The sequence below is a fragment of the Arthrobacter sp. zg-Y750 genome (assembly GCF_020907365.1).
Taxonomy (GTDB): domain Bacteria; phylum Actinomycetota; class Actinomycetes; order Actinomycetales; family Micrococcaceae; genus Arthrobacter_B.
The window spans coordinates 112,941-166,467 of record NZ_JAJJOC010000021.1 but is presented as its reverse complement, the minus strand read 5'-3'; the positions used below and the strand labels follow the sequence as shown (position 1 = coordinate 166,467).

The window sequence follows — 53,527 nt, the reverse complement described above, 5'->3', positions numbered from 1 at the left end:
CAACGGTGTGCCGGGACATCGTTATCCTCTCGAGCAAAAGGGTCGGCCAGAACTGTTGTTTCCGAGCCGCAAGACTATTGTGGCCGCATGGTTCCTGTGTTTGATCCAAGCAGACCTGCAGTCTATCCGCCGAACCTCGCGGAGGATGAAATGTCGGTTCCTTACGGATGAAATGGCCTCACTCCGCCGGAATGATCGCGGGCGGCATCGAGTAGGGTTGCCCTCAATTAGCCAGACATGGGAAGGGAATGGCACAAATGCCGCACTACGTCGTTTTACAGGTGATCCTGAAAGAGAAACTGTTGGGGACCGGCTCAGGGAACCTGACCGCCGTGGAGAAATCCATCAATGATCAAGCCGCAAAAGGCTACCGGCTTCACACGATCACTACAGCCAGCAGTGGCAGCAAAGGTTTTGGCGGTGGTGACCGTATCCAGGCGACCATGGTGTTCGAAAGCCTTCGTTGAACGGCGGGCCCAAACGGAATTGATTGAAGCTGCGGGCGGTGTTGCTGCTGCCGGCGCTCGTCATGCAGGTGAGTGACGCTGCCCCGGCTCCCCGTGGCCTCCGGCTTCCGGCTCCAGGCGCCCGTAGACTGCTGGGAACTTACTTCCTCAGGGGGACACCGCATGGCATGCGCCGGCTGCAGCACAGGGTCACAGCTCGACTTCGAGTTCAGCATGGCATTCCAGCCGATTTACGACGCCGGCGCCGGCCGCGTCTGGGGCTACGAGGCACTGGTCCGCGGTGTGGCCGGGGAGAGCGCATTCGAGGTGCTGTCAAAGGTCTCGCCCGAACAGAAATACCGCTTCGACCAGGACTGCCGGGTCAAGGCCGTGGAGCTGGCATCGCGGCTGTTCCCGGCCGGCGAGGAGCTGATGCTTTCCATCAACTTCATGCCGAAGGCGGTGTACGAACCGGCCGCCTGCCTGCGTGCCACCCTGCTGGCCGCTAAACGGTACAACTTTCCGACGTCGTCCATCATGTTCGAATTCACCGAAAACGAGGAGGTGTCCGATACCGAGCATTTGACCAACATCATTACCGAATACCGCAAGCACGGCTTCACCACCGCCGTGGATGATTTCGGTGCCGGGCACGCGGGGCTGGGCCTGCTGGTCGATTTCCAGCCGGACCTGATCAAGATCGACATGCAGCTCATCCGTGGAATCGACACCAGCCCGGCCCGCCGGGCCGTCCTGGCCGGAATCATCGGCATCGCCAAGGACCTTGGCATCACCCTGCTGGCCGAAGGCATCGAAACCGAGGCGGAGTTCCGGGTCCTCAAAGCCGCCGGCATCCGCCTGTTCCAGGGGTATTGGTTCGCCAAACCGGCCTTCGAGGCGCTTCCACCGGTGCAGCTCGACGCCGTTTCCGCCGTGGCCGGGCGCGTCTCGTAGCTGCGGTGTAGGTCAAGTGCCGCTGACTTAGAACAGCGGCCAGGGAACCGCCGGCATGTCACCGGCCGGCGCGGGGAACTGCCCGGCCGATCGCAGCAAGGCGCAGCGTGCAGCGAACGCCGCAATCTCCTCGGCGGTGAGCAGCTTCGCCAGCTGCGAGCCCAGCTCACCGTGCAGTCCGTCGAGAACCCGGTCGATGCCTTCGAGTTCCTCGGCACTCAACGCATCGCCGATCCAGCCCCACAACACCGTCCGCAGCTTGTGCTCCTGGTGGAACGTCAAACCGTGGTCCACCCCGTACCGGTGCCCGCCGGCCATGGCCAGGACGTGGTCGCCCTTGCGGTCGGCGTTGTTGGTGAGGACGTCGAACACTGCCATCCGCCGCAGTACCGGAGTGTCCTCGTGGATGAGGGAGACGATCCGCCCGACGTCGTCCTGGCCCTGCAGGACCTCTTTCCACCCGGTCTCCGGAACGTTTTCTTCCGGCACCAGGTCCACCGGAGCCTGCTCCGGGTCGGTCTCCTGCCAGAGCTGGACCATGCCTTCACCGAGCGGGCCGTCCCGCAGCCAGGTGCGCGGCACGATGTTCCACCCCAGCACCTCGGAGACCACATAGGCGGCCACCTCGCGGTGCGCCAGGCAGCCGTCGGGGAAATCCCAGAGCGGCTTCTCGCCCGCAATCGGTTTGTAGACCACCGCGGCGTCGCCGATGCTGCCCAGGAAGGTGGCGTTGGACGCCGTCGTCAGGCGTCCGGTGAGCGTGAGCTCGTCGGTGACCAGGTCGGGCGCGGGCATCAGGACTCGGGGAAGGTGCAGGTGTGCCCGTCGGGGTCGATCGGCTGCCCGCAGATTACGCAGATCGGCCGCCCGGCGCCCACCACTTCGCGGGTGCGCTTGGCGAAGGCCCGGGCGGTGCCCACGGGCATCCGCACGCGCAGCACCTCTTCGGCGTCGGAGGCGTCAGTCTCGTCGTCGTCTTCGTCGAGGAAGCCGCCGTCGTCGTCCTCATCCACCTCATCCAGGGGGTAGGCCTCGATGACGAGCTGCGCCGTCGTCGGATCCCAGCCCAGGCTCATGACGCCTGCGCGGAACTGTTCCTCCACAGCGTCGAGATCGTCATTGTCGACAAGCTCGATGGGGGTACTGGCGGGCACGTGGAAGGGGTTGCCGTCGACGGTCATAAGCTGGTCGAGGATCTCGTCGATCTTCTCGGCAAGCTGGGCGGACTGGAGCTTCTCCAGGGCGATACTGACAATCTGCTTCCCGGCGCGCACCTGCAGGTAGAACGTGCGCTGGCCCGGGACGCCGACGGTGCCGATGACGACGCGGTCGGGCCAGTCGAAATCGTGAACGGTTGTAGGCATGGAACTACTCTAGGCTCATCCGGCCGGCGGCGCCTCGTGACCGGCACCACCGCCCACCGGGGCGTCGTCCGGCGTCGGGCTGGCCGCCAGCCAGGACAGGTCCCCGGCGTCGGTGTTGGTGGCCAGGACGGTGGGGCGCCCGGTGCCGTAGTGCACAATCGACACGGAGGCCGGGCCCACGTGGAGGCGCTGGAACATGTCCAGGTGCATGCCGAGCGCGTCGGCGAGGACGGACTTGATGATGTCGCCGTGGCTCACCGCCACCCACACTGCCCCCGGTCCGTGTTCAGCCTCGAACGCGGCGTCGTGGCGCCGGACCGCGGCCACCGAGCGGGCCTGCATCGCGGCCATGGACTCGCCGCCGGGGAAGACGACGGCGGAGGGCTGGGACTGCACCGTCTTCCACAGGTCCTCCTTCGCGAGCTCCTCGAGCGTGCGGCCCTGCCAGGAGCCGTAGTCGCACTCGGTCAGCCCGTCCTCGACCGGCGTGTGCGGGGTGCCGGTCTGGCGGTCGAGGATGAACTGCGCGGTCTGGCGGCAGCGCTCCAGGGGGCTGGACACCACGCCGACGACGGGGACTTTCGCCAACCGGTCGGCGGTGGCGGCGGCCTGGTCGCGGCCCACCTGGTCGAGTTCGACGCCGGGGGTCCGGCCGGCCAGCAGCCCGGAGGCATTCGCGGTGGTGCGGCCGTGCCGCACGAGGATGAGTGTTGCCATGTCCTTAGCGTAGTCATAGGGGGCGGGCTGGACGCTGACTGTGGGCACCGTGCGTCAACTGCCTGACGGGTGTGTGCGCTGGATGATGCGGTACACCGTGCTGCGGGCGACCTTGAAGAGTTCGGCGATCTCGGCGGTGGTGTGTTCTCCCGCGCTATAGAGGGACACCACGTGCGCTTCTTGCAATCTGGAGAGTTTGGGTTGCTTGCCGCGAAGCCTGCCCTTGGCTTTGGCAACTTGCATGCCTTCTCGTGTGCGGGCGCGTATGAGATCGGATTCAAACTCGGCGACCATGGCGAGGACGTTGAACAGCAGCCGGCCGACAGGGTCCGAAGGATCATGGACGGATCCGCCGATACTCAGCTTCACGTTTTTCTTCGTAAGTTCTTCGATGATGTCGCGGGCGTCGGGAAGGGAGCGGGCGAGTCGGTCGAGTTTGGTGATGACCAACGTGTCCCCGTCACGAACCGCTGCCAAGGCCTGACGTAGCCCAGGCCGGTCACGGTTGGTGCCGCTTAGTCCGTGGTCGGTATAAACCAGATCCTTGGGGACGCCGAGGGCTGCAAGTTGGTTCTGCTGGACTGTGAGGTCCTGCTCGCTGGTGGATACACGGGCGTAACCGACGACGTGGGCGCTCATGGTTGCGAATGTAGCGGTTGGGCTACCTTCACCGGGCACGTGCCCGGGCGGGGTATACGCGAACCGCGAGGTCAAACAGGTATCTGTGCATGTCAGTGCGAGTAGGTGCGGGTGCCTGTGCCGCGGCTAGGGACCGGCTTACGGACAGCTGTACACCGACAACACCGCGCGATGCTGACTATAGGATGACCAGAAAAGCTGCTCGAGACCTTCAAGTAGTTACCACTAGTCGGTGCCGTTCTCATCAGGGATGGCGGACTCACATAGGGAAGCCAGCAATTAGATGAGCGATTCTTCGAAAAACCGGAATCAGGGCGATGTACGGGAAGCCCGATCATGGGTTTGGATACAGATCGTCGTCATGCTTCTAGGCGGGGTCATGCTTACCGGTAGATATTTTGAGGCGATCCCTCATCACTCAAGCCACTTTGCCCTAGTGATGGGTGCGGCGTTAGTTTGTGCTCTCGTAGCAATTGGTCTCTGCATTGAGCTCTTCTTGCGAATGATCTTCCAAGGCCTAACGATCTCCCGTCGTCGCGGCTTCGCCGTTGCGATCGCCGGCGCGATCGCAATCGTTCTGTGGGTCGTTGGTCTTCTGCTCAGGTAGGACCGTAAAGCGAAAACATCCCCGTCATCTTTCCGCAAAACACACGGAGACTAAGAGCAGGCGGCAAGGACCGGTTCAGCAGAGACGGCTTCAGCGCCCGATGGAGGATCGTTTATAGCGACGGCCTGAGAGGGCAGCTGCTAGTCAACTGCCGCTGCCAGAGCCTCAATCTCGACGAGTTCGTGAGCGTAGCCGAGAACAGTCACCCCCATCAACGTTGCCCCAAGCGCAATTAGTTTCTGGCCCAGTGGCAGATGCCGGGAGCTTCATGAGGTGCCCCGTAGTACCCCCTGCCGCCGGGCGCGTTTTCGCATAACTCCTCAGCCATTGCCTTACTGAAGCTATAAATGGGCGGAAACGCCGCGACGAGGAGCAGCGTGACCGTACAAAGGGACATCGCCCATGCCCTCCGGGTCGTCTCAGCTCGTCTCATTAGGACACCGGTCACGACCGCGGCGAGAACCGCTGCGAGGAACGGCAGATATATCGTTACTTGGGCCCACACGGCACCCGTTCCCCGGGCAAAGGAGACAATGGTGGCGGCTGAAAGCATGACCAAGAGAAGTATGGGAAGAAGGGTGGCAATCAGCACTATTCTTACCAAAAGGTCGGGCCTAATCGACCGGGCCGGTCCATGGAGGCTCGTAGCCCTGCGTTCGGTACTCAACGCACCTCGTCGATAACAGCGTTCTGTTGAGCCGCGCGGCACAACTGTTCACCGCGTTCTTCCTGGCTTAGCTCATTCCAGGCCTGAGCTTGTGCCTCAACCTCAGCTCCGGGCCGACCCATGGAACTCATCTCAGCGGGAGAAACCATCACGCTATTCTCCGGACCGATCATGCTGCTCCGGTCCAGGGCAGCGCCTGGACCATTTACATACTCAGCAGAACAACCGATGAACGGTTCGTACACAGCTGTCTTTGGATCATCCTTGAGCCCACGAAATCCTGTAGCCGAAGCAGGTGAGGGCACAAGCTCATTAGCAGCCGATGAGCTTGTCGTGGACTCCGTCTCGGATTCATCGAGCCCATGGGCGGGTAGCGTGCCGATCCCGAGGGCGAAACCACCCAACATCGACAGAGTAACGACCATTCCTACTGACGGTCTCCGAAGCAAAACGTTCCCCCCCGGACATCTCCCTCGCGCCCCACCGGCGCGACGCCCCCACCCTACCGGACAAGGAAGTCTTACCTGTGTTACTCAACGGTCTCTGCAGCGAACGGCAGTTAGGCCGGCGCAAACGTACAGCGGCCCTTGGCGAGGATCTCGCCGTCGGCCGAGACTAACGACCAGCAGGGTTCCCTAGCCAGCCTCTGCCGCACCACATCAAACCATCCGGAGTCATCGAGGAAGGATCGACTAACCGGCGAACTTTCCTCTGAAACACTCTGAGGATGACTGAACTACTTTAAATGTCGTGGCTGCTTACGGACGCATCACCATAGGGGCGGTGGCAAGATCGCTTCGCTAAACAGAGAAACGGACTCCAGGACCTGTCGCAACAGCCTCAGGCCCGCCTCTTGATCTACTTCAAGAAATAGGCTCGATCCTGCCTCACCAGGTATGTCCCTGCGTCCCCGGATCCTCCCTGCGCCACGATAGACAGAACAGTGACCTGCACACTGTAGGTCCCGTCCCCATTATCGGTAACGTCATACCTAAGGTCGGGACTGTACTGGAGGTGTTCCGCAATGATGTCTACGGCTTCCTCCGCCGAAACAAACTCCACAGTAGCCGGCTGGGGGTTAATCGCCGGGTTTGGAGGTGGAACAGGAGCGGGAGCCTCAGCGGCCGGCGCTTCTGCCGCCGGTGTTTCAGACACCGGCTCAGAGGCCGTCGGCGTGGCAGAGGGCCTCTGCGTTGGGCTCGGACTTGCTGTCGAACTTTGACTCGCCGTCGGACTGGGCGTCGCTGTCGGCGCTTCCGAGTTACTACTGCCACAACCGCTTAATAGGAAAACTGACAATGTCAGAGCTGATACGAAGCTCCCTGCACTGATGTGCTTCAGAGTCTTGGTCGACCGCATCGAATCCCCTCCATTCGTTAGTGATCATAACCTCGCCTCGCGAACTTACCCTACGGCGATTTATGACCGACTGTACAACAGGATCTAATACGCCATTGGGCTCCAGCGCGCTTCAGTGCTGCTTCATCCATGACATGTCCAGGTTATTCAATCCGATGACTCCCGGTGTGACGAGCGTTCGCGTGCCCTTATTTTGGTGGGCCATAATGCCAGCGCGCAGGAGGATCACCAAACGCCTTATGGGTAACATTCTCGCGGGCGAAATGGGGTATTGCGTGCAATTCAGGACAAGGATCCGCTGCGAGCTGCTACTAATTAGCGGCGTCCAACGCCTGGGGACTAAGGAGACTGCATTTCATCGTCACCCTTGTTTGTTTCAGACGATACAGTCCCGATGTTGTGCAGTATCGCGATGACATCATCCAGTGATACTCCAGCGGTGTCACTGGCTTCGACGAGTGTACGTATGGTTTCTCTGACCGTTTGCCCGGAACGGATCGCGCCCCTGAAGAGTTCAGCTATGTCATCGGCCGAGCTCGGTGTGGGAGCATTCACCGAGATGCACTCGAAGTCCCGGTGCTGCCCTCAGCCGTCCATTCAGGAACTTATCCACGCATGTCACGAGTCTCTTCGCGTGGCACGTTCAGCTTTCATTTATTTGATAGATCCAATTGGAGAAGCGGAAGCTGAACACCAATCGCAGACATAGAGCACTGACGACGGATACCGGCCAATCGAAGAAGGGTCCTACACACTGGACTGGAATGCAACTGGCGCAGAACTCACCGTTTCAGAAACTGACAGTATGGGGCGCGTCGAGCAACAACCAATCAGCTACCGCCGATGCCAGAGTTTCTTCTGATCATCAACGGGAACCCGGAGGCGTCCGATCAGACGGATTGGCGTCCGAGCTCCTGTATGTTCTGGTACGTGTCCAATGAAAAAGAGACGGAAGCCCACATAGAACGAGGAGTGTCAGGATCCAGCTGGCGTCTTTATTTTCGTGGTGCATGGCTCAATGCTGTCTCTGTTGGCGGGCTTGTCTGGGTGTTGGTGGTGATGAGTCCACCCGGTGCCACGGATGATTTCGGTCCTGCTGGCATGGGTTTTATCTTCGCTGCATGGGTTGCAGTTCCCTGGTTTATTTTTTCACTCCTCGTGGGGGGACCGGTGGTTCTTCTGATGCATGCGGCATCTAGTCGGCCGCCGTGGATTGCTCTGTGCACCTGTTTTCTCGCGGCTACGCTAGCGGCGTTAGCCGTCCCTGTTCTGTGGCAGGCGGTTGTGGGTTCCATGACACTCGGGCAGGCTTTTGTCTTTTGGGTGCTCTTACCGTTGCTGAGCGGCGGGTGTTGGGCTTTCGTCATAGCTCGCCGTGTGCTGCCAAGGGGTGGCCTGAGGTCGGCTTTGGGGCAGGCAACCAAACTGTGAATGCAGTGATGACTGGTGTTCAAAGAACTGCTGGTTCCATTAGTGGTCAGGTGAAATCCGACATCCTGAGTGAGAGCCGTGCGGGTATTGGGTCCGTGAACCCTAAAGCGATGTTCAGGCAATACATAGTGTGAGCACAGACACTGACGGCGAAATCATTCGCCTTGCCCGGGACAACCCGGCCGTCTTCGGGGAACTGTATGACAGGCACGCTGCCGGCCTTTACCGGTATGCAGCGCGCCGGGCAGGGGAGTTCGCTGCCGACGATGTTATTGCCGAAACCTTCCTGGTCGCATGGGAACGGCTCGAGAGCTACGACTACGACCACGACGACGCGCGGCCCTGGCTGTTCGGCATCGCTACCAACCTGCTGCGTCGACACCACCGGACAGAAGCCAGGATGCTGAAAGCCGCAGCGAAGGCAGGTCTGCGGGACTCCGTGGCGGATGAATCCGACAGGGTCGCTGCCCAGACGGATGCCCTGGTGGCCACAGGCCTGATCGCCGTGGCGTTGAAGTCGATGCCCGTCATCGACAGGGACACGCTGCTTCTCTATGCCTGGGGAGACCTGACCTACGAGGGTATTGCCGCCGCTATGGACGTTCCGATCGGTACCGTCCGGTCCCGTCTGAACCGGGCACGGCGGACCCTGCGCAGCGCGCTTGACGCCGTGCAGCTTGCAGACAAAGGAGAACAAGCATGGACGAAATGACACTGCTCCGCGGAATGCGCAGCGGCATTGCCTCCCCGCCGCCGGCAACACTGGCCCGCCACCGCCGCAAAGTTCTGGCAGGCATAGGGGTTGTTTCCTCCGTGGACACCGCAGTCGTGGCACCGCCTCGGGCAGCCGGCCGCGGCAAGGCGCGCCGCCGCATCACTCTGTTGGCGGCAGCGGCGGCCTTCCTCGTCGGCGTCCTGGTGACGGCCGACGTCGTTCTGCCCGATCGCGGCCGGGCAACAGCGGAGGCAACCCAACTGCTTGATGACGTGGAAGCGGCCGCGATGAGTACCGCGGATCCGGTGCTCCTTCCGGGGCAGTATCTGAAAATCGAAAGGGAGGAGTTGCTCTCCAACACTTTCGCGGCGGACGGCGTAGTGCTTTCCTGGGATGCGCTTTCCCGCGATCAGCTCTATGTTCCCTCCGATCTGGAGGGTGAGTGGGTGTGGAACCGGGAAGCTCAGGTTCCGGCAGACTCGGCACCCGAGGTGGTCAAGGAACTCGCCCGCAACCGGGCGGTTAATGATCCGCGAACAGAAGCCGCCATGGTGGGGGTTTTCCGGGCGCCGGGCGGTGACTTCGACGGTGCCGGCTACACGATACTTGGCGTGCCGCCGGCCGATACCAGCGGGCTGCCCCGGGATCCGGCCAAGCTCCTCGACCGGATATACGAGTACACGAAGGACCGTGGGACCCCGGACGACAAGGCATTTGAGATGGTCAAGGAAATCCTTCGCACGGGCGTGATCCCGTCGGATCTCCGTGTAGCCCTGTACCGGGCCGCCGCGCTGATTCCCGGCGTCGACGCTGTGGGCAGCGTGGTCATGGCCGACGGCAGGGAGGGCGTCGCCCTCGGCATGGTCAGCCTCGATGGCATATGGCGCAGTGATCTCGTCATCGATCCTGCCACGGGACTGGTGATCGGTGAGCAGGTTGTTTCGCTGCAGGATTACGACGGCGCCCCCGCCGGTACCGTTTCGTCCTGGCGATCGGTGCGGACTTCCGTGGTGGACTCCGCTCCATGAGGGGATCCGTGAGCGGGACAGCTTTTCTGTTGCTGTCCTCCCTGGAATGGCACGGGACTGTTGCGGTGGGGATCGGGTCTCCGCCGAATAGCGCTGAATGCTCTCGGCTAGGGTGAATGTATGGATGCAGCGACCACGGTGATGCAAGCTCTGATAGCCAATGAGAACGCTGGGTTGGTCATGGATTTTGACGGCGTTCTTTCTCGAATAACCGAGGATCCCGATGCCAGCGAGTTGTTGCCAGGCACGAAGGAGATCCTCTCAAGCTTGGCGACCAGACTCTCGGTTGTAGCGCTCCTCTCCGGGCGACCTGCCGGCTTTCTGGCGGCGCGGGCATCCATTCCAGGAGTAGAACTTTATGGTTCATACGGTCTTGAACACCTCACTGAAAATGGCATCGAGGTTGTCCCCGAAGCTCAACAGTGGATGACAGCGGTGAGAGCAGCCACTCAGGTGTTGCACCGGGAACTAGACAACCTTGAGGGTATCTACGTCGAAGAAAAGTCCCTCGCAGTCGCTGTCCACTGGCGGCGCGCACCAGATCGTGACAGCGCCACGAAACGAATCACCCCGCTCGTCCAAGAAGTGATCGACACTCATGGGCTGCGCCATGAACCCGGCAAGTTCGTCGAGGAACTCCGAATGCCCCTCAAACAGGACAAAGGCACTGCCCTTCAAAGGATCATCAATGCTGGGAATATCCAGACTGTCGCGTACGCAGGTGATGATAGAGGAGACATGCCAGCGTTCGAAGCGGCAACCGCAGCAGGGGGGCACGCGCTAGTTATTGCCGGCGCTGACATGGCTCCGGAAGTAAGCAATATAGCCGGTGCCCACTTCGACAGCCCCGAACAGTTCCAGTCCTGGCTGCAGCAACTCAGTGCCGCAGTGCGATAGTAAGGGGTGTCCGCTCCTGGATCGCCTTAGCGGGACGGAGGTTCGAGCCCTTTGAGGTGTTGGTCGATGAGGCGCTGAGCCCGCTCGGACGTCATTCGGTCGGTCTCGGTTACCCTGGCGATGGCTAGGCCATCGAGCAGCGCCATGAGCATGGCGGCGTCATCCTCCGCGAGGTCCGGGTTCCATTGCCGGAGCAGAGTTGTCAGGCCTTCTTCCATAAGCCGCCAGGATGCCTGATGGGCGCTGGCAACTGCGCTGCTGGTTGTCGCCTTCGAGGCGTAGGACAACCAAATGACCGAAGCGGTGCGGGATTCGTCGTCCACCCCTCCGAGAATCCTGCACACCGCGCCCAGATTCTGCCGCGCTGATGCCTCCGGGTGCACGGCGGAGGCCACCCGCTCGATGAAGTTCCTGGAGACCTCGTTCATGGCCGCCATGATCAAATCGTCTTTCGTCTTATGGTGATGCTGGACGGCACCTATGGAGAGGCCGGCGGCTGCGGCGACGTTGCGGATCGTCACATCCTCAAGGCCCCGCTCAACAAGAATGTCCTGCACAGCCGTAAGAATGCGCTGCGCGCCCGCCGAGGTCATGATTCGAGATTACTCCGAACCAAACCATACGTTCGTATTGTATGCTCGGGGCATGACACGACTTCGTTTGGGCGCCGCGCTATGGACTCTGTGCCTGCTGACCTTTCCGGCTCAGGTAATTGCGGCCGCGCAGTGGCCAAACCCGTACTCCTGGTCCGCAAATTTCATCAGCGATCTGGGCGTGACTGCGTGCAGGACGTTCGACGCCGGCACGCGCGTTGAGCGATACATTTGTTCCCCCGGCCATCTGCTGGCCAACGGTTCCACGATCGCCAACGGAGCCCTCATGGCCGTCGGAGCCATCCTGCTGTGGTCGGCCTGGCCCCGGCAGCGGACAGGGAAAACCGCGATGTCATTCCTCGCCGCGGGCGGTGTACTTGTGATGCTGGTCGGCTTCCTGGCCTGGGATGTTCACCCGGAGGCTCATGACGCCGTGGCCCTTGCCCAGGCCCTGATGCAGTGGATCGGGATGGCCTTCCTTGCCTTCGCACTCAGAGGCAGCGCGGCCGCACGATGGGCGTCAGCCCTGACCCTGGCGAGTCTCGCACTCTCGATTGCCGGTTTTGTTCTTTTCATTGATGCGATCAGCGGTGGGCCATCGATTTCACTGGGCCTCGGCATTACCGAGCGCCTCGCCTTCGATACCCTCACCATGTGGGGCGCCGTGCTGGGCGTGATCCTCCTGATGACGACACTCGGCCACCGGAGCACCACCTCAAACCAGGAAGCGATTCTCGGTTCCGCGCCGACGGGAAGTCTTGCTCTCTGATTCCTCCCGACTCGTAGAACGCCGTGACGAACCCTAGTCCTCAAAAAGGACAAAGTGGACCACCACCACTTCGGCCCCGTAGGGGGTCACCTCGTCGCTCCTCCGCCCGTAGCTTGGCAGCCGAGTAAGCGCGGCGCGCCGTGTCTATGTGTAAACGGAGTTGCCGTCTTCCGTATATACTAAGCACCCTTAGTTTAGGCCGGCCATCAGCCGGAAATGCACACAGCAGCGGATCTGCGCCCCAGCCAAAGGAGCGGATTCGGTGCTGTTCCTTAATATGACACGGACTTTGTCCGCCGATATGAGAGTGAATTATGGAAGACACCCTTATGACGGGTACCAGTGTGGATTCGAGTGGAGAAGGCAAACACCGACCATCTGGCCCGGCCCGCCAGCGGCACATCAGTGACTTTACGGCTTTGACCCGGCAGGTCCAGGAAGCCGGCTACATGCGCCGGAACTACGGCTACTACTGGAGCAAGTTGATCGGGTTGACGCTGATTGGCCTGGTGCTGGCCTTGGCCTTCGTCCTGCTGGGGAACACCTGGTGGCAGATGGTGACCGCGGTGGTGCTGGCGCTGTTGATGACACAGATCGCGTTTCTGGGGCACGACGCCGCGCACCGGCAGATCTTCGTGTCGCCGAAGTGGAATGAATGGGTCTCACTGATCGTGGTTAACCTTTTTGCCGGTATGGGCCTGGGCTGGTGGAATTCAAAACACAGCAAGCATCATGCTGCACCGAACAAGATCGGCACGGATCCGGATATCGCGCCCGGCGTCCTGGCCTTCACCCCCGAGGCGGCCGACGCGCGCAAAAACCGTTTCACACGCTGGCTTGCCATGAAACAGGGTTACTTTTTCTTCCCGCTGCTCCTGCTTGAGGGCGTCAACCTGCATGTCCAGGGCCTCAAGCGAGTACTGGGACCCGGCCGGGTCAAGCGGCGGTGGGTGGAACTCGGTTTCATCAGTGTCCGCCTGGCCAGTTATGCGGTGCTGGTTTTCGTAGTGCTGTCACCGGGCAAGGGGGCAGCGTTCATCGGCGTCCAGCTCGCCGTTTTCGGCCTGTATATGGGTATTTCCTTCGCGCCGAACCACATTGGCATGCCGATTGCGCCCCGGGACGCGGGCATCGATTTCCTGCGCCGCCAGGTGTTGATGAGCCGAAACATCACCGGCGGCCGGTGGGTGGATACCTTTATGGGAGGCCTGAACTTCCAGGTGGAGCACCACCTGTTTCCCTCCATGTCCCGCCCGAATTTGCGAAAAGTTGCCCCGCTGGTCCGCCAGCACTGTGAGCAGCTGGGCGTGCGGTATACCGAAACCGCGTTGGGCCAATCCCTGCGGGATGTTACCGCCTACATCAACAAGGTGGGCCGCGGAGGCGTGGATACGTGGGCCTGCCCGCTGGCCAGCACGCACCGCGTGTAAGCCGGGACGATCTGCCGCACTATTTGAGGGGCTGGTCCTGCGCCGGGGTGGCCGCGTCGGGGCAGAGGTTCTCGCTGATCTCCCACAAGCTGGCGGGTGTGGCCGGCGCTCTTCCGAGCCCGTCCGTGGCGCGTGTGAGGACAATTGTGGTTCTGGCAGGCCCGAGCCGTCGTCGTCGCCCGCCCCTTCCGGAAGGCTCACCGTTTCTCCCGCAGAGGAGCGACGTCGTCCCGGGGGTTGCTGCGATCCTGACGGAGTCGTACCCCGGATCGGCAGTGCAAAGAAACGTTTGCAAATAAACCTTTGCACTGCCATGATGAGGGCATGACCCCGCAGCCTGATCCCCAGCCCGCCCGTGACGGCGACCGCACCCTCGACGGCCCCGTCCTCAAGGCCCTCGCGCACCCGCTCCGGGTGCAGTTGCTCGACATCCTGTCCCAGTACGGGCCGCAGACAGCGAGCAGCATGGGTAAACGGGTCGGGGAATCGAGCGGAGCCACGAGCTACCACTTGCGGCAACTGGCCCGGCACGGCCTGGTCCGCGAAGTCGCGGATCGAGGGTCCGCGCGTGAGCGGTGGTGGGAACGCCCGCGCGGCTCCCTGATCCTCAGTACCTCCACGTCGGAACAAGACCCCGCCCTCCGGGAGGCGTCCCGGCAGGTCAACCGGCACTTCGTCCAGGGACGTGCAGAGGCATTGGCGGCATTCACGGCAAGCGACCCGTCTGCACTGCCGGAAGAGTGGGCCGACGCCGCCATGCTCAGCACGCTCAACGCCTACTTCGCCCCGGACCAACTCAAGGCACTCAACCGCGACATGGAAGCGTTCCTGCGCGAGAGGCTCGAGACCTACCGCAGTGAACCCGGAGCAGCCGGGGCCCGCCCAGTGCAGCTGCACTTCAACGCCTTTCCCCTTACCGATTTCCAGGAGCAGCCATGAGTTCTGCCAGCCTCGGGTACTGCCCTCCCGCCACCCTCAACGTGCATGCGGGGTTCACCTCCCGCGCCCTGATCCGCCTCGGGGCGGCATTAATTGCAGCCGGTTCCAGGCTGGCCCGCCCCGAGGGGCCGGAGGCGGCGCTCTTCAGGGAGCACGTTGAACGCCGAACGGACGCCAGCGCCGTCGCACACAGCGGGCTTCACCTGCTGTTGTGGCGAGAGCAATGAAGTTTCGATCTGCAGGGGGACCCGTTGCGCGTCCTTTACCGACGCGATGGATCCATGGGTCGGAGTCTTCGAAACACAATGCGGACCCCGATGTGCAGGTCTACTGGTACGACGACGACACGGTTGTCCTGCGGCAGAATAAGGCGGTTCATTACGAGGCTCCCTTCATGTTCCTCCTTTTTGGAGAGGAGCGCGTGGTGCTGCTCGACACTGGAGCAACGGCCGACCAACAGTACTTCCCGTTGCGCGCCGTCGTCGACGAACTCATCGAGTTCTGGCTTCACCGTCAATCCGGCGCAGACCCTTCCTACGAACTCCTGATCCTGCATACACATGCACACGGAGACCACGTCGCCGGTGACGCCCAGTTCTCCGGCCGCCCCCGCACAACGCTCGTGCCGGCACACCAGATGGCCGCCTGGCAATACTTTGGGTTCGCTAACGCCCCGGATCAGTCCGGCGAAATTGACCTGGGTGGACGGATACTCACAGTTCTTCCCACGCCGGGTCACGATAGTAGTGCCGTCACGTTCTACGATCCGCGGACCGGGATCCTCTTTACCGGTGACTCGGTGTACCGGGGCCGGCTGTACATCGATGACTGGCCGGTCTTCTCGCAGAGCATTGATCGCCTCATCCGGTTCTGCCATTCGCACCCCGTGACCTACATCGTTGGGTGTCACATTGAAATGACAAGCACGCCGGGTGTCGACTATCCGGTACGCACGACCTACCAGCCTGACGAGCCGCCCCTCGAAATGACAACCAAACATCTGCACATGCTGCGATCTGCCCTGGACGCTGCAGGTCCGGACCCGGTACGGCTAATCTGCGACGATTTCATTCTCTGGCCGACGGGTGCACCTTGCGCGCCGCGATGATGCACCGCCTTACCGGCCCCACACGCCGCAAGCGCACGGACGCTGTGACATAACCCCTGCGGTCTTGATTTAGGGTTCGGACGATCCGGATGCCGCTGCCCGGAGCGGCAATGGCCCGCTCGTACCCGCGTGTGCCAGGTTGGCAGAAGGGTTCCCGGGGCACCGGCCGGGGAAACACGTCGTCGTTCTCGCCTGATTCCCTCATCACCAGCGTGCCAAGCACGCAGGCCAAGGCGCGGCAGCTGCTGGAGAGCCCGTTCCCAGCCTCGCCGTCCGATCCCGTCAGCCGGGTATTGGCTGCCGCTCGTATCGCCCTTAGCTGTTGCTTGGCCAATGAGCAGGAATGTCGAGTTCCGAGGGTAGGCGCGTGCACCCGTCACCGTGGGCAGCATTCAGCTGCGCCTGTGTCAGGTAAAGGCTTTTGGAGAGGTCGGCCCCTTCAAGCCGGGCGTCTCTGAGGTCAGCCCCAAGGAGGTCAGCCCCTGAAAGGTTGCAGCCCCGCATGTCCGCGGCAATGAGATACGCGCCCCGGAGGTCCGCTCCGCACAACGAACGGGACTTCATCGTCTTGCCCATGAGGTCCGCTCCCGGGACAAGCCAGGAATCCAGGTGATCATCACCAGTGGCAAGATATGCGGACCGCACTTCTTCGCTGACGCTCATCAGTATGGACCGAACCCGCTCGTGCGTGCTGCCAAGATCGAGGGATAACGTCTGCTGCACACCGCCCATCGCCTTCTCGATCGCCCTTCTGAGGTCGTTAACCTGGTGAGAGGTGTCCGGGTCAAAGGTCCTGCCGGCGGCTTCTGCCAGGTACCAGAGCATCTCGTGAAGCTGCCGGACAATTTTGAACGTTTGGAACATATCTTTTGATGTAGCCGGCTCCGCTTTCCAACTGGCTCCTTGAAAAAGGTTTTGGGAGACATTCTGGCCGGCGCCGAAGCAATCAAAAACGGTGCATCCGCGGAAGCCCCGCGGGCGCAGACTGTCGTGGATGGTGCAGGAAAAACCGGTATCGAGGTTTTTGCAGGGAGTCCCTGCCGGTTTGTCGATGGCGAAGTCCGAGGTGCGGGAAAACCCCAGGGCCGTGCAGCAGAGCGCGAAGCAGTTACTGCAATCGGGGCGCAAGGACTGCCGGTCGAGGACAGGTGCGGAGGACGCGGTGGAATCGTTCGATGTGAAGGGCATGTGATCTTTTCTCAGTGAGTTCAATGAAGGACCGGGTGCCAGGGGAACTCGTGAAGGAGTTCCCCTCCAGGGCACACAAAATCACCACTCCCAAGGGAAGCGGGCGGAAATTGCTGCATCGACTCTGGATCACAGAGAAAATAGGTATGTCACTACGGCCAAAAGTAGCATCGCGTCCCACCGGTCGGTTAGCCGACAGGCCTGCGGGCGGGCGAAAGGGTTTCTTCCGAAGCCCCACGGCAGGAAAACGGACAACGAATTGTGACCGTAACACCGCCGTCGGAAGCTGTGAAACGCGTGCGGTCGAGATATCCGCACGGAGCGGAGGACTCAGTCGTTAAGGCGTCAGACGCATAAGAGCAACAGCGGCAACGAGGGAGGCCCTGGTGGAACAACCGGCAGACGGTGGGCCGGACAAGACGCTGCTGGGCCGGACCTTTCGGATCAGCCTGACCCTCAAGGGACTGGACGGACTGCTGGAGTTTGTTGGTGGAATATTCCTGCTGCTCGTTACCCCCCGCGAGATCGGGTCCATCGTTCAATTTCTGACCCAGCATGAACTCTCCGAAGACCCGGGAAACCTGATCGCCAACGCGCTGAAGCACTGGGCCGACTCGTTGACCGTCTCCGCGTCACTCTTTGGAGCGGCGTACCTCTTGCTGCATGGCCTGGTGAAAATAGTCCTGGTCTGGGCGGTGCTCAAGGACTACCTCTGGGCCTATCCCTGGATGATCGGGTTCCTGCTGGTTTTCATTGCCTTTCAGGCCTACGAAATCTTTGCCTCGTTCTCATGGGCCCTGGTGCTGCTGACCCTGTTCGATATTTTTGTCGTGGGGCTGACCTGGCACGAATACGGGGCGCGCCGGGCCCAAGCCCGGACATAATTCAGGGGCGAAGCCCTGAGAGGATCACCTGGTGAGCAACAGAAGAAAACAGCGCCGGCCGGATGTGACGACCGTGGAGCTGATCGGCGGCCCCGAGAAACTCGAGATTGCGCTGCACGACTACGACGCCGAGTGGCCGGCGGTGTATTTGACCCACCGTCACCGGATCGAGGCCGCCCTCGCACCAGCCCGCGTCGGCATCGAACACATCGGCTCGACGTCGGTGCCCGGACTGGCGGCGAAACAGATCATCGACATTGTGGTTGCGGTGAAGGACATCACCGCCGAAGAGGACTACCTCGATCAGCTGCTGGCCGCTGGATACCAGCTGCGGGTACGTGAACCGGGGCATCGCCTGGTCCGGACGCCGGCCCGGGACGTGCACGTGCACCTGTATGAGCAGGGTGATCCCGCGGTGGAGGACTACCTCCTGCTGCGCGACCATCTGCGGGCGGATGCGGAGGACCGTGCCCTTTACGAGGCGACCAAAAGAACACTGCTCAACAGGCGGTGGGATGACATGAACGACTACGCCGACGCCAAAACCGACGTCATTTCGGCGATCAAGGCCCGGGCGCGGGCGGCCCGGGCGCTCTAACTGCGGCGCCTGTCTAGCGGAGCCGCTCCAGCAGAAGACGGATCGGTCCCAGATCGATTGCCGCGCTGCCCGCAGCTCGTTCCCCGGCCGCCGGCAGGAGGGCGCTGCGCGCACGGCGGACCGCATCCCGGTGACCCGTTTCCACGGCGGCGAGCCCGGTCAGGAACCAGAACACTTCCAGGAGCAGGTCCCGCGGAGGCCCGGGCAGGACGTCAAGGGCAGCACGGGCTTGGGCCAGCCGGCCGGAGCGGGCCAGCAGCAGCGGACGGACCCATGGTTCATGCGGGCCGAAGTCCCCGTCCGGCAGCTCGGTTCCCGCACGGACGGCAGCAGTAAGTTCCGCCAGGGCAGGCAGGCCGGTCCGGAAGCCCGGCATCTCCTCTCCGTCCGGCGGCCGTGGCCCCTGCAGGAAAGTCCAGCGGAACCAGCCGGTAAACACCGTTGCAAGGCCCCGGTCGAAACGGGCGGCCAGCGCGTCGATCAGGTCAGCCTCCTGCTCAGCCGCCGCAAGGTCATCGAGGGCGCAGAGCGCCTGCATCCGGATCAGCCGTCCCTGGATCTCGAACGTCGGCAACTCGGCCTCCACCGCCAGCGCAACAATCTCGGCGCCGATCGCAGCCCGCTCGGCGGCCAGCCCGGCGGTGGAAAACGTCTGGTGGTACCGGGCGCTCAGCGCGAAACACAGCAGCGCGGGATCGTTCAGCTGCCGGGCAATCTGTTCCGCTTCAACGGCCTCCGCCAGCCGGTCCGCCGTGCCGCGGGATTCCATCGCAATGGTGGCCAGCAGCCGCGCCCGCACCCGGGCAGAGGCCCCGGAGGGCAGGATCCGCAGCGTCCGCAACGCGGCGTCGACGACGGCGGCCGACTGTGCGGGATCGTCAGAACGGGTCCAGCTCCCGGGCACCTCAAAGCCGCCGATCACGCGCGCCGCCAGCTCCGGATCGCCGAACTGCTCGGCGGCGGCAATGGCCGCCAGCCGCTGCTCCGCCGCCAACCGGACAGATCCGGACACCGCCAGCACCGGCAATAGGCCGGCCACACTCTCCAGCTGTGCACGTGTGCCGGTTCCCGAAGCGGCGGCGGCGGTCCGCGCCAGGAGCGAGCCGCCGTCGTCGGGCGCCGCGTCCGCACCGGGCACCGGCCCGGACGCCAGATCCAGCGCCGGATCCTGGCGCAGGATGCGCTGTTCCAACTCGGCCAGCCGGTGCCCGGGGTCCAGGCCCAAATCCTGCCGCAGCGTCGCGCGGGCCCGGGCCAGCAGGGCGAGGGCGTCGGCCTGCCGTGCCGTGCGGTAGAGCGCCAGCGCGAGCAGCCGCCAGCCCTCTTCGCGCCACGGATGCTCGCCGATATGCGCATCCAGCAGGGCAAGCACCTCCTGCGGCCGGTCCAGCTCCAGCCGGGCGTCCGCCAGCTGCTCCACCGTAGTTGCCCGCAATTCCGCGATCCGCGCCCGTTCGGCCATTGCCCACGGACGGGTGCCGAACTCTTCGAAGGCGGTGCCGCGCCACTGCCCCAGCGCCGCGGCCAACACCCGTTCGCGTGCTGCCGGCTCCAGTCCTGCCGCGGCCTCCGCATCCTGTTCAACCCGCCAGAGGTCGACGTCGTCCGCCCCCAGCCGCAGCGAATACCCGCTGCCGACGGTGAGCAGGACCGCCGGGGGAGTGCGGGGCAGGCGGTCCGGCTCCAGGATCCGGCGCAGCTCGCCGATGAAGGTGCGGACGGCTCCCACGGCGCCGGACGGAGCGTCCTCCCACAACTCATCGACCAGCCGCTGGGTGGAAACGGTGCGGCCGCGGGCGGCCGCCAGGATGCCGAGCAGTTCACGGTGCCGGGCTTTGGACAGGCGCAGCGGGGTGCCGGCGAGCTCGGCGCCGATGGGGCCAAGAACGCGGATCCACAGCTTACTCACCAGCTGATTCTAGTAGGCGCGGCCGCGCGCTGATTGGGCGCTGATCGGGGCGGGGGAGTGTGGTTGCAACGCCCGCGCTACGCCACGCACCGACACGACGCACCACACGAAGGAGCACCACCCATGGACCTGCAGCTCACCGGAAAGACCGCGTTCATCAGCGGTTCCACCGAAGGGATCGGCTACGCCGCCGCCAGGACGCTGGCCCGCGAGGGTGTGGGCGTGACGCTCAACGGCCGGGACGCCGCACGGCTGGCCGCCGCGGTTCAAACCCTGCAGCGCGAGGTCCCGGGAGCGGCGGTGGACGGTGTGGCGGCCGACTTCGCCGTGCCCTACGACGTCGAGCGGCTCTGCGCGGAACTGTCCGACGTCGACATCCTCATCAACAATGTCGGCCTCTTCGAACTGAAATCGTTTACGGAGATCACCGCCGACGAGTGGCATCGGTATTTCGAGGTCAACACCCTGAGCGGGGCGCAGCTCGCCCGCCGGCTGATGCCGGCCATGCTGGCCCGCGGCTGGGGCCGGGTGGTCTTCATCAGCAGCGAATCCGGCGTCAACGTGCCGGCCGACATGATCCACTACGGTGCGTCCAAAGCCGCCATGCTCGCCCTGGGCAACGGGCTGGCGAAACTCACCAAAGGCACCGGCGTGACTGTGAACTCGGTCTTGGGCGGGCCCACGTATTCCGACGGCGTGGCCCGCACCGTTCAGGCCCTGGCCGCCTCGACCGGGCAGTCCGAGGAGGCCATGAAGCAGGCGATCATCGGGACGAACTCGACCTCGCTGCTGGAGCGCTTTATCGAGCCCGAAGAGATTGCCGCGATGGTGGCGTTCCTGGCCAGCCCGGTCGCTTCCGCAACAAACGGCGCCGCGGTGCGCGTGGACGGGGGAGTGCTGACCACGGTGGTCTAGTGCGTGCGGCGCGAGTTTCTCCGCCACTCACGAATTAGTGGCAGCCGGATGCCTACTCAAGATTGGGGAGGATCTTGGCAACGAGTGACACAAGCTGGTTCTTCTCGTCTGCCGACAATCCCTCCACCGTCCGGCGCTCCAACTCGGCCCAGATCTCCAGGACGGGTTCCTTAAGAGCCCGTCCGGCGTCAGTGAGGAAAACCAATGTCACCCTGCCGTCCGCGTGGGATTTCTCCCGCCGCACCAGCCCGGCATTCTCCAGGCGCCGGACCGACTTGGCGATCGTGGAATGGTCGAACCGCTGGGTCTGGCCAAGGGCCTTCTGCGATTGACCGTCCTCATCCCACAACTGCATGAGAATTAGCTCCTGGCTGGGGAAGAGCCCGACTGCAGCCAACTTGGAAGCGGCCAGCGCGCGGTGGGACCGCGCGACGCTGAAGATGGCCCAGCTCGCGGGGAAATCGATCGCCGTCGAGAGCTCCGTCTCCGCAGTTCGTTGTGAAGCTTTCATGTCTCACTCTCTGGTGGGTGGTCTCGAGAGAAACAGCTTCACGCCGCATCTCGTGCGCGGCCCGAGCGCATCCACTGTACCAGTGGCACGCTTGGAGGTCCCGGACCGGGCCGACCCGGTCCGGGACCTCCATAGTCGTTACCGGACAGTGGCAGTGTCCAAGGTTGGGTAGTCCGTGTATCCCGCTGCGCCTCCGCCGTAGAAGGTCGTCCGGTCTCCTTCGTTGAAGTCCGCTCCGGTTCGGAGACGTTCCACAACGTCCGGGTTCGCCAGCGCCCATGATCCAATCGGGGCAATGTCGGCCAAACCAGCTTCAACGTCCTTGGCCAGGTCGGCACGTGCTCGTCCGGGCCGCAGCACTAGGAGTGCGTTGGGCCAGATCCTCCGGATGTCCCGGAGCAGCTCTTCGTCTCCGGAGTGCATCAGGTGAACATAGGCGAGGTTGAGCGGAGCAAGCTCCCTGACGAGGTGCCGGTAAAGATCCGCGCTTCCCGGCCCTTCATTCAGCCCTCCGATCTTTGCAGCGGGAGAGATGCGGATGCCGGTTCGTTCCGCCCCGATTTCCTCCACCACTGCTGTGGCCACTTCAAGGGCGAACCGGGCCCGGTTCTCGACAGAGCCCCCGTACTCATCGGTCCGCTCGTTGGCGTTGGGCGCGAAGAACTGGTGGAGCAGGTAACCATTTGCGGCATGGATTTCGACGCCGTCGGCTCCCGCGCGGATTGCCGCTGCAGCGGCGGTTCGGAAGTCCTGCACCGTTGACTGGATCTCGGCAACGGTGAGTGCCCGAGGGGTGGGGGCGTCCTGCATTCCCTTGGCAGTGAACATCGCAAGGCCGGGTGCGATCGCTGAGGGAGCCACGGGGGTGCGGTGGTGCGGAGTGTTGTCCGGGTGGGACATGCGGCCCACATGCATCAGCTGCATGAAGACCGCCCCTCCTGCGCTGTGAACTGCGTCGGTCACGGGCTGCCAGCCCGCTACATGCGCGTCGGTGTAGATGCCGGGAGTATTGATGTACCCCTGCCCGTCATCCGAGGGCTGCACACCTTCGGTGATAATCAGGCCGAGCGAGGCACGCTGGGCGTAGTACTCGGCCGTCAGCTCCCCGGGGGTTCCATCGGCCTGAGCACGGCTCCGGGTCATTGGAGCCATGGCGAGACGGTGGTTGAGGTGGACGTTACCTACGGTGATGGGGTCCCAAAGAGTGGTCATGATTTTTCCTGTTCTTGTTTTGGGTGTTGCATTTTTCTGCTGGTTGCCGCGGTGGCCACGGGGGCTGCCCAGGGGGCCGCCGGGATGGCGAGGGGGACTGGAGGTCAGTACATGTATGCACCGCCGTCCACGTTGAGGATCTGCCCGGTAATGAAGGCCGAGTCCTCCGAGGCGAGGAAGAAAGTTGGCCCGACGAGATCCTCGGGGGTCTCGTCGCGCTTGAGCGCACGGGCATCGCGCTGTGCGTGGAGGATCGATTCGGGGAAGCTGTCGCGGACGGCCTTCGTGACGGTCAGCCCCGGGGTAATGACGTTGACGGTGATGCCGTAACCGCCGATTTCCCGAGCCAGGGACCGGGAAAACCCGACAACTCCCGCCTTGGCAGCCACATAGTGGGCTTGTCCCGCTGTGCCGTCAAACACCGATCCGGAGCCGTAATTGATAATCCGCCCCGAACCCTGCTCTTTCATCAGGGGAAGGAGCGCCTGAGTGACCAGGAAGGTTCCGGTGAGGTTGACGTCGATGATTCTTCGCCATTGAGCGGCGCTCATGTCCTCCACCCGAGCGAAAGGGAAGAATCCAGCGGCATTGATCAGTACATCGACGCGTCCCGTGCTCGTGCGGGTGAACTCGGCCAGACGGGCAACGTCCTCGTCGGTGGAAATATCCCCCGCAATAGTGAACAGTCTTGCGTCGGCATCCCACCGCTCACGCCAAGCCGCCAGGACGTCCTCACTGGCGTCAGCGGCGATGACGGCATCGCCGTTGGCGAGGAACCGTTCAACGAGGACGGATCCGACTCCACCGGCAGCGCCGGTGATAACTACTACTCGATTAGAGTTCATGATTTCTCCTATAAGTTGCCGACCACATTTTGAGTGGTCGATTTGGGTTGGTTACTCCGAATGCATGCCTTGCCGCCGGGGTGCCGGCTCAGCGCCGGCGTCGGCCGCCTCCGATTACTCAGCGCAGCCGTTCGTTCAGAGGGGAATAGTCAGGCCGACGCGAAGGCCAGCTCTTTCCGGAGGACAGGAACGACGTATTCCCCCAGCATGTCGATCTGCTCCAGGGTCGTCTTCAAGGGAACCCCTCCGACTTCGAGGGCGAACAGGATGCGCTGCACATCACCTGTGTAGCTCCGGAAAGACAGGGTCTTCTCAATGACTTGCTGCGGGCTTCCGACGATAGTGGGGGTCTGCGACATGTAGTCGGACAGTGCCGAGCCGCCCGGGAACATCGGCGCATTGTCAAAGTACGGCTGGAACTCACGGACTGCGTCCTGTGAATTCTTGCGGATAAATGCGTGCGCACCGATGCCGACTATCGCCTGGTCTGCCGTGCCGTGTCCGTAGTGTTCAAACCGGCCGCGGTACAGGTCAATCATGCGCGCCGTGTGCTGGGGAGGGCCGAAAATATGGTTCGCGAAGTACCCATCACCGTAGTAGGCGGCCTGCTCGGCGATTTCCGGGCTGCGCACCGAGCCGTGCCAAACAAAGGGGGCTTTGCCGTCCAGGGGCCGAGGTGTGGATTGGAAGTTCTGCAGCGGTGTGCGGAACTTTCCCGCCCATGTGACACGCTCCTCGTCCCACAGGCGGCGCAGCAGTGCATAGTTCTCAACCGCTAGATCGATGCCGTGGCGGGGTTCCTTCCCGAACCAGCCGTAGACGGGGGCGCTGTTGCCGCGCCCGAGCATCAGGTCAAGACGGCCGTCGGACAGGTGCTGGAGCATCGCATAGTCTTCGGCAATTCTTACCGGGTCGTTCGTTGTGATCAGGGTCGTCGACGTCGACAGACGCAGGGTGCTTGTCCTGGCCGCGATGAAACCGAGGAGGGTCGTGGGTGAGGATGCGATGTATGGAGGGATGTGGTGCTCGCCGGTGGCAAACACGTCAAGCCCTGCCTGTTCGGCCCGAAGCGCCAGTTCAACGGTTCCTTTGATCCGTTCCTGTTCAGTAGGTGCCCGGCCCGTTGCCGGGTCAGCACTGCGGTCGCCGACGCTGAAAATGCCTATCTGCATGATCTCTCCCCTCGAAGTAGCTTCATCCCTTTCGCGGCCATGGTCACGGTGGGTGGAGCAGTATGAATTTATGTTGCCAACCACGTAACTGGGTGGAAATGAAATGTATTCCCACCACCTGGATGCTTCGGGCTGGGAATGAACGGACCGGAGGTACCGTTCAACTATGTGCCCGGCAACATAAAATGGCAAGTAGAAGGATTAGCAATGACACAACTAATGGTCGTAACCGCTGGCCTGGGAGATCCCTCCTCGAGCAGGATGCTGGCAGATCAACTGTCGGAGACCGTGGTCCGGATAAGCCCACCGGGCACTTCACTCGAAGTGGACACCGTGGAACTGCGTGATCACGCCCTGGACGTCGCGGGCAATTTCATCACCGGATACCCCGCACCAAAGCTCGCAGCGATCATCGATCGGATCAGCCGGGCTGACGCCCTCATCGTCGTCAGTCCTGTGTTCTCCGGATCCTACAGTGGGCTCTTCAAGTCCTTTTTTGACCTTCTGGATACCGCAGCCCTTGCCCGCAAGCCCGTCCTCCTCGCAGCAACAGGAGGCAGCCCGCGCCACGCACTCATGTTGGAGCATGCCATGCGGCCCCTGTTCATCTACCTGCGCGCCGCCGTCATGCCCACGGCGGTCTACGCGTCGCCTGAAGACTGGGGTGCCGGCTCGGCTACGGAACAATCCCTTGAAACCCGTGTTCAACGAGCCTCCGCCGAACTAATCGCAGCACTTCAAAACATCCCGGAGGGGCCTGCCGCACCAGCCAACACCGCCCCGGACTTCGAAACGCTCCTCCACCCGCCAACCCACCACTAGACCTATATCTTCCAGGGGCGGAGCCTATCTTCCAGGGGCGGAGCCTATCTTCCAGGGGCGGAGCCGCGTTGATCCCGGCCCATAGGTGGCGGGCTGCTGCAGCCCGCGCGCGACAGCATCAAAATGCGGCATTGTGATTGCGGGCTTCAAGACTCATCACCTCGAAGCGGACGTGGTCGCTCTCCTCGGCCGACTTTTGCCGGGCCCGCTCGATCATGGCCGGCGTGCTGTCAACTCCGATGATCTCGAGGTCTGATCGGGAGCGCGCCAACACCGCCGCCGGGTGTCCAGTTCCGCAGGCCAGATCAATCACCTGCCAGCCTGCCAACTTCCCGAACGATGCGCGCTGCACGCACGGCGTCGTTCGGCGCGGTGACAATCTGCAGCAGGATCGGATAGCGGGCGGCCCGGCTGAGGCCGGCGAACGCAGCGGCGGCCGCCGGATCGGCGTCGAGCGCTGCGGCCAAATCGACCGGGACCTCGACGGTTCCGGCCCCGGCGTAGGCCCGGTCCCACCGCCCGTCCGCCTGCGCGCGGCTGATTTCGGCGAAGCCGCGCTCGCGCATCCGCCCGGCGTCGATGAGCCGGCCGACGTGACCGATGTTGCGCTGCGACCACAGCGACCGTGCCCGCCGGGGCGTGAAGTGCTGGCGGTACGTGGTGGCGTCCACGCTTTGCTTGCGGCCGTCAATCCAGCCGCTGCACAGCGCTTCATCCAGGGCCTGGGCGTACGTCAGCGAGGTCGGCACCAGCACGCCCTTCTTGGCGAGGATCAGCCACACCCCGTTGCTGGTGGATTCGTGCTCATCCAGCCAGGCCCGCCAGGCGGCGGCGTCGGCAACCAGGAGCTCGGGTGGTCCGGGTGTGTCAGGCATCGGCGGTGCTCCTCGGGTCGGCGTGGGCGGCGGTGATCCGGGCGGCGAAGCCGGCGAGCGAGTCGCGAAACGCGTCTGGGCCAAGGACGGTGAACGGAGTGTCGAAGCGCAATGCCCAAGAAATCAGCCCCGCCCATGACCACGAACCTACCCGCACGCGGCAGGCAGTGTCGGAGACCTGCTCTAATTCGCCGTCACCCAGCCACGGCGCAATCCCGGTGGCAGGGAGTTCGATGAGCAGCTCCCCGTAGCAAGGCCAGGCGTCGCCGTCGTCGGAGCCCTTCATCCGGGCGGCGAGGAACGTGGCCGCACTGCCGGTGGGGATGGGCCGCGGCGCAAACACCGCCCCTCCCGGGAACTTGGGCGTCATGCGATCCAGCCGGAAGATCCGCCAGTCGGCCTTTTCCAGGTCCCAGCCGATCAGGTACCAGCGGCCCTGCCGGGCGACGACGGCGTGCGGCTCTACGCGCCGCGGCGGCCCGGACTCGTCCCCGCCGTAGTCGAAGCGGAGGATCCGCCGGTCCCGGGCGGCGGTGCTGACCGCTTCGAGGACCTTCGGGTCCACCCGCGCGGAAGAGACGGTGTCGGTGAACCGGATTCCCTCAATGCGGTGCCGCAGCCGCGAGGGCATCACCTGCTTCACCGTGGTCAGCGCCCTGGCCGCGGCGTCGTCGAGCTCCACTCCGCTTGAGGGTGCGCTCTGCAGTGCAACGGCAATGGCCACCGCCTGCTCGTCATCAAAGAGCAGCGGCGGCAGTTCCGAGCCGGCCGCCAGCCGGTAGCCGCCGTCGGGCCCCTTGATGGCGGCGATGGAATAGCCGAGCTCGCGCAGCCGGTCAACGTCGCGGCGGACGGTCCGGGCGGTTACGTCCAGGCGCTCGGCCAGGACCTGCCCCGGCCAGTCCCGGCGGGACTGCAGCAGCGAGAGCAGGGCGAGCATTCGAGACGAGGTTCCGGGCATGGTCCGAGTATGCCCGGAGTAGAGGACACAACCTGTCCGCTACCGGGCTCAGTGTGTTCTCAGAGCCACAAACAGCGGCTCTCGCCGTCACTGAAAAGGACAGATCCCATGAGCATCACCACCACAACCCACCTGAACTTCCGCGGCACCGCTGCTCCTGCGCTTGAGTTCTACCAGTCGGTCTTCGGCGGCAACGTCACTGCCGCCACGTACGGCGACTTCGGAATGCCGAAGGACATGCCGGGGGCGGACAAGATTGTGTTCGGCCAGCTTGAAACCGCGGACGGCTTCCGCCTGATGGCCTACGACATCCCCGGCCAGGACGGTACGGACACCGCCGGGGCCGCCGGCACTACCCGCCGGGAAAACGGCACCACCGTTACCGACCGCACCTTCTTCCAGTCACTGCGCGGGCAGAGCATGGAGGAAGTGGAGAAGCTCTGGGGTGCACTGGCCGACGGCGCGCAGATCATCGAGCCGCTCGCGGCTTCGGCGTGGAGCCCGGGGTTCGGAATGCTCACGGACCGTTTCGGCGTGACCTGGGTGATCGACGTCGAAGCCCCCTACAACGGCTGAGCTGTAAGCACGGTCCCCGGGCGCCGAGGTGTCCGGGGACCTTGTTAGAGTGGCGCGATGAGAACGCGCCCCTACAGCGAAGTCGATGTCTTCTCGGATGAGCCCTACCGGGGCAACGCACTGGCGGTGGTCCATGATGCCGACGGTCTCAGTGCCGAGCAGATGCAGCGCTTCGCCGCCTGGACCAACCTGTCCGAGACAACGTTCCTCCTGCCCCCGAGCAGCCCCGAGGCTGACTACCGGGTGCGGATCTTCACCGGCAAGGAAGAACTGCCGTTCGCTGGCCATCCCACTCTGGGAGCGGCCCGGGCCTGGCTCGACGCCGGCGGGCGCCCCGGAGTGGACGGAACGGTTAGGCAGGAATGCGCCGCGGGACTGATCCCGGTCCGGGCCGACGGGGATTCACTGGCTTTCCAGGCGCCGCCGCTGACCCGCTACGGTCCGGTTGACGAGCCGCTGATCCACCGGCTGGCGGACATCCTGGGGATCCAGCGGGAGAAAATCCTTGCGGCGTCGTGGCTGGTGAACGGTCCGCAGTGGATTGGGGTCCGGCTTGCCTCGGCCCGGGAGGTCCTGGACCTGCAGCCCGATCCGGGGAAAGCGGGCGAGCTGGAAATCGGTGTTGTGGGACCCTACGACGCCGCGGGTGAGGCTGCCTTTGAGGTGCGTGCCTTTGTGGGCGGAGACCCCGTATGGGAAGACCCGGTAACGGGCAGCCTCAACGCGGGCCTGGGGCAGTGGCTCACCGACACGGCTAACGCGGCACCGCCCTACACGGCGTCGCAGGGAACCGTCCTCGGCCGCCGGGGTCGGGTGCATATGAGCCAGCGCGACGGGAAAATCTGGGTAGGCGGCCACGTCACGAGCTGCATCAAGGGAACCGTCCGGCTGTAAATCCGACAGGTCGAGGCACGTCCGGCCGTTCGCCGCAGAAGACTGGTTGCACACCGGTTGCATGCACTGCAAGATACCGGTACCGTGCAGTGCATGACACCTACCGCTGAGTCCATTCTGACTCAACTTCGCAAAGGCACAGTGGACTACTGCGTCCTCGCCTGCCTGCGCTCCGGGCCCGCGTACGGGCTGGAGATCGCGGAGCGTCTCGGAGAGGGTGAAGTGCTGTTCGCCAGCGGGGGCACCCTCTATCCGTTGCTTTCGCGCCTGCGGCAGCAAGGCTGGGTAATCACAACGCTGGAGCCGTCACCGGTTGGGCCGCCCCGCCGCTACTACCACCTCACCGATGCGGGCGAGAGCGCACTGAAGGTCTTTACCCGGACCTGGCACCAGTTCGCCGCAGACGTTACGACCATGATTAAGGAAACCTCATGACCACCACTGAACCGATGCCGGCACTGCTGGAGGCCTACTTCGCCGATCTGGACCGGGCGCTGATCGGCACCGATCCGCGCGAGCACGCAGAGACGGTCCAGGCAATGCGCGAGGATGCCGCCGAGATGCTCAACCGGTACGGAGCATCGGAGGAGACCGCTGAACGCGTCATCGCGGATTTCGGTCCCGTCGAGCAGATTGCCGCGGCCGCCACGCCCGCACCGGCCGCCCCGTCTGATCCCGCACGTTCCTGGGCCGATATCTGGCTCCTCGTGGGCTCCATTATCGGCTTGGTGTACTTCCTCTTCCCGTTGATCTCGGTCGCGATGCTCATCTGGGCAATCGTTCGGCTGAGGCGCCATGTTGGGAGCCGGGCCCTCCAGAAGGGTGCCCTGTGGGTGTCTGGCCTAGCGGTCTTTTGCGCGGCGTTTTTCTTCATCGTCCGCTTTTCCAGCTTCTGGTGATCCCGCGGCGGTTATTTGATCCCGAAGTCGTAGCCGCCCTGACGGTAACCAAACCGGTCCCGCAGGAAGTTTCCGCTGGTGGTCAGGTCCGCCGAAGAGCGGCGGTGCCGGCTGGCGTGCAGCGTGTTGGCCTGCCCGGACAGGAGCTCAAGCTGCTCAACGAGTTCCTGGTTGGGGGTCCGCCCGCTCGCCTGCTTGCTGTCCAGCATGTTGGCCGGGATGGCCAGGTAGCTCCGCAGGACGCTGGGCAGGTAATCGCGCACGGTGGCCGAAAGTTCGTACTCGAACTGGGGGTCGCCCGAAGGCTGCCGCGTTTCGGTCTCGATCACCGAGTCCAGCGTCCGGCATATTTCCAGGACGCTGGCATACGCCTCGGCCGGAAGCCTGTTCCTGTTCTGCTTGGCTACTGAGGATGACCATTTCAGGGCCGGTGACAGTCCCAGTGTTGAAGAGGCTGCCCCAGCCGGGGTGTCGGCGGGCTGCTCGGCTGCGGGGAACGGGGCCATGCCATTGCGTTGCCATGCGCGGACCCGCCGATGCAGCCAGAGGTCGCGAAGGTTGTAGGACCGGATGCCCGACACGGCAATCATCCCAAGAACCACAAAGGTGGTGAGAAGGAAGGACGTGGTGTCCGCGGCGGCGACGGCGGCCAGGACCAGGCCGACATAAAGGGCACCCTCGAGAATCACTTTGATGTTCCTCCTGCGCACGCCGATCATCAGCACCAGCAGCGGCAGGAACGGGAAGAAGAAGAGCGCGACGGCGACCTTGAAGATGTTCCCCAGAGTAAGACGAGACATCATGATCCTCTCGTGAGATGAGTGCCTGCAGGGCTGCCGGCGTCGCCCGGATTCTGCGGGGCGGGGTGGCTGCACTGTTGCCAGGGTCCATTTCAGTCTAGCCGCGAACCTGGCGGCGTGGGCGGGCGCGGGCCTTGTGTTCGCTCCCAGCCTCGCCCCGACCTGTCTCGCCCCGCCCCGCCGGCCGTTTGCTCAGGCCGCCGCGTCCATCGCATCCAGGATCCGCGCCCTGAGTTCGTCCGGCCCCACATGCCGGCGGACCAGGGCCAGGGCCGACGGGTCGGCGCCGCGCAGCAGCCCCAGAAGCAGGTGCTCCACGCCGATGGAGCCGTCCCGGCGCGCCGTCGATTCACGCAGGCTGGACGTCAGGACCGCTTTTGCCGGGGCAGTAAACGGAATATGCCCGCCGCCCAAGCCGAAACGGCGGCGCCGCGGAGCATTGGCGGGGCCGGCAGCGTCCAGGGTGCCCTCGCCAAACTGTGCGTCGACGGCGCGGCGCACCTCCTCCAGGTCGATACCCAGGGACCCGAGCGCTGCGGCGTCGTCGTGCTCCTCACCCTGCCCCTGCAGTTCCGAGCGCAGCTGGGTAGAAGTGAGCCCGTACCCGCCCAGCAGGGCAGCCAGGGGTGGTGCGGATTGTTCCGCCGCCGCAACTATGCCCACCAGCAGATGAGCCGGAAGGATCTGGGTTGCGTCCAGGGAGCGGGCTTCCTCCTGGGCGTTGATGACGCCCTGCCGGGCCTGTTCAGTAAACCGTTCAAACATGGCGCTACTTCGCTTTCCGGTTGTATTTCTGGTGGACGGCCTGCTTGCTGATGCCCAGCTGGTCCGCGATTGCCTGCCAGGACCAGCCCTGTGCGCGGGCGTTGGCCACCTGAACGGCCTCGAGCCGGTCACGCAGCCTGCCGAGGGCGACGACGGCGCGCAGGCCGGTTGCCGGATCGGGGCTTGCCGCCGCAGCGGCCGTTTGTGAATGGTCTTCCATGGCGTCAACTCTGATTGACGGTTTCGGCAGTGTCAAGAGGGATTGACAAACTTTCCCGCGAGCGACGACGGCGCGGGCGGCTGGGGGTCGCGAAACGAGAAGGCAAAAATTACCGTTGTCGCGCTCGAAGAGGCACGATTTACCGTTTTCCGGCTGGAAAACGGTAAATATTGCTTTTTCGTGGGGGCGTCCAGCACCTGCAGGCCCGCCTCGTTCAGCAGCCCGTCATGAACCGGATAAATCCGCTCACTCTCCGCACCCCGGAGATAGCCAATCAGGTCCGGCACCGTCAGCCACGGTGCCTGTCCGGGAGCGAGGAGCACCGGCGCCGGCATGGCGGTGAGGGCGTCCCCGGGGTGCAGCACGGTGTCATTGATCAGGAACCCGATGTTGTTGACGGGCTCCACATCCGGATGGCTGTAGTTGTGCAGCGATCCGACGGCCGCTACGGCCAAGTTCCCAACCGTGGCGGCCTGGCCGTCCTTCAGCACCTCCACATGCTCACGCAGGTGCGGGGCGGCGTCGAGCTTTCCAGCCACCCCGGCGCAGGTGAGGATGCGCAGGTCCGGAGTTTCAGCCAGCGCGGCATCAAAGGAGGCGCGGGTCGAAGTGGTCAAAATGCTCATGCGTGATCAGCACCGCCCGGGCGGTGCGCCACGCCTCCGGCTGCGGGGTCAGGCCGCCCGGGTCGATGGCCACGGTGTCGGAACCCGCCGTGAGCCGGACGCAGGCGTGCCCGTACTTGGTCAGTTCCATGAGAGCCTCCCGGATGCCGCCGTGAATCCTGTGACCGTACTACCACTGCCCGACGGCGGCACCAGGATCTTCACCGCAGTTTCCTTGCGCCGTGGTCCAGCACCAACACATTTCACGCTGGGCCGAATGCCCTGCCGGTGCGGGGGTTACCGCAGGTGCTCTTCGGCCCAGCGTGTGAGTTCGAGAAGAGCCGGGCGCATGGCAGCTCCGTGCCCGGTCAACTCGTACTGCACCCGGACAGGGCCGGCGTCGACGACGGTGCGGGTGACCAGGCCGAGTTCCGCCAGCTCGACCAGCCGTTCATTGAGAATGCGGTCACTAATCCCCGGAATGCCGCGCTTCAAATCGTTGAAGAACACCGGCCCCTGCATGAGGGTGCTGAGCACTACGCCCGTCCAACGCTTTCCCAGCATGGTCATGACGCGGGCCAGGGGCTCACTGAGTACGTCGCAGGCGCTCGCCTGCTCCCCAGGGGAGAACAGATCCGGTGCTGGTGTCCTTGACATTCCCGTCCTCCACGCTTACTTTTTACGAGTAACCAACAATAAGTAGCCAACCTACTTGCCTGCAATCTATTCTGCCTCTTTTTCCCGGAGCATGCAGGCCCCAACGTACTGGCCCCCTCAAGAAGGAAATCCCCATGACAACAGCCGATTTGTCCCTCCGCATCCAGCGCATCGAAGACCGCCAGGAAATCACTGACGTGGTGATCCGTTACGCCATGTCGATTGATGCTGCGGACTGGGAGCGGTACGCGGAACTCTTCACCGATCCTGTCCACATTGACTTTTCCGAAGCGGGCCTTCCAGCCGCAGACTTCGCCCGGGACCAGTTCATCGGTTTTGCCGAAGCTGGCCTGGGCGCCTGGGATGCCCGTCAGCACCTGAGCCCCAACCATATTGTGGAGTTCGACGACCAGGACCCGGACAAAGCGCTCTGCACTTCCTATATGTATGCCCAGCACTACAAGGAAGGGGCTCCCGGCGGGGAGTTCTACCTGATGCGCGGATCGTACGAAAACCACATGGTCCGGACTGCCGAGGGGTGGAAGATCAACCGCCTCAAGCAGCGCATCTTCTGGGTTGAGGGCAACGCGGACGCCGCGCGGGTGATGACCTCTTAGCCGGATCGGTTTCGCCCCAGCAGCCTCGCCCGGAGCAGTTCCGTCAGGTGGCGCACGTACGGGATCTGTGCCGGGTCTATCGGACGAGGTTAGGCCTGATGCTGGAGAACGACGGCGTCGGATTCGCCGACTGGGACCAGGACGCCACCGCAGTGGCCGAACGGTACGCGGAACAGGATCCGGCGGTGGTGGCTGCCGAGCTGGGTGCGGAAGCGGAGTCGACGGCGGCAGCCTTTGCCGCCGTCGGCCCCGGCCAGCTGGCCCGGCGCGGGCTGCGCTCGGACGGCAGTGCCTTTACCGTCGACTCCCTGGCCCGCTATTTCATCCACGACGCACTCCACCACCTCTGGGACGTCCGGCCCCGGAGCTGACGCCCCGGAGCTGACGCCCCGGAGCTGACGCCCCGGGGCCGGACGTCCCGCTACAAGCGCTTACTCGCCGTCGCCCCCGCGGGAGGCGGCGATTTCCAGGACGCGGTCGCGGCAGAGCCGCCAGCCGAGCATCAGCGCAGGGATGATGACCACCAGGGAGGCTATGGTCCAGGTGCCCACAGGTGAATCGAAGGCCATCAGGATCAGCACTGCGAGCAGGAACGCCAGCGTGATCCATCCGGTGACGGGAGCGCCGGGCATCCGGAATGCCGGGCGCTCCAGGTCACCCTTCTTAGCCCGCTTGGTGAGCTCCATCTGGCACAGGACGATCATGGCCCAGGTGCTGATGATGCCCAGCGACGCCACGTTCAGCACAATTTCGAAGGCATCGGCCGGGACCACGGCGTTCAGGATGACGCCGAGCAGGGCCACCACGGCGGTCATGGCGATGCCGCCGTAGGGGACGCCTGCCTTGTTCATCCGCGCCGCGAACTTCGGGGCGGAACCGGCCACGGACATGGAGCGCATGATGCGGCCGGTGGAGTACAGGCCGGCGTTGAGCGAGGACAGCGCCGCGGTCAGGACCACCAGGTTCATGATCGCGTCCACGCCGCCGACGCCGATGGAGCCGAAGAAGGTGACGAACGGGCTTTCCCCGGCGTGGTAGGAGCTGTAAGGCAGCAGCAGCGAGAGCAGGACCAGCGTTCCGACGTAGAACACGGCGATACGGATAACCACCGTGTTGATGGCGCGGGGCATGATCTTTTCCGGGTGTTCCGTCTCGCCGGCGGCGGTGCCGATGAGTTCGATCGAGGCGTAGGCAAACACCACACCCTGCATAACGACGACGGCGGGCAGCAGGCCGTTGGGGAACAGGCCGCCGTTGTCGGAGATGAGGCTGAAGCCAACCTGCTGGCCGTCCACCGGAGTACCGAAGATCACGAAGCAGATGCCCACGATCAGGAAGGCAACCAGGGCCACCACCTTGATCAGGGCGAACCAGAACTCCAGTTCACCGAACACCTTGACGCTGATCAGGTTCAGGCCGAGTACCAGCAGCAGGGCGGCCAGCGCCCAGCTCCACTGCGGCACCTCGGCGATGGGCGCCCAGTATTTCTTGAAGAAGTTCATGTACAGCGCGACGGCGGTGATGTCCACGATCGCCGTCATTGCCCAGTTCAACCAGTACAGCCAGCCCGACACGAAGGCGGCCTTTTCGCCGAAGAACTCGCGGGCGTAGGAGACGAAGGAGCCGGTGGTGGGCCGGTGCATGACCAGTTCGCCCAGGGCCCGCAGGATCATGAAGGCGAAGAAACCGCAGACGGCGTAGCTGATGACCAGTGACGGCCCTGCCGTGGCCAGGCGCCCGCCGGCACCCATGAACAGGCCGGTGCCGATGGCGCCGCCAATGGCGATCATCTGCACCTGGCGGGGTTTGAGGCCCTTCTGGTACCCCGCATCCTCGTGCTCGATGCTGGTTTCGGCCGTGCGGTCGGGAGCCTTTTGCTCCGGGCTGGCCGCTTGCTGTGTCATCGGTCGTTGTCCTTTTGTCTATGTGATCCGGCCGGGTTGCCGCCGGAGTTAAAAGCCGCAGCGGCAGGCGTTGAAGGGCGTTGGCATGCGCTTACTTGTGCCCTCTGGTTGTTCGGGGCACTAACAAATGCACCCGTAGACTATGGCACCGGTCACAGCCCAGCGTCAAAACGGAAGCATGGTGACTATTTGCCGCAGCGGCGTTTACGGGCGCCCCCAGCCGTCCAGGGCGGTGGTGATGCTCTCCACCAGGCGGTTGAAGCTGCGTTCGAGGCTGTTGGGCAGCTCAAAACTGCGCATGGTTTCGAGGGAAACGAAACCGTGGAGCGCCGCCCGCAGGAACCGGATTCCGTCAACGGCATCCTCCCCAGTCAGCTGGTAGCCCGCCAGGACACTGTTCATGACCTCCAGGAAAGCGGCTGCGACCTCAGCTTCCTCCGGGTCCTCGCCGGCCACGGGCAGCATTGTCAGGGGGTACTGGCCGCGGTGCTGCAGCGCCCATCCGCGGTACGCGACCGCAATGCCGATGATCGCCTCGTCCCTTGACCGGCCGATGGCTGCCTGGGTGATGGCGCGTGTCAGTGAACGCTTCGCCAGGAGGATAACGCCGCGCTGGAGGCCGGCCACGCCGTCGACGTGTTTGTACAGCGAGGGCACCCGGACGCCGAAGCTTTCCGCAACCGCTGCGAGGTTCAGGCCCTCGCTGTGCGGCTCGTCCAGCATCTGTGCCGCGCGTTCGACGACGGCGGCCGTACTGAGCCCGGCCCTAGGCATGATCGGGTTCCCCGAAGATGCCGGCAAGGAACGGCAGCATCAGGTCCAGAACCTCATTGGGCGTTTGCGCATGGGGGTAGTGGCCCGCTCCCTCGATGACCTCGAGCCGGCCGAGGCCCGCGGGGAGGTCGGCGATGATGCGTTCGCCCTCGGCGCGGGGGTCCGCCCAGTCCGGGTCTGCGGAGCCCTGGATGATGAGGACGGGGGAGGCGACATCGGCGAGGCGGGCACCGGCGTCGACGGGCGTGGTCTTCATCATGGCCTGCAGGACCTTCATATGCCCCGGGTCCTGCATGGTTGCGGCGATCCGTGACCGTTCGGAAGCCCAGTCGGCGGGCTTCACGGGGATTGCGGTGTCGAGGTACTTCAGCCAGTTCGCCACGTTCCCGCGGAGCATGGTGAGCATCAGCTGGACCGAGGCGGCGCGGTAGGGCTGGACGCGGAGCATGCCGGCCAGGTCCATGGACTGTTTCCGAGTGAACGGGGCAAGCTCAACGACGCCGGCAATCAGGTCCGGGGCATCGGCGGCCGCGATGGTGCCGGCGCCGCCGCTGATGGACTGTCCCACGAGAACCGCCGGCCCGCCGAGGTGTTTCACCAGCGCCACGAGGTCCCCGGCGATGTCCGTTCGGCTGTAGCCGGGCCAGTCGGTGCTGGACTCGCCGCAGCCGCGGATATCCAGGTTGGCAACCCGGTAGCCGGCGGCGACCAGCGCCGGCATAACGAAGCGGTAGGAGCGGCGGCTGTCGCCCATGCCGTGGGCGAGGACCACAAGCGGGCCGTCCCCCTGCAGGTCGTAGGCGAGGCGGTGTGATCCAATGCTCATGTACTCGGTCATGATGTGCCCTCCGGCTAGGTGTGTACGGCAAAGCTAACATCCTTAGCTACAAAGCACAATTGGTTAGCCGTTCAGCAAACGTCACCTGTTGCGGCCGGGCCGTGGTCAGGCCGGTGACGCAGTGGCTGCCCCCAGGTGCAGGGAGTCCGCCTGTGCCGCCGTCGACGCCGCACCGGACTTGCGCCGATCACGTGCCGCATGCAGGCCCAGGGCGCTGCCCGCTGCAAGAACCCAGCACAGAAGAATGATGACCGGCTCCAGCGAGCCGCGCCCGTCAAAGTAGCTCGTGTCGGTGATGGCACGGAACGCGGCACCCGGCGGTAAGCCGGCGCCGATGCGGGCGATCGCGGCCGGCATCAGGAAGGCGCTGACGGTGGCGCCGCCGGCGGCGTTGCCCAGCGTGGTGAACAGGAGGGTGGAGATGATGTTGCCGAAGGGGCCCAGCAGGCTGGCGAAAGCCAGGGAGGAGAATGAGACCCCGATGCCCAGCAGCGTCAGTATCGGGATCACCGCCACCGCAGGGGAGGGGACGGCCCCGTATACCGGCCCGGCGAGGATGGCGGCTGCTGCGGCAATCGCCACCGCGCCGGCCACGAGGGTTAGGACCCGCCAGCGGAGCCGGACGAGGGCGGCAACCGAGTACATGATCTGCGCCAGGATGAATGAGGCGAGGGTGACACCGAAGACGAGATAGAAGCCGGACAGTCCCTGCAGGTCCTGCCGGGCGAGCGGTACGGCGTCCGTGGTGGACACGATCGGCAAATGTGCCGCTTCAGCCACCCCTGCGGCCATGGCGCTTGCCGCCCCCACCGCACTGCGCCCGTTAGCCCCGGCCGTGATCAGATCCAAACCCGCCGCATCGGAACGGGGTATCAGCGCCGCAACGGCCTGATGCTCTTGGAGCAGCTGCCGGGCCGCCGCCTCGTCAGGAGCCGGAACCACGGCCGCGCTCGCGCCCAAGGCACGGGAGGTGCCGTCGACCAGATCCGTGCCCACCACCGCCAGGGGCAGATGATGCGGCTGCGGGTCCCGCTGCAGCCCCACATATAGGCCGACAAAAGCGGCGGCAACTAGGGCCGTGACGATGATCTGGCTCCCCAGCATGGCCACCAGGCGGGCTCCGGTTGGTCCCGGCGATGGCGTGGCCGGCTTGGATAAGCTCATGATGTCCCCTTTAGGTTGTAATCAACTGATTACTTAACAAGTAATCGAATGATAACCTCAATGCATGGATAAGCAAGCCCCCCGCCAGACTGTTCCCCGTTTGTCCGCGGCAGAGCGGCGCCAGGAGACCCTGGGTGCGGCAGCCGAGGTCTTCGCGCAACACGGCTACCACGGTGCGACGACCGACCGGATCGCCCGTGAAGCGGGCATCAGCCAGGCCTACGTGGTGCGGATGTTCGGGACCAAGGAACAGCTTTTCCTCGCGGTTATCGGCCAGTCCCTGGATTTCATCCTGGACGAATTCCGCAAGGCCCTGCCCGGGGATGAGTCGTCAAGGTCGGAGCGCCTGGGTGCCGCGTACATCCGGCTGGCTGAGCAGCGCGGCGTCCATCTTCCCCTGATGCATGCCTTTGCGATGGGCTCGGATCCCGTGATCGGGGCCGCAGCACGTGCGGGTTTTGTTCGGTTGCTGAAATTCCTGCTGGAGGAAGCGGAGCTGGCCCCCGATGAGGCCGACGGCTTCATTGCCCGCGGCATGCTCGTCAATACCCTGATGGGCCTGCGGATGGAGATGGACCCGGACCCCGCAGGCAATCAGCTGGCCGAGCGGGTGCTGAAGAAACCCCGCCCGGCCACGCATGCACGATGATGCGCCGGTAATACTAGAACGGGGCGGCACCGGACCTGTCGATGAACGTGCCGGTGGGACCGGAGCCGCCGCGGGTGGCCAGCTCCACGATGGCGTCCGTTCCCTCGCGTACCGTCTGGGTGCCCTGCCGCCGGTTGAAATCAGTGGCGGTGTAGCCCGGGTCCGCCGCATTAATGCGCAGCTCCGGGAAGGCCTTGGCATACTGCACGGTCAGCATGGTCACCGCGGACTTCGAGGAGGTGTACAGCGGCATCACCACGGTGGACTCGACACGCTCCGGGTCGTGCGCAAAGCCGAAGGAACCCACTCCGCTGGTGACGTTCACAACCGTTCCCGCGGCGGACTTCCGCAGGAGCGGCAGGAAAGCGTGCATCATGCGGACAATGCCCACCACATTGGTGCCGTACACCGCCTCTGCATCGGCGGCCGTCAGTTCCTCCGCCTTGGCGAAGGGTCCGGGAATGCCCGCGTTGTTGACCAGGATGTCCAAGCCGCCGGCAGCTGCCACCGTCTTGGCGGCGGCCTCCACGGAGGAATCACTGGTGACATCGAGCTGGACGAACATGCCGCCGAGTGCCTCGGCCGCTTCCCGCCCGCGGACTTCATCGCGCGCCCCCATCCAGACGGTATGCCCCGCTTCGAGGAGACGGCGTGCTGTTTCATAACCCAGGCCCTTGTTGGTGCCGGTAATCAGTGTTGTTGTCATGGCCTTAGTCTTGATCCGCTGCGGACTGATGTCGTGGCACGGGCCAGCATAGGGACTGCCAATGCCACCCAGAACCGGTTTGCGGCTGTCACACTCTAGCCATGCAGGATTCTGACTTGGGTGCCCTTCTCCGTTCCTGGCGGAACCGGCTGCAGCCGGCGGACGCGGGCCTGCCCGTTTACGGGTTCCGGCGGGCGCCGGGGCTGAAGCGGGAGGAGCTGGCCCAGCTGGCAGGTGTCAGTGTTGATTACCTGGTGCGCCTTGAGCAGGGCCGTGCCCGCCGGCCCTCCGCCCAGGTGGCGGCGGCACTGGCACGTGCGCTGCAGCTGAGCGACACCGAACGCTCGCATCTCTTCGAGATTTCCGGGCTGCTTCCGCCCGGGCCCGGAGAAGTTCCGACGCATATCCCGCCCGGCGTGCAGCGGCTGGTGGCGCGGCTTGGTGAAGTACCGGTGGCCGTGTTCACCGCCGCCTGGGACCTGCTGTCCTTCAGTCCGCTGTGGGCGGCCCTTCTCGGGGAGCCCATCCCGCCCGACAAGGGGCGTCCCAATCTCCTGCGCTCGCACTTTGCCGGGCGAACGCTGGGCAGCAGCGGAATTCGGATCATCTGTCCGAAGGACAGCTTGGAGATTTTTGAGGCATCCCTGGTGTCGGACCTGCGCCGCGCTTACGGACGGTACCCGCATGACCGCAGGGTGCAGGAGCTAATTACTGATCTGACTGCCTCCAGTGAACGGTTCCGTGCACTGTGGGACAGCGGAACCGTCAGCGAGCACCAGTCCGAAATGAAAGTGGTGCAGAACGCCGTCGTCGGGGATGTGGAGCTGGACTGCGACATTTTCACCGTGGCCGGCACGGACCTGCACATTGTCGCCTACACGGCTGCCGCCGGATCCGAGGCGGCAGGAAAACTCGATTTCCTGCGCGTCTCGGCTGTCACGGCGACGGCACTTCAGCTGGACGGTTGAGCGGAGGCCCCCGCGCCGGCCGCGGCCGCGCTCACCAACCGCCGCGGGTGGGCGTGTGTCCCTTCCGCGCGTCATCGGGCATCGGCATTTCCGCACGCAGGCCCAGCAGCCGGATGGGACGACCGGGCTCAATGGCGCCGGCCAGGTCCAGCGATCGGGCCAGGACCTCGTCCCGGTCAAAGGTTTCCGGGATTTTCCGCGCGTGCGTTTTGGTGGTGAACGGTGCGTACCGGACTTTCAGGGTCAAGCCGATCACCGGACGGGCCTCGGCCGCGACGTCCTTCAGGACGTTCGCGGCCAGCTCCCGGACGGCGGCTTCCACCTGTGCCGGCTCGGTAAGGTCCTGCTGGAAGGTGGTTTCCCGGCTGTGCCCGCGCGCCACCCAGGGCGTGTCATCCACCGTGCTGGACCCGTCGCCGCGGCCCAGCTCCGCGTACCACGGCCCCATCTTCGGGCCGAACTCCGGCACCAGGGCCTGCGGATCGGCAGCGGCCAGCTCCGCAACGGTGCTGATGCCGAGTTTGGCCAGCCGGCCGGAAATCTTGGCGCCGACACCCCACAGCTCCCGGGTGGGGCGGGCACCCATCACCTCCAGCCAGTTCTCCCGGGTGAGCCGGAAGACACCGGCGGGTTTGCCCAGGTCGGTGGCGTTTTTGGCCCGGACCAGGGTGTCACCGATGCCCACGCTGCAGTGCAGCTGCGTCTGCTCCAGCACGGCGGACTGGAGGTGCCGGGCGTAGGCTTCCGGATCTTCCGTCTGCGTGCCGACAAAGGCTTCGTCCCACCCCAGCACCTGCACGACGGCGCCGGGTTGGGCGCGCAGGGTGGCCATCACGACGTCGGACGCGGCCAAGTAGGCTTCGGCGTCCACGGGGAGGATGACGGCGTCGGGCACCTTGCGGGCGGCGATCCGCAGCGGCATCCCGGAGCCCACGCCGAACGCCCGCGCTTCGTAGGACGCGGTGGAGACCACGGCGCGTTCGGCCGGGTCGCCCCGGCCGCCCACAATCACCGGTTTGCCCGCCAGTTCCGGGCGCCGCAGCACTTCAACGGCCGCAATGAACTGGTCGAGGTCAACGTGCAGCACCCACTGGTTTCCGCTCACGCGACCAGTGTGCCGCAGGTGCGGCTGCCGCGACCAGCAGAATCACCGGATGCTGCACTCCGAAAGACGCCTAGGCGAAGTGGGTTGCCACCTTGGCGGCGGTGACCGATTCCACCAAACGCTCGGCCAGTTCGCGCAGCTTGATGTTCTGGTTGCTGGAGGCGCGGCCGAGGATGGCGAAGGCCTCCTCCTGGCTGCAGCGGTTCTGGCCGGCGACAATGCCAACCGCAACGTCAATAGCGGTGCGGGATTCCATGGCCTTGCGCAGGTTCTCACCCACGTCCTTGTGGTTGGCGATCTGCACGGCAACCTGAAGGGTGATGGCAGCTTCCTCTGCATACTCCTGAACGCGGCCGGTGAGCTCTTCCGAGAAGATCCCCTTGGCCCGGGCATAGAGATTCAGGGCGGCGCCGCCGTCGTTCCCAATGAGCAAGGGCACAGCAAGCATCGAGTGATAGCCCCGGCTGCGGATTTCGTCGAAATACTCCCGCCAGCGGGGGTCCGTGCCGGTGTCGTCCACCAGGGTTTGTTCATCAGTCTCCGCCGCGTGCAGGCAGGGCCCGTCGCCGTACCCGTACTGCAGCTCGTCCAGTTCGATCGCCTCCGGCCCGCTGGTGGCCACGGTCTGGGCATGTTTGTCCCGCTTGAGGGTAATGCTGCAGAGAATCTTGGTCGGGTCACTGAACAGGTCAGCCGCATGGACGGCAAAGGCCTCCAGGAACGGACTCACTTCCGGGTGGTCGAGAATAAGCTTCTGCAGTTGCGCGGCGACTGAGGTTCCCGGGGTATGGACTGACATGACCTAAGCCTATCCAACACAGGGTGAAAACGATGGAGGCCGGACCATCCCTCGGGGATGGCCCGGCCTCCTGCCGGCAGCTACTTCTGCTCGTCGTCCTTGTTGCCGCTCATCTTGTCCTTGACCTTGTCCTTGGCCTGATCAACCTGCTCGGGATGATCCTTGGCCGCGTCCTTGGCCTTGTCTGCCATGCCGCCCAAATCTGCCATGGGATTCTGCCTTTCCTCACTGGGGGTTGAGGCTCAGGTCCAGCTGCCTCGGTGGGTATCACCCATCCTGCACCCGGCCGCGGCCGGGCGTAACCCCCGCACGGTCCGGCACCGGACCTTACTTCCCTTGACTAAGCGTTTTCCACGCGGATGAGGATCTTTCCGGTGGTGCCGTTCTCGACGGCGTCGTGCGCGGCAGCGGTTTCCTCCAGCGGGAACCAGGTGAGCGGGAGCCCGGCGGATTCACCCACCGGCAGGACGCCGTCGCGCAGAGCTGCGGTGATGTCCTCTGCCGCGGCGTGCTGGGCCGCTTCACCGACGGTGTAGATGAGCACACCCTGCCAGCGGACGTTCTTGGCGAAGCTGGCGACGATCGGAGCGGTGAATTCCTCGCCGTTGTTGTTCGCGTAGTAGGCAATGCTGCCGTGGTTGGCGATTACGTCCACGTCGAGTACCGCGTTCTGCGCGGGGGAGACCTCCACGATCTGGTGGACGCCGTCCGGGGCGATCTCGCGGATCCGGTCCGCCTCGGCGTCGTCCGGGTAGCGGACAATGTGCTGGGCGCCGGCAGCGCGCGCCAGCTCGGCCTTCGCATCGCTGCTGACCGTGGCAATCACGGTGGCACCGGCCCACACGGCAAGCTGGATGGCGGCGTGCCCGACAGCGCCGGCGCCGCCCTGGACGAGGACGGTCCGTCCGGCGAGGGCGCCCGGGGCGAGCCGGGTGGGACCTTCTTCATGCACGGTCAGCGCGCGGTGCGCAGTCATGGCCGGGACGCCAAGGCTGGCCGCGACGTCGAATCCGATGCCCTCGGGCAGCTTCACCGCACGGTCGGCCGGCAGAATCGTGAATTCCTGTGCGGTGCCGGTGGGGCGGCCGTGCGCCGCGAGGTAGATCCACACCCGGTCACCGGGCTGCAGGTCAGACACCCCTTCGCCGACAGCGTCGATGGTGCCGGCGCCGTCCTGGTTCGGCACCACCTCGGGGAAGGCAAGGTTTCCCGCGGCGCGGGCCTTCCAATCGGTGGGGTTCACGCCGGAGACCGCGACGCGGACCCGCACCTCCCCCGGACCGGGCGAGGCGACGTCGCGCTCCTCGAGCGTGAGGACGGATGAGGGGCCTGTGGTGGAGTACACGATTGCTTTCATTTGCGGTACAAGACACGGCGCCCTTCTTCTATTCCCGCCCGGAATGAAAAAGTCAGCACACTGTCCGTTATGCTACCTACCGACGCGGCGGATCCGCCGTTGAATACGTCAGTTCTATGGGGGAAAGAAACGTGTCTCAAGAGACCAGTTACAGCAATTCCGGAGGATTCCAGCCCGCAGCTCCGGCACCAACCCAAGCCATGGCTCCGGCTCGGGCGAAGACGGTGGAAACCGCCTTCTGGCTCCTGCTGGCTGCAGCGGCTACGGTGCTGATCCGCATTCCGGTGGCGATCGTGACCGCAAACCAGGACCGGTACAAATCCCAGATGGAGCGCTCCCTCGGGCCGGAAAACGCTGAGATCTGGGCCAATAACCAGATCGAAGGTTTTACCACGGCGGGCATCATCACCGCCCTCATCCTCATCGCGTTGGCACTGCTGTCCCGGATGGGCCACGGCTGGCCGAGGATTGTGCTCATTGTGGTTGTGGTCCTGACCGCGCTGAACACCCGGGTGCAGTTCTCCGGGAGCCTTGTGGATGTTTACGAGGTTGCCTGGGTGACGCTGGTATCCGTTGTCCTGACCCTGGCGGCAACCGTGCTGTTGTTCCTGAAGCCGTCCAGTGACTACTTCAAGGCCAGGAAGCAGCACCGCAAGAGCAAGGCAGCGGCGCAGGCCTAGGCCGAGCGTGGACTGCGGCCGTCCGGTCAGCCTGCGCGGCTGCCCGGACGGCCGCGTCCGTTCTGCGGACGTAGGCTGGAAGCATGCGACACGAAACCCTGTGGGAAGCCAAGAAGCGACAGAATCCGGGACACTCGGCCTGGTACATCTCCCGGTTTGAGCAGATGCGCCGCGATGGCGCTGATCTGCACGGCGAGGCCCGGCTGGTGGATGCAATGCTGCAGCGGGGTGCCCGGATTCTCGACGCCGGAGCAGGTCCCGGACGGGTGGGCGGGGAACTGGCCCGGCGCGGCCACACGGTCGTGGGCGTGGATGTGGACCCGGAACTGATCGACGCCGCCCGGCAGGACTTCCCCGACGTGCAGTGGTTCGTAGGCGACCTGGCCGAGCTGGACCTGCCCGCCGCGGGCGTGGCCGAACCCTTTGACCTGATTGTCTGCGCCGGAAACGTCATGACATTCCTGGCGCCGGGCACCGCCGTCGACGTGCTCACGCGGATGCGGAACCATCTGGCCCGCGACGGCCGGATTGTGGCGGGCTTCGGCGGAAACCGCGGCTACGCCTTCGACACGTTCTTCGACGACGCCGCCGCGGCCGGACTGCGGGTGGAGCAGCGCTTTGGCACTTGGGACCTGCGGCCGTTTACGTCGGAGTCTGATTTCCTGGTGGCGGTGCTGGGCCGGGCCTAACCGCCGGCTTTGCCCGGACTGCTAGTTCTTTTCGAGCACCACGGCGGTGCCGTTTGCGGTGACCGCAAAGAGGAAGGGGAGATACAGGGTGCCGCCGGAACTGGTTGCGGTTTCGGGATCCATGGTCAGGTAATCGAAATCCACGCCGATCACGGCGTTGCATCCGAGCGCGTAGGCCTCCTCCTTCAACTTGGCGAGGGCGGTTTGCCGGATATCGGACAGGCCGGCCAGCAGGTCCGCACCGACACTCTTGTTCACTCCGCTAAACCAGCCGTGCTTTGGGCGATCCATTGACACCGCTCCGTCGCCGGAAATATAGCCCGAGTACTTCGTGATGGTATGGCCTTCAAAGTTGAAGCCCGAGCTGATGAACATGCCGGCCAAGGCACGCTGCTTTTCCAGCTCAGCTCGTTCCGCGTCGGCCTGTTCCACCGCAAGTTGCTGCTGATCCTTGGCGAACCGGGCCTTTTCCCGGACTAGATACTGGGCGTAGTTTTCGACCACTTCGTCCGTGTCGACGCCATCATCAACGCTTACGCCTGTGATCCCGGCTTTGAACGGCATTCCGGACTGCCGAATCCAGTCCTCGAAAGTTATGGGATCAAGCTGGTATTTCTTGGCGATGTCTCTGATTTTCACGTAATTCCCTAATCGACCGGACTAGGTATACCCGAGACGAATTTCTCGGGACCACAGACCGCGGCCTTTATTATCCGCGGATTGTGCTGCCCGCCGGCGCCCGGCGCGCAGGGGCAGGAAACCGGCGCACCGCAAGCAGGGAATATGCCAGCAGGAAAGCAAGCGAAAAAGGCAGGGATGCCAGCGGCATGTCGGTGGCGTTAGGGTTCGACAGTCCCACCGCTCCAAGGGCAAAAACACCCACATTGTTAATCACGTGCAGGGCGATGGCCGCCTCGAGGCCTCCCGTACGCCAGGTCATCCAGCCCGTGGCAACGGCAAAGGCGGCAACATCTATCTGCCCCACCAGGCCATACCCGTGTCCGAGGACAAATATCGGAACCGGCAGCAGGATGGCAAAGGCCGGATGACGCAGCCAGGATCCGATGCCTTGCATCAGCAGGCCGCGGAAAGCGTATTCCTCCGCTGCCGCTTGAAGCGGTACAACGGCTAGGACCACAAGCAGGAGAAGCCACACGTTGCCGGATCTACCGCCCCCGCCACCGTCCTGCCCCCACGTCACCGGCAGCAGCATGCTCAGGCCATTCAGGACTGCGAAAAGCGCCACCGCCAAGGCCAGCAGTTTGGGAAACGGCCGCCAGCGCAGCCGGCCGGCAATCGAGGAGAGCGTTCCGGCCGGACGCCCGCCGCCCCAGCGGACACCCAGTGCCGCCGCCGGCCAGAGCAGCGTCACTGATCCGAACAGGACCACCAGCTGCCCGGGATCGGTGAGGTCGGATTCCGCCGACAGCGCCTGGTCCACGGTTACGGCGATGCCGGGGACAAACATCCCCGCCACTGCCGTCGCAACTGTCGCCAGCATTGTCAGGACGGCGAGAACAACGAGCGCAACCAAAACCGTGGTCAGCGGATGCCACCAGCGGTAGTTGGGCCGGGAGCGGGCCAAGCGGTGATACGGATAGCCTCCGGCTGCGCCTGGGGGAACATCCTGGTCGGGCAGGGCCAGCGGCGGAGCGGATGGCAGCTCAGGGGTCGGCGAGGCGGGGGAAGGATTCGGGGAAGTCATAGGCCCAGTCTTACGGCCCCGGCCTGCGGCCCGCTTCGGCTGTTCGGTCCCCGCAGTTCGCCGTTCGGCGGGTCAAAACTTCATGCTTTCGGCCAATTGCGGCCTCGGTGCACAGCTCACTAGGATCGGTGGAATGCCAACCCCGACACAACGCCCCAGCGCCTGGAAGGTGGCTGGTATCACCGCCGCATCCGGGGTGGTCGGGTTCCTGTCTTTCATGGTGCTGCTGGGGCTGTCCCTCGAGGATGAAGAGATCGGCGTCAGGTTCGCGGCACTGATGTTCCTGGACTTCTTTCTCGGTTTGCTGGCCGTCGGTTTGCTGCCCCTCGCCCTGCGCCGGGCGCCGGTGGGTGTCGGACTGACCATCATTGTCCTCAGCGGTCTCTCCAGCATGGCTTTCCCTGCGGCCTGCCTGTGCATCGTCCGCATCGCAGCGCTGCGGCGTCCCCGGTCTCTGATTGCTACCATCGTGGCCTTTGCCGTTGCGGTGGCCGCCGGCGTCGTCGTCAACCCGCTCGACCCGGGAGACCAAGGGCTCGGGTGGATTTTCCTGGTTTCCCTGGTCCCGCTGCTCGTCCTCGTGCTCATCGGCTTGAACCGCGGCGCCCGAGCGCAGCTGATCGTTTCCCTGCGCCACGAGGCCGACAGCGCGCGCCGGGAGCAGGATGCCCGGGCGGACCAGGCGCGGCTGGCCGAACGCACCCGGATCGCGCGGGAAATGCACGACACCCTGGCCCACCGGCTCAGCCTGATCAGCATGCACGCCGGAGCCTTGGAATACCGCTCCGACCTGGACGCCGAGACCATCCGGTCCACCGCCGGGATCCTGCGCGAGACCGCCCACAAAGCAGCCATGGAACTGCGCACGGTCCTGACCGTCCTGCGGGAAGAAGAGGCCGAGGCCGCACCCCAACCGAACATCGCGTCCATTCCGGCACTGGTGGACTCCGCACGGGCAGCCGGCACCGACGTCACGCTAAGCATTGCACCGCCCCTGCTGGCTACCGAGGCGGATGCTCCCGCCGACGCCACCTCCCGCCACCTGTACCGCGTGGCGCAGGAAGGCATTACCAACGCCCAGAAACACGCCCCCGGCCATCCGGTGACGGTGTCCCTGACCGGTGCCCCCGGACACGGGATTACCGTGAAAGTGAGCAACCCGGTCTCCGGCCCTCCGCGCCGCTCGCCGGACGGGCTGGGCCTGATCGGGCTGGCCGAACGGGCCCGGCTGTCAGGCGGGTCCTTTGAATCCGGTGCCCGCCAAGGCATCTACACCACCAAAGTGGAGGTGCCGTGGTGAAGGCGGAGAAAGTGCGGGTCCTGGTAGTGGATGACGAGCCCCTGATCCGGGCCGGGCTGCGGCTCATCCTCGACGGGGCGCCGGACCTTTCCATTGTGGGGGAAGCGGGCGACGGCGAAACCGCCGTCCGGCTCGCGGCCGATCTGGAGCCCGACGTCGTACTCATGGACATCCGCATGCCGCGCCTGAGCGGGATCGGGGCGACCGAACGCATGACGGCGCTGCCGGTGCCGCCCCGGGTGATTGTCCTGACCTCGTTCGATACGGACGATTTCATTCTGTCCGCGCTGCGGGCAGGGGCCAGCGGTTTCCTGCTCAAGGACACCGCGCCGGCAGAGATGGTTTCCGCCGTCCGCGCCGCAGCAGAGGACAACCTGCGCTTCTCGCCGGGGATCCTCAAACGCATTGTCGCCGCCGCAGCCACGGTCCGTCCCGCACCGGCGCCGCAGCCCAACCCCTTGCTGGAGCTCAGCGAGCGGGAGCGCGCCGTCGCCCGTGCCGTGGCCCGCGGCCTGACCAACACGGAAATAGGCGCCGAACTCTACGTCAGCGTGGCCACGGTCAAAACCCACATTGCCAACGCGTTCACCAAACTCGGCGTCACCAACCGCGTTCAGCTGGCCGTGACCGTCCTCCAGTCCGAAACGCCCGCCGGGTAGATTTTGGGGCCGTTGCGCCCCAACGCTGCACGGCAGTACGCTCCTCTCACCGGAAGTAAAAATACGGACCTGTTGCCCGTACGCATACGCCGCCCGCCGGGCAGCCACTTCTCCCTAATCAGAGGAGTGCGCTATGGATAACCGCCCACCTGCTTCCGGACCCGGCCAGGCACTTGCCGCCGCGACCGCACCCGGCCCCGCCGGACCGCCCGGGAAATCCCCGCAGTCGCTGCGCGCGGCGTGGCTCGCCCTGACCGGGCTGTCCGCGGTGTTCCTCTTCGAGATGCTGGATAACTCGGTCCTGAACGTTGCGCTGCCCACGATCGGCCGCGATTTGGGAGCGTCGACGGCGGCCCTGCAGTGGGTGACCAGCTCGTATTCCGTGGTCTTCGGCGGGCTGATGATCGCGCTCAGTGCGCTCGCAGACCGGGCCGGCCGCCGCAAGGTCATGCTGGCCGGGCTGGTGCTCCTGGCCGCTGCGAGCATGGCCACCCTGGCTGTTACCTCCGTAGGGCAGCTGATTGGGGTCCGCGCCGTGATGGGCGTTGCTGCCGCCATGACCACCCCGGGTTCGATGGCCCTGGCCTTCCGCCTCTTTGACGATGAGAGGCTGCGTGTGCGGGCCCTGACGCTCATCTCGACCGTGGGGCTGGTTGGCCTGGCAATCGGCCCCGCGGCTGGAGGGTTCCTGCTGGCCGCTGCCCCGTGGCAGGCGCTGCTGCTGGTCAACGTGCCGATCGCCGTCGTCGCCGTCATCTGCATCCGCGCCGCAATCCCCGCGGACCGCGCCGACGAACTCCACGCCCAGCCCCTTGACCTGATTGGTGCCCTCGCCGGCACCATCACCATCGTGTCCGTGCTGGCCGTGCCCGCGCTGTTGGTCGGAGACGGCGCAGCTTCCGGGCGCCCGGAAGCCGTGGCCGCGGTGGCGGTCCTGGCGGGGGCGGGCTTCGCGTTCCGCCAGCGGCATGCGGCCAACCCGTTGCTGGACTTCGCCCTGGTGGCCCGCCCGCTGGTGTCCAGCGGCCTGGCCTTCAAAGCCGCGGCGGCACTGGCCGTTGCCGGCCTGGGCTACATGGTGACCCTGCAGCTGCAGCTCGAGTGGGGATGGACCCCCGCACAGGCAGCTCTGGGGCTGCTTCCGCAGGTTGCGGTCCTTATTGCCGGGGGTGCGCTGATTGGCCCGCTCATTAAGCGGATCGGTCTTGAGCACGCCGCCCGGCTGAGCGCTGCCGCCGTGGTGGCCGGGCTTGCCGTTTACGCCGTGTTCGGCCAGCGCAGCTATCCCTGGACTGCCGTGGCCATGGTACTGGTCGCGGCGGGAATGCGCGTGGTGGGCGTGGTCTCCGGCAACAACGTGATGCGCGGGCTGCCGGCGGACCGCACCACCGTGGGCGCGGCCCTCGTTGACACGGCCGGGGAGTTGGCCACCGGCGTCGGCATCACCCTTGCCGGCACGTTCATCGCTGCCGCCTTCACGGGCAGCATTGCCGCGGGGGAGTGGACAGCCGCCCAGGCCGGGCAGTTTCGGGACGGAACCACGCTCGCCGCCTGCACGCTCACCGCGCTGGCTGCCCTGCTGGTGGGGTTCGGCATGTTCCGCGCCCGCGCGAAGAACGGCGGTCCGGAGAACGGATAGCGGCTCCGGACACGGAAAGAGGCCCGGTGTCCCGGGCCTCTTTCCTGCGGTGCTTTTCCTGCTAGCTGATGGCGGCGCGCAGTTCCTTGGCGGCCATAGCGGGGTCATCGGCGCTGTAGATGCCGCCGCCGACGACGGCCACGTTCGCACCCGAGGCCTGGACATCAGCGAGGGTGGCCAGCTTGACGCCGCCGGCGATGGAGAACGCGACACCGGATTCCTTGCCGGCGGTCAGCAGGGTGTTGAGGTCATAGCCGTCCTGGGCCTGCTCGTCGAGACCGGCGTGGAACTCTACGAACTCGGCACCAAGATCGGTGACCTCCTTGGCGCGGGCCGCCTTGTCATCGACGCCGATGAGGTCCACCACAACGCCCTTGCCGTGGGCCTTGCCGGCCTTGATGGCTCCGGTGATGGTGGAATCGTCGGCGACGCCGAGGACAGTCACCAGGTCGGCGCCAGCCTTGAAAGCGATGTCGGCTTCGAGTTCGCCGGCGTCCATGGTCTTGAGGTCTGCGAAGACAATCTTGTCCGGGTGGGCTTCCTTGATGGCAGTGACGGCGGACAGTCCGGCGTTCTTGACCAGCGGTGTGCCGAGTTCAATGATGTCGACGTACTCGGCGACCTTCCCGGAGAGCTCGAGGGCGTCTTCGACGGTCAGTACGTCCATGGCGAGTTGAAGTTTCATGGTGTTTCCTTTGCTAGCTGGGGATGGAAGTTGAGGGGGCACGCGTTATTCGAGGTTCGCGTGCCGGGGCCAGAGGTCCTCGGCGGGGGTGCCGTCGATTTTCCAGAGGGTGTGGAAGACGGCGTCGAGCACCAGGAGCAGTGCCTGCTCGAAGAGGCTGCCGGAGTACTGGCGTGAGGCCGTGCCGCGGTGATCGGTCTTTTGGGCTGCGGGAATGAGGACCACATGGTGCGCTATCCCGGCCAGCTTCGACTCGCCGTCGGTGGTCAGCGCGGTCACGCGGGAGTCCACGGAGACGGCTGTTTCCGCAGCGGCTACTGCGCCGGCAGTGGTTCCGGATCCCGAGGCAACAATCAGCAGGTCACCGGGGCCGATGGCCGGCGTCGTTGTTTCGCCTACGACGTGCACGGTAAGTCCGAGGTGCATGAGGCGCATGGCGTGCATGCGCAGCGCAAGGCCGCTGCGTCCGCCGCCGGTGACGAAGACCCGCCGGGCCTGCCGGATCTCGTTCACCAGACCGGCAAGCTGGTCTTCCTGCAGGCCGTCCGCCGCCGCGGCAAGCTCGTCCTGGAGCAGGCTCAGGCTGGCGGGAACGGAGGGCTGCCCTGGAATCTCAGTCACCCGGATCAGTCCGTGCTGATCTGGTGGCGGAACGTGTCCCGGCGGGTGTGGAGGTCCCACAGGACGCCTGCGAGGACGTCGGGATCCTTTTCCGGATCGCCCTCGATGATGCGTCCGCCGATGATGAGCTGGGACACGTGAATGCCCTCCTCGCCGAGGACCTCATTGAGGAGCTGCGCGTAGGCCGCCTGGCCCGCGAACGCCACCGAGGTTCCGGTGACGCCGCGTCCGGGCTTAACGGCCGATCCGCCGTTGACGAAGAGGATGGTGCCGCGGTTCCCGCCCAGGAACCGCATGCCGGGCAGCACCTGGTGGACTGCAGCCACCGGTCCGTAGATGGAGAACTCAACGGGACCCACCAGGTCCGCCGGGGTGGTCTCGAGGACGGGCCGCATGAAGTCCTTCTGCGGCAGGGGACTGTACTGCAGCACCTCTACCGGGCCGAGGGTTTCGGCCGCAGCCTCAAGGGCCGCAGCGATCGATTCCGGGTTGCGGACGTCGGCAGCGAAGCCGCGGGCCTGGACACCGGCCTTGCCGAGGTCTTCGGCTAGCGCATCCAGCTTGGCCTGGTTCCGGGAAATCAGCGCAACGGAGAATCCCTCCGCGCCGAACCGTCGAGCGACGGCAGCTCCGAGGCCGCGTCCTGCACCAATGATCGCGATTGTAGTCATGGTGCTTACAACTGGTTAGGGTGCCGAATAATTCCGTTAGCCCACGTGTGCCGCGTCGGGAACCTTCAACAGGTCCTCCTTGGCCGGACGGATCATGAAGAACCCGATCGGTGCGGCCAGGAACAGCGCGACGCCGGCCCAGATGAACGCGGTGGAGTAGCCGCTGACCAGCGCCTCCAGCTGTGCGGCGGGCTGGGCCGCGTTGGCGCTGCTCATGTAGGCGGTGATGGCAGCGGTGTAGACGGCGGTGAACAGCGCGGTGCCGATAGACCCGCCGATCTGCTGGGTGGCCGATACAGCGGCACTGGCCACACCGGCGTCGTGCTCATCGATCCCGGCCAGCGCCACGTTCTGCAGCGGCACGAAGATCATTGCCAGGCCGAGGCCCAGCAGGATCAGTCCGGGCAGGACCTCCACGGCGTAGTTGCCCTCCACCGAGATGAAGGACAGCCACACCAGACCGGCCGCACCCACCACCGGACCCACGGTCATGGGCAGGCGGACGCCGGTGCGCGGCAGCAGGTTGGACAGCACACCGGCGCCCACCATGATGGCCAGGGTCATCGGCAGCGACGCCAGGCCGGACTTCAGCGGCGAGTAGCCCAGCACAATCTGGAAGTAGAAGATGAGGAACAGGATGCCGCCCAGCAGCGCGGCGCCGGTCAGCGCCGAGGCCAGGAACGCACCGCCGCGGACCCGGTTGGCCAGCACACGCAGGGGCAGCAGCGGATTCGAGACGCGGCTCTCCACCCACACAAACAGCGCCAGGATTATGGCGCCGGCAGCCAGGAAGGCAATGGTTTCCACACGGGCCCAGCCGTTTTCGGCCTGCGAGAAGCCGTACACCAGGGACGCCAGGCCGGCCACCACCAGGACGGCGCCGGGCAGGTCGTACCGCGTGTTGCCGTGCGCCTTGCTCTCGCGGATCAGCGGCAGGCCGGCGGCCATGGCGACGACGGCGATGGGCACGTTCACCAGCAGGCACCAGGTCCAGCTGGCGTACTGGGTCAGCACGCCGCCGAGCAG

General features: G+C 64.8%; 64 protein-coding genes (2 of these 64 only partly in view). 27 read left to right on the top strand and 37 right to left on the bottom strand.

The features are described 5' to 3' along the window. Positions 1-19 carry the 5' portion of a hypothetical protein gene (locus tag LOC57_RS13925; RefSeq protein WP_229960454.1) on the bottom strand. 785 nt of this gene lie to the left of the window's left edge, so the window shows 19 of its 804 coding nt (coding positions 1-19); its start codon is at positions 17-19; its stop codon lies off the left edge, out of view. A gap of 229 nt (positions 20-248) precedes the next feature. Between LOC57_RS13925 and LOC57_RS13920 the strand changes: the two genes are divergently transcribed. Beyond that, positions 249-467 (top strand): DUF4177 domain-containing protein, encoded by a 219-nt coding sequence (locus LOC57_RS13920; RefSeq protein WP_229960452.1) that lies wholly within the window; start codon positions 249-251, stop codon positions 465-467. A gap of 213 nt (positions 468-680) precedes the next feature. Then, a complete protein-coding gene (locus LOC57_RS13915; RefSeq protein WP_229960450.1) occupies positions 681-1,400 on the top strand; it encodes an EAL domain-containing protein in 720 nt (239 codons plus the stop codon). Positions 1,401-1,427: 27 nt separating this feature from the next. Here the strand turns inward: LOC57_RS13915 and LOC57_RS13910 are convergent, their stop codons facing one another. The 5 genes from LOC57_RS13910 to LOC57_RS13890 all read right to left on the bottom strand — a co-directional run bounded on the left by LOC57_RS13910 (position 1,428) and on the right by LOC57_RS13890 (position 5,819). Beyond that, positions 1,428-2,195 carry an SCO1664 family protein gene (locus LOC57_RS13910; RefSeq protein ID WP_229960448.1) on the bottom strand — a complete coding sequence of 256 codons (768 nt, stop codon included), beginning with the start codon at positions 2,193-2,195 and terminating at the stop codon, positions 1,428-1,430. Then, on the bottom strand, positions 2,195-2,764 hold the full coding sequence (locus tag LOC57_RS13905) for a DUF3090 domain-containing protein (RefSeq protein WP_227913002.1): 570 nt from the start codon (positions 2,762-2,764) through the stop codon (positions 2,195-2,197). The genes LOC57_RS13910 and LOC57_RS13905 overlap by 1 nt, the downstream gene beginning before the upstream one ends. Positions 2,765-2,779: 15 nt before the next feature. Continuing rightward, positions 2,780-3,481 (bottom strand): histidine phosphatase family protein, encoded by a 702-nt coding sequence (locus LOC57_RS13900; RefSeq protein ID WP_229960446.1) that lies wholly within the window; start codon positions 3,479-3,481, stop codon positions 2,780-2,782. Between the two features lie 54 nt (positions 3,482-3,535). Beyond that, on the bottom strand, positions 3,536-4,120 hold the full coding sequence (locus LOC57_RS13895; protein WP_227913004.1) for a recombinase family protein: 585 nt from the start codon (positions 4,118-4,120) through the stop codon (positions 3,536-3,538). A 1,270-nt stretch (positions 4,121-5,390) separates the two neighbouring features. Further along, positions 5,391-5,819 carry a hypothetical protein gene (locus LOC57_RS13890; RefSeq protein ID WP_229960445.1) on the bottom strand — a complete coding sequence of 143 codons (429 nt, stop codon included), beginning with the start codon at positions 5,817-5,819 and terminating at the stop codon, positions 5,391-5,393. Between the two features lie 2,495 nt (positions 5,820-8,314). Between LOC57_RS13890 and LOC57_RS13885 the strand changes: the two genes are divergently transcribed. The 3 genes from LOC57_RS13885 (at position 8,315) to otsB (ending at position 10,824) form a co-directional block, all read left to right on the top strand. Then, positions 8,315-8,896, top strand: a complete 582-nt coding sequence (locus LOC57_RS13885) for an RNA polymerase sigma factor (protein WP_227927197.1) — start codon at positions 8,315-8,317, stop codon at positions 8,894-8,896. After that, a complete protein-coding gene (locus LOC57_RS13880) occupies positions 8,884-9,927 on the top strand; it encodes a CU044_5270 family protein (protein ID WP_229960443.1) in 1,044 nt (347 codons plus the stop codon). The genes LOC57_RS13885 and LOC57_RS13880 overlap by 13 nt, the downstream gene beginning before the upstream one ends. A 120-nt stretch (positions 9,928-10,047) precedes the next feature. Beyond that, positions 10,048-10,824, top strand: a complete 777-nt coding sequence (gene otsB / locus LOC57_RS13875; RefSeq protein ID WP_229960441.1) for a trehalose-phosphatase — start codon at positions 10,048-10,050, stop codon at positions 10,822-10,824. A gap of 26 nt (positions 10,825-10,850) precedes the next feature. On the opposite strand, the gene LOC57_RS13870 is transcribed toward otsB, so the two are convergent. Further along, positions 10,851-11,417, bottom strand: a complete 567-nt coding sequence (locus tag LOC57_RS13870) for a TetR/AcrR family transcriptional regulator (protein WP_227913009.1) — start codon at positions 11,415-11,417, stop codon at positions 10,851-10,853. Positions 11,418-11,469: 52 nt separating this feature from the next. Here LOC57_RS13870 and LOC57_RS13865 point away from each other — a divergent pair, with 52 nt between their 5' ends. The 5 genes from LOC57_RS13865 (at position 11,470) to LOC57_RS13845 (ending at position 15,663) form a co-directional block, all read left to right on the top strand. Then, positions 11,470-12,186: a DUF998 domain-containing protein gene (locus LOC57_RS13865; protein ID WP_229960439.1), complete on the top strand. Its 717-nt coding sequence runs from the start codon at positions 11,470-11,472 to the stop codon at positions 12,184-12,186. Between the two features lie 329 nt (positions 12,187-12,515). After that, positions 12,516-13,616 carry a fatty acid desaturase family protein gene (locus tag LOC57_RS13860; RefSeq protein ID WP_227913011.1) on the top strand — a complete coding sequence of 367 codons (1,101 nt, stop codon included), beginning with the start codon at positions 12,516-12,518 and terminating at the stop codon, positions 13,614-13,616. A 324-nt stretch (positions 13,617-13,940) separates the two neighbouring features. Next, a complete protein-coding gene (locus LOC57_RS13855) occupies positions 13,941-14,555 on the top strand; it encodes an ArsR/SmtB family transcription factor (RefSeq protein ID WP_229960438.1) in 615 nt (204 codons plus the stop codon). Further along, on the top strand, positions 14,552-14,782 hold the full coding sequence (locus LOC57_RS13850; protein WP_229960436.1) for a hypothetical protein: 231 nt from the start codon (positions 14,552-14,554) through the stop codon (positions 14,780-14,782). The genes LOC57_RS13855 and LOC57_RS13850 overlap by 4 nt, the downstream gene beginning before the upstream one ends. Positions 14,783-14,874: 92 nt before the next feature. Then, positions 14,875-15,663 carry an MBL fold metallo-hydrolase gene (locus LOC57_RS13845; RefSeq protein WP_229960434.1) on the top strand — a complete coding sequence of 263 codons (789 nt, stop codon included), beginning with the start codon at positions 14,875-14,877 and terminating at the stop codon, positions 15,661-15,663. 315 nt (positions 15,664-15,978) lie between these two features. Here the strand turns inward: LOC57_RS13845 and LOC57_RS13840 are convergent, their stop codons facing one another. Then, a complete protein-coding gene (locus LOC57_RS13840) occupies positions 15,979-16,851 on the bottom strand; it encodes a pentapeptide repeat-containing protein (RefSeq protein ID WP_229960432.1) in 873 nt (290 codons plus the stop codon). 386 nt (positions 16,852-17,237) lie between these two features. Here LOC57_RS13840 and LOC57_RS13835 point away from each other — a divergent pair, with 386 nt between their 5' ends. Then, positions 17,238-17,735, top strand: a complete 498-nt coding sequence (locus LOC57_RS13835) for a DUF2127 domain-containing protein (protein WP_227913016.1) — start codon at positions 17,238-17,240, stop codon at positions 17,733-17,735. Between the two features lie 31 nt (positions 17,736-17,766). Next, a complete protein-coding gene (locus LOC57_RS13830; protein ID WP_227913017.1) occupies positions 17,767-18,333 on the top strand; it encodes a GrpB family protein in 567 nt (188 codons plus the stop codon). 13 nt (positions 18,334-18,346) lie between these two features. Here LOC57_RS13830 and LOC57_RS13825 read toward each other — a convergent pair whose 3' ends face one another. Then, a complete protein-coding gene (locus LOC57_RS13825) occupies positions 18,347-20,242 on the bottom strand; it encodes an AfsR/SARP family transcriptional regulator (protein ID WP_227913018.1) in 1,896 nt (631 codons plus the stop codon). A 123-nt stretch (positions 20,243-20,365) separates the two neighbouring features. Here LOC57_RS13825 and LOC57_RS13820 point away from each other — a divergent pair, with 123 nt between their 5' ends. Then, complete coding sequence (locus LOC57_RS13820) at positions 20,366-21,157, top strand: SDR family NAD(P)-dependent oxidoreductase (protein WP_229960431.1); 792 nt, start codon at positions 20,366-20,368, stop codon at positions 21,155-21,157. Between the two features lie 52 nt (positions 21,158-21,209). Here LOC57_RS13820 and LOC57_RS13815 read toward each other — a convergent pair whose 3' ends face one another. The 4 genes from LOC57_RS13815 to LOC57_RS13800 all read right to left on the bottom strand — a co-directional run bounded on the left by LOC57_RS13815 (position 21,210) and on the right by LOC57_RS13800 (position 24,897). After that, positions 21,210-21,668 (bottom strand): MarR family winged helix-turn-helix transcriptional regulator, encoded by a 459-nt coding sequence (locus tag LOC57_RS13815; protein WP_227913026.1) that lies wholly within the window; start codon positions 21,666-21,668, stop codon positions 21,210-21,212. 138 nt (positions 21,669-21,806) lie between these two features. Then, a complete protein-coding gene (locus LOC57_RS13810; RefSeq protein WP_227927182.1) occupies positions 21,807-22,880 on the bottom strand; it encodes an alkene reductase in 1,074 nt (357 codons plus the stop codon). Between the two features lie 104 nt (positions 22,881-22,984). Next, the gene (locus tag LOC57_RS13805) at positions 22,985-23,725 is read right to left on the bottom strand and encodes an SDR family NAD(P)-dependent oxidoreductase (protein WP_229960429.1); all 741 of its coding nucleotides are present in this window, start codon (positions 23,723-23,725) and stop codon (positions 22,985-22,987) included. 149 nt (positions 23,726-23,874) lie between these two features. Then, positions 23,875-24,897, bottom strand: a complete 1,023-nt coding sequence (locus LOC57_RS13800; RefSeq protein ID WP_229960427.1) for a CE1758 family FMN-dependent luciferase-like monooxygenase — start codon at positions 24,895-24,897, stop codon at positions 23,875-23,877. Between the two features lie 207 nt (positions 24,898-25,104). Here LOC57_RS13800 and LOC57_RS13795 point away from each other — a divergent pair, with 207 nt between their 5' ends. After that, positions 25,105-25,719 (top strand): FMN reductase, encoded by a 615-nt coding sequence (locus tag LOC57_RS13795; protein WP_229960425.1) that lies wholly within the window; start codon positions 25,105-25,107, stop codon positions 25,717-25,719. A gap of 118 nt (positions 25,720-25,837) precedes the next feature. Here the strand turns inward: LOC57_RS13795 and LOC57_RS13790 are convergent, their stop codons facing one another. The 3 genes from LOC57_RS13790 to LOC57_RS13780 are packed head-to-tail and all read right to left on the bottom strand — an operon-like array spanning position 25,838 to position 27,555. Then, positions 25,838-26,032, bottom strand: coding sequence for a class I SAM-dependent methyltransferase (locus LOC57_RS13790; protein WP_227913031.1), 195 nt, complete (start codon positions 26,030-26,032; stop codon positions 25,838-25,840). Then, entirely contained in the window at positions 26,025-26,594 is a 570-nt protein-coding gene (locus tag LOC57_RS13785) for a YdeI/OmpD-associated family protein (RefSeq protein ID WP_229960423.1), read from the bottom strand. Before LOC57_RS13785 ends, LOC57_RS13790 begins: the two co-directional genes overlap by 8 nt. Further along, positions 26,587-27,555, bottom strand: a complete 969-nt coding sequence (locus tag LOC57_RS13780; RefSeq protein WP_229960421.1) for a helix-turn-helix transcriptional regulator — start codon at positions 27,553-27,555, stop codon at positions 26,587-26,589. Before LOC57_RS13780 ends, LOC57_RS13785 begins: the two co-directional genes overlap by 8 nt. Before the next feature lie 108 nt (positions 27,556-27,663). Here LOC57_RS13780 and LOC57_RS13775 point away from each other — a divergent pair, with 108 nt between their 5' ends. The 4 genes from LOC57_RS13775 to LOC57_RS13760 all read left to right on the top strand — a co-directional run bounded on the left by LOC57_RS13775 (position 27,664) and on the right by LOC57_RS13760 (position 29,924). After that, positions 27,664-28,131, top strand: a complete 468-nt coding sequence (locus tag LOC57_RS13775) for a VOC family protein (protein WP_227913034.1) — start codon at positions 27,664-27,666, stop codon at positions 28,129-28,131. Between the two features lie 57 nt (positions 28,132-28,188). After that, positions 28,189-29,025, top strand: a complete 837-nt coding sequence (locus tag LOC57_RS13770) for a PhzF family phenazine biosynthesis protein (RefSeq protein WP_229960419.1) — start codon at positions 28,189-28,191, stop codon at positions 29,023-29,025. 93 nt (positions 29,026-29,118) lie between these two features. Then, positions 29,119-29,460 carry a PadR family transcriptional regulator gene (locus LOC57_RS13765; RefSeq protein ID WP_227927174.1) on the top strand — a complete coding sequence of 114 codons (342 nt, stop codon included), beginning with the start codon at positions 29,119-29,121 and terminating at the stop codon, positions 29,458-29,460. Further along, positions 29,457-29,924: an HAAS signaling domain-containing protein gene (locus LOC57_RS13760; protein ID WP_229960417.1), complete on the top strand. Its 468-nt coding sequence runs from the start codon at positions 29,457-29,459 to the stop codon at positions 29,922-29,924. The genes LOC57_RS13765 and LOC57_RS13760 overlap by 4 nt, the downstream gene beginning before the upstream one ends. 11 nt (positions 29,925-29,935) lie before the next feature. On the opposite strand, the gene LOC57_RS13755 is transcribed toward LOC57_RS13760, so the two are convergent. From LOC57_RS13755 to LOC57_RS13735, 6 genes are all read right to left on the bottom strand, one after another. Then, positions 29,936-30,724 (bottom strand): hypothetical protein, encoded by a 789-nt coding sequence (locus LOC57_RS13755; protein ID WP_227913038.1) that lies wholly within the window; start codon positions 30,722-30,724, stop codon positions 29,936-29,938. 192 nt (positions 30,725-30,916) lie between these two features. After that, on the bottom strand, positions 30,917-31,489 hold the full coding sequence (locus LOC57_RS13750; RefSeq protein WP_229960415.1) for a Clp protease N-terminal domain-containing protein: 573 nt from the start codon (positions 31,487-31,489) through the stop codon (positions 30,917-30,919). 4 nt (positions 31,490-31,493) lie between these two features. Then, the gene (locus tag LOC57_RS13745; protein WP_227913337.1) at positions 31,494-31,709 is read right to left on the bottom strand and encodes a helix-turn-helix domain-containing protein; all 216 of its coding nucleotides are present in this window, start codon (positions 31,707-31,709) and stop codon (positions 31,494-31,496) included. 32 nt (positions 31,710-31,741) lie between these two features. After that, the gene (locus LOC57_RS13740; RefSeq protein WP_269440292.1) at positions 31,742-32,335 is read right to left on the bottom strand and encodes an MBL fold metallo-hydrolase; all 594 of its coding nucleotides are present in this window, start codon (positions 32,333-32,335) and stop codon (positions 31,742-31,744) included. Next, entirely contained in the window at positions 32,298-32,465 is a 168-nt protein-coding gene (locus tag LOC57_RS16455; protein WP_227913040.1) for an MBL fold metallo-hydrolase, read from the bottom strand. The genes LOC57_RS13740 and LOC57_RS16455 overlap by 38 nt, the downstream gene beginning before the upstream one ends. Before the next feature lie 146 nt (positions 32,466-32,611). Beyond that, positions 32,612-32,971, bottom strand: a complete 360-nt coding sequence (locus tag LOC57_RS13735; protein ID WP_227913041.1) for a winged helix-turn-helix transcriptional regulator — start codon at positions 32,969-32,971, stop codon at positions 32,612-32,614. A gap of 134 nt (positions 32,972-33,105) precedes the next feature. Between LOC57_RS13735 and LOC57_RS13730 the strand changes: the two genes are divergently transcribed. After that, positions 33,106-33,588 (top strand): nuclear transport factor 2 family protein, encoded by a 483-nt coding sequence (locus LOC57_RS13730; protein ID WP_229960413.1) that lies wholly within the window; start codon positions 33,106-33,108, stop codon positions 33,586-33,588. 98 nt (positions 33,589-33,686) lie between these two features. Further along, on the top strand, positions 33,687-33,959 hold the full coding sequence (locus LOC57_RS13725) for a maleylpyruvate isomerase N-terminal domain-containing protein (RefSeq protein WP_229960411.1): 273 nt from the start codon (positions 33,687-33,689) through the stop codon (positions 33,957-33,959). A gap of 60 nt (positions 33,960-34,019) precedes the next feature. On the opposite strand, the gene LOC57_RS13720 is transcribed toward LOC57_RS13725, so the two are convergent. The 4 genes from LOC57_RS13720 to LOC57_RS13705 all read right to left on the bottom strand — a co-directional run bounded on the left by LOC57_RS13720 (position 34,020) and on the right by LOC57_RS13705 (position 38,268). Continuing rightward, on the bottom strand, positions 34,020-35,492 hold the full coding sequence (locus tag LOC57_RS13720) for an amino acid permease (protein WP_227927168.1): 1,473 nt from the start codon (positions 35,490-35,492) through the stop codon (positions 34,020-34,022). 204 nt (positions 35,493-35,696) lie between these two features. Continuing rightward, positions 35,697-36,266 (bottom strand): TetR/AcrR family transcriptional regulator, encoded by a 570-nt coding sequence (locus tag LOC57_RS13715; RefSeq protein ID WP_229960409.1) that lies wholly within the window; start codon positions 36,264-36,266, stop codon positions 35,697-35,699. Beyond that, positions 36,259-37,104 carry an alpha/beta fold hydrolase gene (locus tag LOC57_RS13710; RefSeq protein ID WP_227913046.1) on the bottom strand — a complete coding sequence of 282 codons (846 nt, stop codon included), beginning with the start codon at positions 37,102-37,104 and terminating at the stop codon, positions 36,259-36,261. The genes LOC57_RS13715 and LOC57_RS13710 overlap by 8 nt, the downstream gene beginning before the upstream one ends. A 105-nt stretch (positions 37,105-37,209) precedes the next feature. Further along, positions 37,210-38,268, bottom strand: coding sequence for a hypothetical protein (locus LOC57_RS13705; protein WP_229960407.1), 1,059 nt, complete (start codon positions 38,266-38,268; stop codon positions 37,210-37,212). Positions 38,269-38,332: 64 nt separating this feature from the next. Between LOC57_RS13705 and LOC57_RS13700 the strand changes: the two genes are divergently transcribed. Next, positions 38,333-38,917, top strand: coding sequence for a TetR/AcrR family transcriptional regulator (locus tag LOC57_RS13700; RefSeq protein ID WP_229960405.1), 585 nt, complete (start codon positions 38,333-38,335; stop codon positions 38,915-38,917). Positions 38,918-38,930: 13 nt separating this feature from the next. On the opposite strand, the gene LOC57_RS13695 is transcribed toward LOC57_RS13700, so the two are convergent. Then, a complete protein-coding gene (locus LOC57_RS13695; protein ID WP_229960403.1) occupies positions 38,931-39,623 on the bottom strand; it encodes an SDR family NAD(P)-dependent oxidoreductase in 693 nt (230 codons plus the stop codon). 101 nt (positions 39,624-39,724) lie between these two features. Between LOC57_RS13695 and LOC57_RS13690 the strand changes: the two genes are divergently transcribed. Next, positions 39,725-40,591: a helix-turn-helix domain-containing protein gene (locus tag LOC57_RS13690; protein ID WP_229960401.1), complete on the top strand. Its 867-nt coding sequence runs from the start codon at positions 39,725-39,727 to the stop codon at positions 40,589-40,591. A gap of 31 nt (positions 40,592-40,622) precedes the next feature. On the opposite strand, the gene LOC57_RS13685 is transcribed toward LOC57_RS13690, so the two are convergent. From LOC57_RS13685 to LOC57_RS13675, 4 genes are all read right to left on the bottom strand, one after another. Beyond that, on the bottom strand, positions 40,623-41,696 hold the full coding sequence (locus LOC57_RS13685; protein WP_442860732.1) for a DNA polymerase IV: 1,074 nt from the start codon (positions 41,694-41,696) through the stop codon (positions 40,623-40,625). A 70-nt stretch (positions 41,697-41,766) separates the two neighbouring features. Then, positions 41,767-42,495 (bottom strand): GAF and ANTAR domain-containing protein, encoded by a 729-nt coding sequence (locus LOC57_RS13680; RefSeq protein WP_229960400.1) that lies wholly within the window; start codon positions 42,493-42,495, stop codon positions 41,767-41,769. An 80-nt stretch (positions 42,496-42,575) separates the two neighbouring features. Continuing rightward, entirely contained in the window at positions 42,576-42,704 is a 129-nt protein-coding gene (locus LOC57_RS16450; RefSeq protein ID WP_269439735.1) for a hypothetical protein, read from the bottom strand. Between the two features lie 131 nt (positions 42,705-42,835). After that, positions 42,836-43,852: an NADPH:quinone reductase gene (locus LOC57_RS13675; protein WP_229960398.1), complete on the bottom strand. Its 1,017-nt coding sequence runs from the start codon at positions 43,850-43,852 to the stop codon at positions 42,836-42,838. 131 nt (positions 43,853-43,983) lie between these two features. Here LOC57_RS13675 and LOC57_RS13670 point away from each other — a divergent pair, with 131 nt between their 5' ends. Further along, positions 43,984-44,532 carry a hypothetical protein gene (locus LOC57_RS13670; protein ID WP_229960396.1) on the top strand — a complete coding sequence of 183 codons (549 nt, stop codon included), beginning with the start codon at positions 43,984-43,986 and terminating at the stop codon, positions 44,530-44,532. Positions 44,533-44,615: 83 nt separating this feature from the next. Further along, positions 44,616-45,221 carry a class I SAM-dependent methyltransferase gene (locus LOC57_RS13665; RefSeq protein ID WP_229960394.1) on the top strand — a complete coding sequence of 202 codons (606 nt, stop codon included), beginning with the start codon at positions 44,616-44,618 and terminating at the stop codon, positions 45,219-45,221. Positions 45,222-45,242: 21 nt separating this feature from the next. Here the strand turns inward: LOC57_RS13665 and LOC57_RS16535 are convergent, their stop codons facing one another. Further along, entirely contained in the window at positions 45,243-45,860 is a 618-nt protein-coding gene (locus tag LOC57_RS16535) for a YbjQ family protein (protein ID WP_229960392.1), read from the bottom strand. Between the two features lie 70 nt (positions 45,861-45,930). Further along, on the bottom strand, positions 45,931-46,926 hold the full coding sequence (locus tag LOC57_RS13655; protein ID WP_229960390.1) for a CPBP family intramembrane glutamic endopeptidase: 996 nt from the start codon (positions 46,924-46,926) through the stop codon (positions 45,931-45,933). Between the two features lie 133 nt (positions 46,927-47,059). On the opposite strand from LOC57_RS13655, the gene LOC57_RS13650 reads away from it, so the two are divergent. The 3 genes from LOC57_RS13650 (at position 47,060) to LOC57_RS13640 (ending at position 50,524) form a co-directional block, all read left to right on the top strand. After that, complete coding sequence (locus tag LOC57_RS13650; protein ID WP_229960388.1) at positions 47,060-48,226, top strand: sensor histidine kinase; 1,167 nt, start codon at positions 47,060-47,062, stop codon at positions 48,224-48,226. After that, positions 48,223-48,885 carry a response regulator gene (locus LOC57_RS13645; RefSeq protein WP_229960387.1) on the top strand — a complete coding sequence of 221 codons (663 nt, stop codon included), beginning with the start codon at positions 48,223-48,225 and terminating at the stop codon, positions 48,883-48,885. The genes LOC57_RS13650 and LOC57_RS13645 overlap by 4 nt, the downstream gene beginning before the upstream one ends. Before the next feature lie 133 nt (positions 48,886-49,018). Further along, positions 49,019-50,524: an MFS transporter gene (locus LOC57_RS13640; protein WP_227913061.1), complete on the top strand. Its 1,506-nt coding sequence runs from the start codon at positions 49,019-49,021 to the stop codon at positions 50,522-50,524. A gap of 61 nt (positions 50,525-50,585) precedes the next feature. On the opposite strand, the gene hxlA is transcribed toward LOC57_RS13640, so the two are convergent. The 4 genes in view from hxlA to LOC57_RS13620 are tightly spaced (at most 45 nt apart) and all read right to left on the bottom strand, a layout consistent with a single transcriptional unit that may run on beyond the window. Continuing rightward, complete coding sequence (hxlA, locus tag LOC57_RS13635; protein WP_227927154.1) at positions 50,586-51,209, bottom strand: 3-hexulose-6-phosphate synthase; 624 nt, start codon at positions 51,207-51,209, stop codon at positions 50,586-50,588. A gap of 45 nt (positions 51,210-51,254) precedes the next feature. After that, positions 51,255-51,830 carry a 6-phospho-3-hexuloisomerase gene (gene hxlB, locus LOC57_RS13630; RefSeq protein ID WP_229960386.1) on the bottom strand — a complete coding sequence of 192 codons (576 nt, stop codon included), beginning with the start codon at positions 51,828-51,830 and terminating at the stop codon, positions 51,255-51,257. 5 nt (positions 51,831-51,835) lie between these two features. Beyond that, complete coding sequence (locus LOC57_RS13625; RefSeq protein ID WP_227913064.1) at positions 51,836-52,501, bottom strand: SDR family NAD(P)-dependent oxidoreductase; 666 nt, start codon at positions 52,499-52,501, stop codon at positions 51,836-51,838. 36 nt (positions 52,502-52,537) lie between these two features. Further along, positions 52,538-53,527, bottom strand: partial view of an MFS transporter gene (locus tag LOC57_RS13620; RefSeq protein WP_229960385.1) — the 3' portion only. 495 nt of this gene lie beyond the right edge of the window; 990 of the gene's 1,485 nt are visible here — the last part of the coding sequence; the start codon falls outside the window, past its right edge; the stop codon is at positions 52,538-52,540.

Bases quoted from the DNA above. Each gene is read 5' to 3' on its own strand.
- LOC57_RS13780 (WP_229960421.1), bottom strand. From the start codon at position 27,555: ATGCCCGGAACCTCGTCTCGAATGCTCGCCCTGCTCTCGCTGCTGCAG.
- LOC57_RS13760 (WP_229960417.1), top strand. From the start codon at position 29,457: ATGACCACCACTGAACCGATGCCGGCACTGCTGGAGGCCTACTTCGCC.
- LOC57_RS13745 (WP_227913337.1), bottom strand. From the start codon at position 31,709: ATGGAAGACCATTCACAAACGGCCGCTGCGGCGGCAAGCCCCGATCCG.
- LOC57_RS13785 (WP_229960423.1), bottom strand. From the start codon at position 26,594: ATGCCTGACACACCCGGACCACCCGAGCTCCTGGTTGCCGACGCCGCC.
- LOC57_RS13640 (WP_227913061.1), top strand. From the start codon at position 49,019: ATGGATAACCGCCCACCTGCTTCCGGACCCGGCCAGGCACTTGCCGCC.
- LOC57_RS16450 (WP_269439735.1), bottom strand. From the start codon at position 42,704: ATGGCAGATTTGGGCGGCATGGCAGACAAGGCCAAGGACGCGGCCAAG.
- otsB (WP_229960441.1), top strand. From the start codon at position 10,048: ATGGATGCAGCGACCACGGTGATGCAAGCTCTGATAGCCAATGAGAAC.
- hxlA (WP_227927154.1), bottom strand. From the start codon at position 51,209: ATGAAACTTCAACTCGCCATGGACGTACTGACCGTCGAAGACGCCCTC.
- LOC57_RS16455 (WP_227913040.1), bottom strand. From the start codon at position 32,465: ATGGAACTGACCAAGTACGGGCACGCCTGCGTCCGGCTCACGGCGGGT.
- LOC57_RS13775 (WP_227913034.1), top strand. From the start codon at position 27,664: ATGAGCATCACCACCACAACCCACCTGAACTTCCGCGGCACCGCTGCT.
- LOC57_RS13860 (WP_227913011.1), top strand. From the start codon at position 12,516: ATGACGGGTACCAGTGTGGATTCGAGTGGAGAAGGCAAACACCGACCA.
- LOC57_RS13865 (WP_229960439.1), top strand. From the start codon at position 11,470: ATGACACGACTTCGTTTGGGCGCCGCGCTATGGACTCTGTGCCTGCTG.
- LOC57_RS13750 (WP_229960415.1), bottom strand. From the start codon at position 31,489: ATGTTTGAACGGTTTACTGAACAGGCCCGGCAGGGCGTCATCAACGCC.
- LOC57_RS13850 (WP_229960436.1), top strand. From the start codon at position 14,552: ATGAGTTCTGCCAGCCTCGGGTACTGCCCTCCCGCCACCCTCAACGTG.
- LOC57_RS13770 (WP_229960419.1), top strand. From the start codon at position 28,189: ATGAGAACGCGCCCCTACAGCGAAGTCGATGTCTTCTCGGATGAGCCC.
- LOC57_RS13735 (WP_227913041.1), bottom strand. From the start codon at position 32,971: ATGTCAAGGACACCAGCACCGGATCTGTTCTCCCCTGGGGAGCAGGCG.
- LOC57_RS13900 (WP_229960446.1), bottom strand. From the start codon at position 3,481: ATGGCAACACTCATCCTCGTGCGGCACGGCCGCACCACCGCGAATGCC.
- LOC57_RS13720 (WP_227927168.1), bottom strand. From the start codon at position 35,492: ATGACACAGCAAGCGGCCAGCCCGGAGCAAAAGGCTCCCGACCGCACG.
- LOC57_RS13650 (WP_229960388.1), top strand. From the start codon at position 47,060: ATGCCAACCCCGACACAACGCCCCAGCGCCTGGAAGGTGGCTGGTATC.
- LOC57_RS13765 (WP_227927174.1), top strand. From the start codon at position 29,119: ATGACACCTACCGCTGAGTCCATTCTGACTCAACTTCGCAAAGGCACA.
- LOC57_RS13700 (WP_229960405.1), top strand. From the start codon at position 38,333: ATGGATAAGCAAGCCCCCCGCCAGACTGTTCCCCGTTTGTCCGCGGCA.
- LOC57_RS13800 (WP_229960427.1), bottom strand. From the start codon at position 24,897: ATGCAGATAGGCATTTTCAGCGTCGGCGACCGCAGTGCTGACCCGGCA.
- LOC57_RS13915 (WP_229960450.1), top strand. From the start codon at position 681: ATGGCATTCCAGCCGATTTACGACGCCGGCGCCGGCCGCGTCTGGGGC.
- LOC57_RS13705 (WP_229960407.1), bottom strand. From the start codon at position 38,268: ATGAGCTTATCCAAGCCGGCCACGCCATCGCCGGGACCAACCGGAGCC.
- LOC57_RS13815 (WP_227913026.1), bottom strand. From the start codon at position 21,668: ATGAAAGCTTCACAACGAACTGCGGAGACGGAGCTCTCGACGGCGATC.
- LOC57_RS13730 (WP_229960413.1), top strand. From the start codon at position 33,106: ATGACAACAGCCGATTTGTCCCTCCGCATCCAGCGCATCGAAGACCGC.
- LOC57_RS13840 (WP_229960432.1), bottom strand. From the start codon at position 16,851: ATGCCCTTCACATCGAACGATTCCACCGCGTCCTCCGCACCTGTCCTC.
- LOC57_RS13710 (WP_227913046.1), bottom strand. From the start codon at position 37,104: ATGACCGAGTACATGAGCATTGGATCACACCGCCTCGCCTACGACCTG.
- LOC57_RS13725 (WP_229960411.1), top strand. From the start codon at position 33,687: ATGCTGGAGAACGACGGCGTCGGATTCGCCGACTGGGACCAGGACGCC.
- LOC57_RS13695 (WP_229960403.1), bottom strand. From the start codon at position 39,623: ATGACAACAACACTGATTACCGGCACCAACAAGGGCCTGGGTTATGAA.
- LOC57_RS13880 (WP_229960443.1), top strand. From the start codon at position 8,884: ATGGACGAAATGACACTGCTCCGCGGAATGCGCAGCGGCATTGCCTCC.
- LOC57_RS13810 (WP_227927182.1), bottom strand. From the start codon at position 22,880: ATGACCACTCTTTGGGACCCCATCACCGTAGGTAACGTCCACCTCAAC.
- LOC57_RS13795 (WP_229960425.1), top strand. From the start codon at position 25,105: ATGACACAACTAATGGTCGTAACCGCTGGCCTGGGAGATCCCTCCTCG.
- LOC57_RS13890 (WP_229960445.1), bottom strand. From the start codon at position 5,819: ATGGTCGTTACTCTGTCGATGTTGGGTGGTTTCGCCCTCGGGATCGGC.
- LOC57_RS13655 (WP_229960390.1), bottom strand. From the start codon at position 46,926: ATGACTTCCCCGAATCCTTCCCCCGCCTCGCCGACCCCTGAGCTGCCA.
- LOC57_RS13910 (WP_229960448.1), bottom strand. From the start codon at position 2,195: ATGCCCGCGCCCGACCTGGTCACCGACGAGCTCACGCTCACCGGACGC.
- LOC57_RS13665 (WP_229960394.1), top strand. From the start codon at position 44,616: ATGCGACACGAAACCCTGTGGGAAGCCAAGAAGCGACAGAATCCGGGA.
- LOC57_RS13740 (WP_269440292.1), bottom strand. From the start codon at position 32,335: ATGAGCATTTTGACCACTTCGACCCGCGCCTCCTTTGATGCCGCGCTG.
- LOC57_RS13870 (WP_227913009.1), bottom strand. From the start codon at position 11,417: ATGACCTCGGCGGGCGCGCAGCGCATTCTTACGGCTGTGCAGGACATT.
- LOC57_RS13625 (WP_227913064.1), bottom strand. From the start codon at position 52,501: ATGACTACAATCGCGATCATTGGTGCAGGACGCGGCCTCGGAGCTGCC.
- LOC57_RS13920 (WP_229960452.1), top strand. From the start codon at position 249: ATGGCACAAATGCCGCACTACGTCGTTTTACAGGTGATCCTGAAAGAG.
- LOC57_RS13855 (WP_229960438.1), top strand. From the start codon at position 13,941: ATGACCCCGCAGCCTGATCCCCAGCCCGCCCGTGACGGCGACCGCACC.
- LOC57_RS13755 (WP_227913038.1), bottom strand. From the start codon at position 30,724: ATGTCTCGTCTTACTCTGGGGAACATCTTCAAGGTCGCCGTCGCGCTC.
- LOC57_RS13675 (WP_229960398.1), bottom strand. From the start codon at position 43,852: ATGAAAGCAATCGTGTACTCCACCACAGGCCCCTCATCCGTCCTCACG.
- LOC57_RS13805 (WP_229960429.1), bottom strand. From the start codon at position 23,725: ATGAACTCTAATCGAGTAGTAGTTATCACCGGCGCTGCCGGTGGAGTC.
- LOC57_RS13895 (WP_227913004.1), bottom strand. From the start codon at position 4,120: ATGAGCGCCCACGTCGTCGGTTACGCCCGTGTATCCACCAGCGAGCAG.
- LOC57_RS13820 (WP_229960431.1), top strand. From the start codon at position 20,366: ATGGACCTGCAGCTCACCGGAAAGACCGCGTTCATCAGCGGTTCCACC.
- LOC57_RS13680 (WP_229960400.1), bottom strand. From the start codon at position 42,495: ATGTCAGTCCATACCCCGGGAACCTCAGTCGCCGCGCAACTGCAGAAG.
- LOC57_RS13715 (WP_229960409.1), bottom strand. From the start codon at position 36,266: ATGCCTAGGGCCGGGCTCAGTACGGCCGCCGTCGTCGAACGCGCGGCA.
- LOC57_RS13905 (WP_227913002.1), bottom strand. From the start codon at position 2,764: ATGCCTACAACCGTTCACGATTTCGACTGGCCCGACCGCGTCGTCATC.
- LOC57_RS13690 (WP_229960401.1), top strand. From the start codon at position 39,725: ATGCAGGATTCTGACTTGGGTGCCCTTCTCCGTTCCTGGCGGAACCGG.